The organism is Pantanalinema rosaneae CENA516 (assembly GCF_050753385.1).
Taxonomy (GTDB): Bacteria; Cyanobacteriota; Cyanobacteriia; order Leptolyngbyales; family Leptolyngbyaceae; genus Pantanalinema; species Pantanalinema rosaneae.
The window spans coordinates 57,016-114,686 of record NZ_JBLZFZ010000009.1 but is presented as its reverse complement, the minus strand read 5'-3'; the positions used below and the strand labels follow the sequence as shown (position 1 = coordinate 114,686).

The window sequence follows — 57,671 nt, the reverse complement described above, 5'->3', positions numbered from 1 at the left end:
CGGTTGAAATATAAAGCTCGTTCCAGATAGATAGCTTTTTGTCATCCCCTGAAGCAGGCTTGGTTCTGTTCGACTAACCGCAGAGGGTTTGAAGCGCACACGCTTGGCTGATGCCCTAGAGATGACTTATATAAGTATGTGATTAGTCATTACGACGTTGTATTTAGTCACGCTTACTTATATGGCTAGTTTAGTCATGTTCGATTGCAGAGAGATAGGAAAAAATATTGGAATTTAGTTAAAACTCTTGCGTCACTACCAAAATGTGATGAATTTTTGTAAAAATAATCTGTTATAAGCTGGATCACCCAGCGATCGCCAGGTGGCTCTGTCTGACTAAACATAAGGTCAGCGCTATGGCTTTGACGTGAATGCAGAAAAAATTCTACTAGAGGCTAGATTGAAGAGTTGAGGAGGATTGCTACAATGCCCTCAGTTTAGCAACCTGTCTGAGAAAGGAGTACCAAATGGATCGAATTCAAGCTCAAGCTACTAAGGTATTACAGTTAATCACATCGGCTGATACATTCGCAACCTATCAAGGGGCTGTGGCGATTACCTGGAAAATCCTTGTAGAGGCGGCTTTGCTCGTTTGGTTAACAGTTTGCTTGGTGTTAGTGGTGTTTGAATGGGGTTGGCAACTATCTGTCGGAGCGGGTCGTAATGCCCGATCGTGGTGGGACAGCACCTTATCGACTACGGAGGGATCGGGCGATCGGGTTGCCTCTGAAGCTGGAAAAGCTTTATTAACTGCCGGGAAAAACAGTTTAGATTTTACCATTACGCAGGCTAAGAGTCAGTTGGGATTACCGACGGAACCTCAGTCTACAGATTCCGAAACCCGGCAAAAATAGTGTTGGTAGATCAGCGTTCATCAAGCATGACACTCAGTATCTCTCGAATGCCTGCAATCCCTCATTGTGCTTCGGTAATGATCAGGCGCAATGAGGGATTGTTCACTGCCATCGTTAGTGAATTTTTGCAACTAGAATTAGTGCAATCAAAAGGCAGCTTGTAGACTGAGGTGGACAAAATGGTTTTGTTCATTTTGGAGTTGCTGTCCGCCCTAGTCAATCCCTTCGGTTGGTGATCATTAGTTTACAACTAGGAGCCTTTCAATGAATCGAATTCAGTCTCAAGCCGATAAGCTTTGGCAACTGCTAACCTCTACAGAAACAGCAGCAGCGTATGGTCGAGTAGTTGCCATTACGTTGAATATTATCAAAGAAGCGGCTCTGTTAGTTTGGCTAACGGTTTGTTTGGTATTAGTCGTATTTGAGTGGGGTTGGCATAGCTCGATCGCGGCGGGTCGGGGGCTAAGAGGCTGGTGGGATCACACAGTTAATAATATGCAGGGTTCCAGTGATCAGATTGCCTCGGAAGCGGGTAAGGCACTGTTAACTGCTGGCAAGAATAGTTTAGATTTTACCTTGACCCAAGCCAAGAGTCAGCTTGGTATAGCCGCCGAAATGGCAGAAGACAAGTAAGCCGAAGTTGCAGGGATTGACACCAGATCAGGTGAGTTCAGCGATCGCTGTAGCCCACCTGATTTTGATGTTTTCAGTGAAGCTTATTGCAGAACTAGACCCAACCCCGAACTTCGGTATCAGTCAATGGACGCTCGATCTTCATGTACTCAGCTTTTGCGGCTAACAACACATGTTTCATTTGAATTGCTTCGTCCATATCGGCGGCAATGAACGCGGCATTCAGAGCAATGTTGCGAATATTTCCCCCCGCGACATTCAGTTGTCCTAACTTGCGATAGTCCAGATCTTGAGTTGGGGTGGCTTTGGGAAAGATGCGTCGCCAAATTTCGGCACGTTGCTCGGCATCGGGGAAGGGGAATTGAATCACAAAGCGCAGACGGCGGAGAAAGGCTTGATCTAAGGCACTCTTGAGGTTAGTGGTCAGCAGCGACAATCCTCGGAAGGCTTCCATCCGTTGCAACAGGTAACTCACTTCAATATTGGCATGACGATCGTGGGAATCCTTGACCTCACTGCGTTTCCCGAATAGTGCGTCAGCTTCATCGAATAGGAGAATTACCCCACCCATTTCTGCCGCATCAAAAATGCGAGATAGATTTTTCTCGGTTTCACCAATGTATTTACTCACCACCTGACTGAGATCAATGCGGTACAAATCCAGCCGCAATTCCAGTGCCATGATTTCAGCCGCCATTGTTTTACCCGTACCACTGGAACCCGCAAATAAGCCACTAATTCCCAAGCCACGGGCACTCTTACCGGCAAAGCCCCATTTCTCGTAAACCTTAGCGCGTTGCTTCACCTGCGCTGTAATTTCTTGCAAAATCTGCATCTGGGTATCTGGCAAGACCAGATCACTCCACCCGGCTGTGGCTTCAATCCGTTGCGCCAGGTCTTCTAACCGAGGTCGCGCTTGGGCACGGCAGGTATCCCACAACAGGGTTTGGAAGGTCGTGTCTGGATCATCCCCATTGTCCTGCTGCCATTCCTTGTGGGCTTGGGCACAGGCGGCATGAATCACCGGAGCGCTCAGGCTAAATTGCGTTACTAAGGCATCCACCTGTCCATTCAGCGAGACAGAGGTGGCGCTGAGGGCAGCTTCCCAAATGGCATGTTGTTCCTGGGTACTGGGACGATGCACATCAAACACTAACATGGGGCGTAACCGCGATCGCCGCCGCATACTCGTAGTCAGGATCAGCGGACTTTGCAGTGTTTCACTCAGATGGACGATCGCCGCTTCCCGGACGGTATCCGCCCCGTCTAACTCATCGCAATCCAGTAATAGGGCACTTTGACCAAGAATCACCTCCCGTTCCCAGAGTTGTTTAAACTGGTTCAATTCATTCGGACTGGTTGGCAAGGAGTACGCTGCGATCGCATAGAGATTTAAACCCAAGAAGTGACTGGCAACCGCCGCGATCGCCCGTTTGCTGGCAACTTCATAGCCGCACAACTGCAAAACTGGTAGGGCAGAAAATTCCTTCGCTTCTGACCATGCTGCCACCAACCGCTCTGCCAGTTCCCAATGCGATAGCACCAGGTTCTCTTCCGATTGAACCGGCTCCATGATCGCCATCAAGCGCTCGTCTAAATGGGATACGCCGACCAGATAATGGAGTACCCGTTCATCAATCCGCAACGGACTGGTTGTGAGACTACTGCCTGCCCCTAATTCAATTAAGCGCCAACGTCGTAATGCGGCTGTAGGAGTTAAGGCACTCCAATGGGCATTGGGTAAAATGGCTAATGCCAGACTGAAGGTGGGATAGTTCCGTTGCGGATCGTCCTGAGCCGCCGCACAGAGGGGGGCAAAGCTGGAATCTAATTCAATGCCAGCACAGAGCAGGAGTAAATCCCGCTCAAACGGACTGAGATTAAACGTGGTACAAATCTGTTCCAGGACAGGGGGCGGTTGGTCTGCCGTAGCCATGCGGGTGCGGAGCGATACCAGTATGGTGTCACGGTTAACGGTCTTCTGACGATGCGTTTCTGTCTCGGACAGCAGGGTTTGATCCGTATGGTCAAGCAGGATCTCCCGCACGTTAGCCAGGGATGCCATCAAGTAAGCGTGGTTATCCGCTTGCCAGGTTTCAGTTGCAGTTATATCGGTAGTGAGCATTCCCGGCATCTCCCTTCTTTCTAAATCATATAGCCGATGCTGCGATCGCCCAGGGGGTTACCCGATCGCAAGGCGAGGTCCGTTATACCAGTTAAAGGTAGGACTGTTGGGTGTGGTATCGATCGTCAGCAAACTTTCTGCTCCATCAATTTGTACCCGAACTAAATAATCTCCCGCCGTAATATCATCAATCGTCATCACAACTTCAGCACTATCTGCCGATCGCATACCGGCTTTGAACAAGAAGTTTTTAGGACTATCCACCGACCATTCATTTAGAATCAACACCACCAGTTGATTCATGCCTACCGTTAAATTGAACTGCACCGTCACCTCAGCCGAGTAGGAACCATGTCCGTGGGATTGTAGATTGGCAACACTCACATTCAGAATCGTCGGACGCAGAACAAACGCGGCTAGATTGGATTCTACGCCCCGGTACGGACTGGCGGGATTATGGGGACGGAGGGGATGCACCACCTGTAAACTTTGCACTCCTGCCTGAAGGACGTGGGCAGGAACGGCAGTTAACGGAAAGATAATTCGGTTATCTGTAACATCCGCCGCCGCCACCTCGACCCCAGCAATCCGAATGATGGTGTTCGGGTGATGTAGACGTTGTCCAGTAATGATTAAGGTACTGTCTGCCAGGATGGGTTGATGAATACCACCCCGAGCCGTCACTTGCTCAATAATCAATTGGCGGAATGGCGCCACAACCGGACGCCGATCGCGGACTGGCAGGGCACGTTGACCGGGTTCTTCACTATCAATCAGCAGTACGGTCGCTTTGTAGGTACAGGATAGGGCATAGGGGGTCTGGAAGAACACCGACCAAATTTTCGACAAGTTCTCGACCGAAATTTCCGTGGGAATCAGGCGAACGGGTTCAATTTGGGTGACTAAATCGGAGTCTGCCAGAAAGGCTAAGGTAGGGTCTGCCAGCGTTTCCCGAATCATGTCGGTGGTCAGGGTTAACCCTTCCTGAAGGGTTCGCAAAGCACTGCCGTATAGTCGCTGGGGTTCCAATTCCGCTTCGCTGCCGTAGAAACTGACCAGATATTGCAGATCAATCGCTACCTGCGATCGTTTGACTAGATCGGCTTTCGGGCGACGAGTCATCGGGTCGGGGGTGCGATAGGCGGGATTAGGCGTAATCAGATACAGATAGATATTGACTCCCGTTTCAGTGTTTCCACCCTCTAAAGTATTGGGGCGAACGGTAGTGACCCTTGCTCCATACACATCTTCTTGAATTGCCGCTTGGAGGATGCGCTGAAAGGTGGCTGTAACTACAGCAATAGCCAGATGATTGCTCATTCGAGAGAAGGGGAAAGTGAAAGAATAGTTAAGAATGCTGTTTCAAGCCTAGAAGCGTCATGAATTCTCTTGGAAGCGTTTAGCCTGAAACGGGACTGAATTAGCAACTGACTAAACCGAGTTTCAAGGCTTTGATAATGGCTTGAGTGCGGCTAGTCACGCCTAGTTTCGTAAAGATGGCGGTTAAGTGCGCTTTGACGGTTGCTACGGTGACAAATAGATGATTGGCAATCTCTTCGTTAGAAACTCCTTGCACTAACCAATCCAACACCTCTTGTTCGCGATCGGTGAGATGCAGCTTATGTTTGGCTTCCAGCGATCGTCCCGAGTAGAAATGGAACAGATGAAAGAATCCGGTTGCCACCTCTGGAGACAGATAGACCTGTCCATTCATGACGGTATTAATGGCATTGCACAGTTGAGTTGCCAATTGGTCTTTGAACACATACCCATTCGCCCCCGCCTGCATGGCGCGAAATACCCATTCATCTTCGCGATGTCCTGATAGCACCAGAACTTTGCCTTTATACGAGATCTGACTGAGTCCCATTAACACGGCAATGCCATCCTGCGCCGCCAGTTCCATATCTAGCAAAATTAGCGTTGGATGCTGTTCTTCAGCCAGTTTCAGGGCTTGTTCGGCTGAGGCCGCTTCTCCTACGACATTAAACTTAAAGACATCATTGGTATTGTAAAAGTTGAGTAATGTTTGTAATCCTTGACGAAATCGTGGTTCATCATCGACCAGCAGAACAGACACCATTTGCTGACTCGAAATACACACTGATGACATGCAACGATTGCTCCTAATGCAGATGGAATGGGGAATGGAGATGAAAGCTGATGACAACGATCGTCAGCTTGGGTCGGGATAACTATGGCGGGGTAGGGAAAAGGAAAACTTAGCTCCTTTAGTGGGTAGGTTATTCACCCAAAGTCGGCCCTGATGGTCAAGAATAATTTTGCGAACGATCGCTAAGCCCAGCCCAGTCCCGCCAGGACGACGGGTATAAAACGGGGTAAAGGCTTGCTTCAGATCCGCTTCCGATAGACCCGGACCTTCATCCCAGACTTCAACCACTACTTCGTGACGAAAGACCTGCCAGTGGCAACCGATCGTACTGTGGTTCGGGCTGAAATGGATGGCATTACTTAATAAATTGTCAAAGGCTTGTTTGAGTTGCCATGCATCTACCTGCAACATAGCCGCCGTTTGAGGATGGTGTACCTGGATTTGTTTCTCGGTGATCCAGGGTTGTAATCCTTTTAAGCTGGTGGCAAGAATTGACCGTAGATCACACCAATCCACCCGTAAAGCCGCTTGCTGGTTACAGGAGGTGAGATGTTTGAGATGTTGACTCAATTCTTTTGTGGCTTCGTAGATTAAGCTAATTTGCGATCGTGTCTCTTCATCCATTAACGTTGTTTGCTTGGTTAACAGTTCAGCATAAAGCTCAATCAATGCTAATGGCTTGCGCAGTTGGTGATCGGTGCGTTGAATCGTTTGCTCCAACTCTTCTAGTCGCGATCGCTGAGCATGACATTCTTGAAATAACATTAAATATTGATGTAAATGGCGAGCCTGCACTTCTACGAGCTGTTGTTGGGCAATAGATAGAGGCACACAGGGACACACCAGCAAATACTCTAACTCGGACAAGGGAGTTGCAGGTTGGTTAAACAGATAAATATAGGCGGATACTTCTCGACTAAGGGGGAGTTGGCTCAGTTGCATGGATGGAATATGCTCTGTCAACCAATCCTCTGATGCCAGTTTGGTTAAAACGGCGGTCGCGATAAAGGATGGAGAGTGCCAGTATAGCTGCTGCTGTTGTTCGCAGTTCGGAAAACGATACACAAGCTGAATGTAAACAGCGGGTAACGCTTCGGCGATTTGCTTGAGTTGTAACCGACAGAACTGTTCAGGGTTTGACCATTTAAGGGCTTTTGTCGCCCGAATTCCGACTGGAGGAGAATCGTTCCAAGTTGATAAATCTGGTACACCAACTTTCATAGCCTTCCCTAGCGCAATGGGGCAAGTTTGATGGACGGACGGGTGCAGTTAGGGAAATTACGGATTGTAAACGGGTTAGATTGTCTACAAACCCATGATCTGCCTTTAGACAGTTCTCGTTATCCGTATAATTCCCTAAAATCTATGGTGTTGATATTTCTTGACATTTTTTGATACTTATCAACATTACTTCCATGCCTCTTGACGTGAGCAAAGCAACCTAAGTTAGGTGTACTAGAGATCATTGCCAGCCCACTACTTTCATACGGAAGTTTCCGCATTTAGCAGAGTATTTTTTACATTTATTGATGCCTTTTAACATAATTCAACCGGGATTAGAGAAACAAAAATTAGACCTATTACCACTGAAGTAGAAAATTGAGAGTGATGACGACTCCTGTTTAATAAATTTGCCTAAACAACCGGCTGTTTTCGATCGAGTCGCATTGAGCTATATTGTCTGCCGAAATTCTAAGGAACTCATAAAGTGGCGATTAATATTTCCAGTTAGTAGTGATGTTCTGAGGGACGGATAGAACAAACCACAGCTTTAAAGACCTCCCCTCAGGCAACTCCTGTTAACAAGTTAAAGAGATGATTTTTCTCTAGAAAGGAATTTTTGATCTGCGATATTTTTTCTTGTAAAAATGATTTGATGCAGCACTGTAAATTTGAGTGATGAACTGCGGAATCGCCCCTTTCAGCTCAATAACTTTGGTGGATTTTTCAATGGCAAATGCTGAGATAGTTACGATCGTTGACCAGCATTGTGCAGAATTGCCGCTGCCAAACCATCTCAAAAAAATCTCAAGTCTCGACTAACGTCTAATAACGAATTAACAGAGGTCAGGACTAAGCTTTACCTCGTGATGCCTATGGACGCAGTTCCATGATTCCTGCTATAGCCCAAACCCTAGCTAGAATCCTTGCTGATGGAACCTCTCTCAGTGGTACAGAGGAGATTGACTTCAACCCGCCTAGCCGAACGTTGATTGGCAAGACAGGGTTGACTGTTTACTGCTACAACATTCGAGAGAATTCTCAAACGTTGCTGGAATCCTGCCGGGGCGGGGCTTGTAATGAACCATTATCTGTTCACCCAGAATTGGATGTTCTGCGCTGGTTTGATGTGTCGTTTGTAGTGAGTGCCTGGGATTCGACCGCACTGGGTGAGCAACAACTCCTGTCAGAGGCGTTGAGTTCCCTGCTGCATCATCGCTATTTACAACGGGATATCTTACCACCGGAATTGCAGCCTTATGAAAGGCTACCCTTCGTCATCTCTCCTATACCAGCGATCGACCCGGTCATGTTGTGGAGTTCTCTGGGTCTGCCGCTGCGTCCGGCTCTGTATGTCACGGTCACTATTCCGATCGTGCCGCACGCGAAACCACCTCCTTTGGAGTGTGTGATTAGCACCAGTTTGTAGCGGTGCAGCAGAGCCTAGCAGGATTCGCTGTTTTGGTTTGCGCCTGTCTGTTACAGCTTGATTTTTTCACAAACCCCTTACCTTGTTCAGGAAGACTGTCATGGCAAGACTAGACTACTTTGCTCCAGGTGTTTATATCGAAGAAGTCGATCGCGGTAGCCGCCCCATTGAGGGGGTTTCGACTGCGATCGCAGGTTTTATGGGCTTTACCGAAGATGTGCGCGGTGGCGCAGAGTTGTTCAAGCCGATGCTGGTGACAAGCTGGGATCAATACTTGAGCTATTTTGGTCGTCCGATGTCCGACGGCTATACGGATTTTGATGCCTACCTACCCTTTGCGGTCAACGGCTGGTTCCTGAATGGCGGTGGACGGTGCTGGGTCATGAGTATCGGGACTCAACTACCGGGAGCCACCTCGGCTGAACCCGTCGCGGCTGGCACCCAGATTAGCAGTCGGGGAGGCAAGCGTCCGGCATTGAACTTCTCACTCCGGTTACGCGAAGCCGATGCCAGCCCCCGTAGCCGCAGTAATGCCTTAGCCACTCAAGCCACGAGTGCTGCCCTGACGGTTGCCAATGGTTCGGTGACGATTCAGATTAGCGACAGCAGCCCCAAACCAGCTCCCAGTGGGCAGGAAGAGGGCACTGAACCGATGGATACGGGTGAATACTTTACCGTCAGTGTGCGGCAGAATAACCAGGAGCTAGAGCGGTTTGAGCACCTGACGATGAATCCACAAGCCGATGCGCAGGTGGCTGATTATGTCGTCACGGCATTGCAAGACTCTCAATACTTGGATGTCACCCATATTGATCCAACTGTAGGTCGTCCCTTGAGTCGGCGACCGTCGAATGGCTTATATGAAGTCAGCCCACCGCCGATGGCTCCCAATCCCCAACGCTTCCCCCGAGAAGTGCATGGTAATCGCGACGATCGCACCGGGATTCGTGGTTTGTTTGAGGTGGATGAAGTGACGATCGTTGCTTGTCCAGACCTGATGCGGGCGTATGAAGCGAACTTGATGAATTTGGATCAAGTTCACGGCATTATGGAACTCATGGTCAGTCTCTGTGAAGGGGCAGCCGATGGCGATGTGCCCAATCCACCGAATCGGATGGTAATTTTAGATACGCCGCCCGATCTCGTGAAACCGCAGGAGATCAGTCGCTGGTTAACCGAAGACTTCAATCGTCGTTCCCAGTTCGCGGCTCTCTACTATCCCTGGATCACAGTTCCGAATCCTCGTAGTGGCGGGAGACCGATCGCGGTTCCCCCCTGTGGTCACATGGCAGGTATCTGGTGTCGCACTGACGAAACCCGTGGGGTTTACAAAGCTCCTGCGAATGAAACACCCAGAGGTGTCATTGGCTTATCCTATGACTGCAACTTCCGGGAACAAGAACTCCTGAACCCCATTGGCATTAACTGTATCCGACCCTTCCCGAATCGTGGTATTCGAGTTTGGGGTGCCCGCACACTGGTTGAGCCAGATATCACTGAATGGCGCTACATCAGTGTCCGGCGTTTGGTCAGCTACATTGAGAAGTCAATTGAATTGGGTACTCAATGGGTGGTGTTTGAACCGAACGATCGCGATTTGTGGGAACGGGTGAAGCGCACTATCAACAACTTCTTAACCCGGTTATGGCGGGAAGGGGCGTTGTATGGAGCCTCACCGTCGGAAGCCTTCTATGTCAAGTGTGATGAAGAATTAAACACGCCTGACACCATGATTTTGGGACGCTTGTATGTTGAAGTTGGGGTATGCCCAGTCCGTCCAGCCGAGTTTGTTATCTTCCGCGTCAGCCAGTGGACAGGAAGTGATGAAGAAGGACTCGAATAAGTAGCGATTAGTTGTTAGTTGTTAGTTGTCAGCGATCGAATTTGTCTGGTCTGCTGGCAACTAACAACCACTGGCTAAACCACCTCTTACACCCTAACAACTAATTACTAGGAGGAATTGTCCTATGCCAATGCCGGGTTTTACTACAAACACCAGTCGATACTATGTTGAGTTCGACGGGTTAACCCAAATGCAGATCAAAAGCATGACCGAGATTACCTACGAAGCAAAAGTCGCAGGTAACAAAAAAGCGATCGCGGCTACCTATAGACCAGGTGGCGGCGTGATCACGGAACGGCAAACGACCTCAGGCGGGTATGAAACGAACCCTACAATGACCATTGAAGTTTATATGAGTGGTCATCAGCAAAGTGCCAGCTATCGGCTATATCGCTGGTTCCAGTCTTGCTTACCGACCAGTGATGGCGGTCGTGGGGATTGGGCGAATAACCGGAAAACCGCTTCTGTGGTTCTGTATGACGCAGATGGTAAAACAGAAGTCTTGCGTTGGAACCTGGATCGCGCCTGGATCAAGAAATATTCGATCTCAGCGGCGGATGTCACAGGTGGTGAACTCGCGGTAGAAACCTATGAATTCGTGGCTGAACACATTGATAAGGAAAGCCAAGTACAGCCATCTGATGATGGTCGGATCGCTAGTTCTGAACCGGTGACTAGCCGCAACGCGTTCTAACAAGATGAGCAATTGGCGATCGTAAGTCCAGTTATCCTGCATCGCCAATGACTCATTTCTGGCAACCAACGAAGTAATATTTATCCATCGGGAGGAAGTACAGCATGGTCGCGTCACCGTTTTCGCTTAACTTTCAGAGTCGGCGATCGGCGATCGAGTATTTAACATTCAGCCGCTTCTACTTTGAAGTTGACGGCAAAACTCGATTGTTGATTTCCAAAGCTAGTGGAGTAGCCATTACGATTGAAGTCACCGATCAAACGAAACCGATCGGCTCAACTAAAGGAGCCGGAGCCGGAGCCAGAACTCAAACCCAGGCAACACCCACTGGAGTGAGTACCCAAAATATCACCCTAGAGTTTGTCTCAACGGGAGACAACAATACCTTACTGGATTGGTATCTCCGGTGTCATCCCAAACCCCGTGATGGTGGACCTAGAAAGCAAATGGAACAACGGTTAGCTTGTTCTTTAGTGTTCTATAACCAGGATGGGACGGAAGGGGCACGCTGGAATATTGTGGATGCGATTCCCGCCAAATATAAAACCACGAAAGTGTCTGCTGATTCCAACGATCTATTTAAGGAAACGGTGGAAATTGCCCACGCTGGTTTGGTTCGCGTCAATATTAACTAGAACGGCGGCTATAAGGGGATGTTTGAGCCTATTCAGACATCCTCTCTCCATCAACCGATTTAATTTAACTAAATCCCGATCGCTCTTTGCTCTATTAGCTCCATTGCCATGTTCTCTCCCCGGTTTCAAACTCGCAATAGTCGTAGTTCATCTACAGGTCAGAACTTTAGGCTGCCGGAAGTGCTAACCACCTCCCGGTTTTATGTGGAGTTGCAGTTTAAAGGGAGTAGTCAGGCAGATGCGTATTTCATGGAATGTAAGGGGCTGAAATATAGCCATGATCCGATCGAAGCCTGTGAAGTCACGCCGCAACAATGGGGAAAAGCTAAAAAAGGTTACATTGTTCGCACAAAAATTCCTGGGATTTATAAAGTTGGTAATATTAGTCTCAAGCGGGGCATGATGACGAATTCCACTAAATTATGGGAGTGGATTCAGTCGGTTCAGGAGGGCAAATGGGGCACAGAACGCCGAGATGGGTCGTTGGTGGTCTATGAGCAAGGGGGCAATGAGGGAGCGCGGTTCCAATTCCTGAGAGCCTGGCCTGTTAGTTATAGTTTTGGGGGCGGTACGGTTTCCTCCGGAGATTTAGCGATTGAGGAACTAGAGTTAGCGATCGAAGATTTCAAACGAATTAAATAATTGAGTGAATCTATGTTACAAACTGAATTTGAATTTGAATTACCTAAGGGCTATCTGGATGAGATGGGGAATGTGCATCGACGGGGGGTGATGCGCTTATCAACGGCGATGGATGAAATTGTGCCGATGCGGGACCCCCGAGTCAAGGCGAACCCAGCCTATGCTACGGTGATTATTCTGGCGCGGGTAATTACACGCTTAGGGGCACTAGAGGAGATCACTCCTGCGATCGTGGAAGGTTTCTTTGCCTGCGACCTGAATTATTTGCAGCATTTCTATCGGGAAATTAACGAGCTAGAATTCGACGAGTCAGAAATGCAACCTGCCTGAGTCGGTCAACTTGCTGTAGTCATTAGGCGGCAACAACCCCGTTAAGTGCCTGCCAGCCATCAGTGCCCTGCCTGCTCAGGGTAGAGATGTCATATCGTTTTTTCCAATTTACCCGACATTACATGCTGCGGTACGCGAAGGGAGCAAGCGACTATCGCACCAACCTCATTCAATTTCATCCAGATTTCATGTTTCTGTGAAATGCTAGGTATGACGACTGCTTGAATGGGTTGGTAATTGTTTTGAAGGCTAAATTTTTCTTAGGGTTGGTCGTAGTGACGATCGCAACTGCGGGTAGTACCCTGACTGCCTGCTCAAATTCCCAGACTCAGGTTGAGTCACCGAGTCCGGCTGCTACCAATGCCGGATCGAATTCAGCGCCGGATCATTCCACTATGGATCACAGTCAGATGAATCATGGTGATATGATGAATCACCTGATGGACATGGATCTGGGACCGGCGGATGCTGAGTATGATTTGCGGTTTATTGATGCCATGATTCCGCACCATCGAGGGGCGATCGAGATGGCCAATGAAGCGTTGCAAAAATCCCAGCGTTCAGATATCAAAGTTTTGGCACAGACCATCATCAAAGCTCAAAACCGGGAAGAGAATGAGCTAATGCGAAAATGGCGCAAAGCCTGGTATCCCGAAGCGGGTGAAACCCCAATGGCATACGACAGTCAGCAAGGAAAGATGCTGCCGATGTCGGAAGCGCAGAAGAATAGCATGATGATGAAAATGGATCTGGGTGCTGCGGATGGGGAGTTTGATCTACGGTTTATGAATGCGATGATTCCCCACCATGAAGGGGCGATTGCGATGGCAAAAGATGCGCTCACTAAAGCCCAGCATCCGGAGTTAAAGCAACTGGCAAATGACATTATTGCTTCGCAGCAGGCAGAAATTGACCAGATGAAACAGTGGAGAAAAACCTGGTACGGCAAGTAGAGCTAATCCCGGTTGAGCAGGCGCGATCTGAATACGCTTCTATCTCCATCCTCAGTGCCAGGAACTTCTTGATGATGTGTTCTACCCGTCGATTTGATTCCCCGATCGCCACTCGTTCCCTCTGTGGAACGCTCCTCAGTCTGCTGCTGCTGCTGCCTGCTGCCAGAGGGCTGGCTCATCCAGGGCATGGGGATGAGTTTCACGGGGATAGCCAGTCGGGGCAAGTGGTCGGAGCCATTCAAGTTGATGCCGAGACTGCACAACGCCTGGGACTCAAGGTGGCATCGGTATCTCGCCAACGGTTGGCTGTGGGGATTAAAGCGACGGGGCAACTGGAGCCATTACCGAACCAGCAGGTTGAAGTGACGACCCCGGTTGGTGGGACGGTGATGCAACTATTGGTGCGTCCGGGGGAAGTGGTGGCGGCAGGACAGCCGGTAGCGATTATGACCAGTCCGGAGTTAGCAGAGTTGCGGACAACGGCGCTCGATCGCAGAGCAGAGGCGATCGCGGCGGTTCAACAGGCAGAGGCGGATTTGCGGCTGGCACAGGAGAATTATCGCCAACAACAAACCATTGCTGCTACGGAGGTACAGCAGGCTCGAACGGATGTGAGTTTTGCTCAGGAACGCTACGACAAGGATCGGGAATTGTTAACCAGTGGAGCTATTCCCCGCCGCACGTTTCTAGAGTCTGAAACGATGTTAGCCGCAGCCAGATCGGCCCTGACCAAGGCAGAAAGTCGGCTCCAGGTGTCCGAGGCGGTTGCCCAGCTTAAACGCGCCCAGTCGAATCTGGAGGTTGCCCAGTCCCGTGTTTCCCTGAGTGGCGAAACCTATCAAACCCGATTGCGTCAATTGGGAGCCAATCCAAATCCGGATGGCACAATGACGATCGTGGCTCCGATTGCTGGAACCGTTGCCGATCGGGAAACCACTCCGGGCGAATCGGGACAGGATGCGGGTAAAAAGATCATGACGATCGTCAATAGTAGCCGTGTGCAGGTTTCTGCCAGTATTCATGAAAAAGATCTGAGTCAGATTCAACCGGGGCAACAGGTCAGAGTCAATGTGAATGGACTCCCCGATCGCACGTTTGCCGGACGGATCAGTGTGATTGGGGCAGTGGTTGAGGGAGAGAGCCGGATTGTGCCCGTCAAGGCGGAACTGGACAATCCCAATGGCAGTTTGAAACCGGGGATGTTTGCCGAACTGGATGTGTTAACTGATCGAACTCCCAATGCCGTTCTGGTAATCCCCAAATCTGCCCTGGTCGAAACCAACGATAGGAACACGATCGTGTTTGTGCAGAATGGTACTGCTTTTCAACCTGCTGAAGTCACTTTAGGTCGGGAATCTGGTGATCTGGTTGAAGTTACCAGTGGTTTATTTGATGGCGATCGCATTGTCATCCAGCGTGCCAGACAGCTTTATGCCCAATCGCTAAGAGGCGGCGGCACCCCTTCAGAAGATCCCACTCCTCAGTCCTCAGTCCCCAGTCCTCAGTCCTCCTCCTTACCCTGGTGGGTGTTGGTTCCAGTCGGCGGCGCGATCGCCACGGGCACCTTCTTTGCTGGGATGTATTGGGCGAAGAGGCGCGATCGTCACAATTCGGTAGCCAGCGAGTTGGAACTTGAGGCTGTGAACCCTGTTAGTGATTCGGTATTGTCACCCCAAAACGGTTCTACACCAGCTTCACTACCACAACGTTCGCAGGAAACCTCAGTGCCACCTTAAAAGTCCCACCAATCTATCCAATAGCCAGAGGAAGATTCTGGCTATTCAGCTTAAGCCGCGTATTATGTAGAAGTAATCTGCATAAGCAGTAGAATCAGGGGCTTATGCTGAATCATTCTGCCTATCCATTCACTGTGGGATCTTAGACGGAAAGTTTCAGTCCATTAATAGTTGGACAGTAAGGCATCACAGCCCTCAGCCTCTCAACCTTGATCACTCTTCTAGATGTTCCTGCCAAAGTCTGAGTGTTGCAATCTCGGTCAACACAGAGCACCATGCGGAGAACGAAAACAGTTCAATTACAAAGACCTGTTTTCGCTGTTGGTCTGCACGCTTAGCTTAAAACTGAGAAGAATATATGTAGTCATCCTAAAATTAAGGTAAGCCTGCGCTTAGAAAAATGATGAGTAACAAGGCAAGCTGAGACTTTTGTCTGCATATAAGGCACAAAAAACAAACCATGACAAGTTCCCGAATTAAAAAACCAAACGCTAGCACCTTTCCACTCGAGGATCTTATTGATGAAGTTCTCACAGGAGGTGTTCGGATTCCCGAATTTCAACGACCGTTTCGTTGGCAGTGGGAAGATGTCAAACGGCTCATGGATAGTATCATCCGGGGTTACCCAATTGGGAGCGTGCTTCTCTGGGCACGCCCTGCTCCAGAGGAGATATTAGAGATAGGAGCACTAAAAATTAATGCTTCTAGCAGAGATGAAGCGATGTGGGTTGTTGATGGTCAGCAGCGGCTTACTAGTCTTGCCAATGCACTTCATAATTCTGGATTAACAGATCCACGTTTCGCGATCGCATATGATCTTTCACGTCAAGTATTTGTGAAACCAATTGGCGAACAGCCTCATGTTATTGATCTCCCAACTATCTTTGATTTACAAAGGCTACTTAGATGGTTTAGCGAACATCCTGAATCCACTAAATATTTTGAAGATGCCACGAGAATTGCTAAAGCAATTCGTGAATATTCAATACCCGCCTATATAGTTAAACAAGAAGATGAAGATGTCCTTCGGGATATCTTTGATCGCATGAACAATTATGGGAAACGACTAACACGGGCAGAGGTTTTTTCTGCTTTGCATAGAAGTTCAAAAAATGATGGTAAAACACATTCTCTAGCTGACATTGTTTTACGTATTGGTGAGACTTATCTTTTTGGAGAAATTGATGACGACACCGTTCTAAGAGCTATTCTGGCTCGACGAAGACCTGACGTTAACCGTGATATTCGTGTAGAGTTCGATCAAAAGCGGGTTTCCGAGTTTCCTGGAGAGACACGTGACCAGGCATATCGAGCCGGTGAGCAAGCTTTGGCTCTTGCAATCCGTTTTTTGCAAAATGAAGCTGGAGTTCCGCACTTTAGTTTTCTTGCTTACCGATTTCTTCTTGTTGTCTTAACTCGCTTTTTCGCTTACTATCCCCAACCTGCTCCACGTAATCTTGAGTTGTTAAGACGTTGGTTTTGGCGTGCAGCAATTATCGGTCCAGATGTATTGAAGGGGCCAACAGAAGCCATTCGAGTATTATGCTCACAAATTATTCCAAATAACGAAGTACAATCTGTTCAATCTTTATTAAGAATAATTTCAAGATATTCACTCAGATTACCGGCCCTTCAAAGCTTTAGAACTACAGCTGCCAGTACACGTATCGTTCTTTGCGCTATGTGGTTTCAACGTCCCAGATCTTTCCTGACTGGAGAGCCTTATTCTCAAGATGAACTAGGAAGATCTCTTGAAGGAAGACGAACAGCGAAGGATATAGTTGCAACAATACTTCGTAAAGATCCGAGTGGTAGTAAAACACCTACAGCAAATCGATTTCTTCTTCTTGGAGAAGAATCTGTTGAAGACGCGAGAGATGTTTTCCAGCAGCAACCTGCAACAATGATGGATTCGTCCTGGTTCGAGTTATTGGATTCACATCTTGTTGATGCTGAGATGAGAGCTTCTTTAATTAGACAAGATAGTGCTCATTTTTTAGAACTGCGGGAGCTTCGATTACGAAAACTGACAGAAGATTTTCTTAGCTCTATGACTGAGGCATTATTTGAGGATACGCCTCCACTTTCTTCATTAATTATTGATGAAGACGATGAAGAAGAGTTTGATGAAGAGGATTTAGTTGATGACCGCGATTGAGCGCTATTACGGAGTATGGCTATATGAACAACGTGTTGGCAGTATTACGCTAAGCGAAGGCATTATTCGCTTTCAGTTAAATGATACTTATATTCATGATCCAAACCGAGCTGTTCTAGGTCTTCTGTTTGAAGATGATTTAGTTGCTATCCATCGCTCAAAAGTACGCTTACCTCCATGGTTCTCTAATCTTTTGCCAGAGGGTCGTCTCCGTGAGTGGATAGCTCAAGACAAAGGTGTAAGTGAAAATCAAGAATTAGCTCTATTGCTCAAAGTCGGGCATGATCTTCCTGGTGCTGTTCGGGTTGCTGAAGCAGAAATTGATCAAAAAGTATTTGATGCTAATAGGCGTGAAATATCTACAGATCTAGAGAGTGATGGTGATTCAAAAAGCATATGGCGCTTTTCCCTTGCAGGAGTGGCACTCAAGTTCTCAATGCTTCGCAAGGGTGAGAGATTTACGTCACCAGGTGTTGGTGAAGGCGGAGATTGGATTGTCAAGCTTCCAGATCAGAGATATCAAAATGTGCCTCTAAATGAATTCTCAATGATGGAACTTGCACGTAAGGTTGGTATAAATGTTCCTGAAGTTCGTCTTGTTCATCGAGATCAATTGACAGATGTACCTGCCAATCTTTGGCCCGCTTCAGAAGACACTGCATACGCAATTCGTCGGTTTGATCGGACAGCAAATAGAGATTTAGTGCATATTGAAGATTTTGCCCAGGTGCGAGGATTTTATCCGTCTAAAAAATATATAGGAACTTTTGAGACGCTTGCGGCTCTGATTTATCGTCAATATGATAGTGAGTCACTAATTGAGTTTGCACGGAGACTAGCATTTAACTATGTGATTGGTAATGGTGATGCACACTTAAAGAACTGGTCACTGTTATATACAGATCCACGTCGGCCAGTTCTTTCCCCAGCGTATGATCTAGTAGCAACAGCTATCTACAGCCCGATAGGTAGACCTGAAGATCTTGGCTTGAAATTTGCTAAGTCGAGGAGTTTTAAGTCAGTTACACTTGGTAATTTTGAAAGATTAGAAAGAAAGGTGAATGCCAATGGAGTTGGATTGAGAGATGTAGCATACGAAGTAATACAAAAAATCTTATCTTCTTGGCCAGAGATTGCGGAGATGCTAGAGAGTTCACCCTGGTTACAGAATGCAATTGGAGAAGGAATTACAGAACGTGCTTCAGCAATACTAGCTATGAAAGACGAGTAGAAAAGGCAATGGAAAACTGTCCAACAACTCAAATGCAGCGGACGTTCACAAGTTGCGGGCACTGAGTTCAAGGCTACCTGCCGCCGCTGATTTGAACCGTTGTGCCGCAGAGCAAGCGTACTTCAGCAAGCCAGTCTTCGTAATAAATTTCGAGATAAACTGATGACTGCTTATCTGTATTTACTTTCCTATGCTCATCCCAAATGCGGAGAATGCAGTTGTTGATATTCGTAAGCTGCGTGACTATTGCCTCAATTTAGAGCATGACGATGGCAAACACAAAGCACGGCTTTTTTCGTCAATTCTTGGAATGACGGCTGATAATGTTGAGGAGTTGCGTCAAATTCTTCTTGAGGTTGTTAAAGTTCAGGAAGCTCAGTTGGGGAGAGGGGACGAGTTTGGGCAACGCTACACTCTAGATTTCACGGTTGAATGGCAAAATAGAAGTGCAACGCTGAGAAGCATCCCAAATGCGGAGAATGCAGTTGTTGATATTCGTAAGCTGCGTGACTATTGCCTCAATTTAGAGCATGACGATGGCAAACACAAAGCACGGCTTTTTTCGTCAATTCTTGGAATGACGGCTGATAATGTTGAGGAGTTGCGTCAAATTCTTCTTGAGGTTGTTAAAGTTCAGGAAGCTCAGTTGGGGAGAGGGGACGAGTTTGGGCAACGCTACACTCTAGATTTCACGGTTGAATGGCAAAATAGAAGTGCAACGCTGAGAAGCGCCTGGATCATTGAGCATGGTTCAGAAATTCCAAAACTAACAACCTGTCACCCTCTGTAATTAGTGGAGGTAATAAACGTGATAAACAATGTGATCAAGTTGCTAGATGTTGTCGCTCTGGTTGTTGACCTCCCCCAGTACAATCTGTGGCGTGGGCAGGTTGGAACAGTTGTTGAGACATTAGCAGAGGGAACTGCATTCGAAGTTGAATTCAGCGATCGCAATGGGCGTACCTACGAGTCTTTAGGGTTGCGTCCAGAGCAAATTATGGTTCTGCATTTTGAGCCACTACCGCCCGATACAAAAGCTGAAATGGTGACAGCATAAGCGGCGCAACAACCCCAATGCACGCCGATCGTCGAGAGGTTATCTATTTGGGAGAGGACGATTCAGATCAATACCTTTGATCCCAGAATATAGAACAATGGCATGAATGATAACTGCATGATCTCGTGCGTGTGAATTTCCAACAGGCGATATTTCCAGCCTCATCTGTCCGTCGGAGTAGTAGCTTTTGCCTTTGTCATTGGGTTGTTGGGCGATCGCCTGGAGATATTCCTCCCAGGTCGCCTTAACCCAGGTATCCGCAGGGACTTTGAGGGTTATGTGACTCATACAGACGCAGGGGATTGCTTGAATATGTCCGCTCTTAACGTATGGGGTTTCCCTGCCGTGATTTCATCCTAATTTCATTTCTATCTGCAATGATCCGGGAGTGACGTGATAACAGGGGGTTGGCTGACGAGATCCGTATGCTGAATGCCATTTTGAAATGGTCGATCGTCCAGCGATGGCTGGTGGTAATCGGTGCGATTATTGTCACGATTTTGGGTGGCTATAACCTGACCCGGATGCCCCTGGATGTGTTTCCCGACTTTGCCCCACCCCAGGTGGAAATTCAGACGGAAGCCCCCGGATTGGCACCGGAGGAAGTGGAGTCGTTGATTACGTTGCCGATCGAAAGTGCGGTCAATGGCACACCCGGTGTGGAAACGGTGCGATCGTCTTCAGCCGTGGGAATTTCTGTTGTGCGGGTGATCTTTAACTGGGGAACGGATGTCTATCAGGCGCGGCAACTTGTCACCGAACGCTTGCAGCAAGCCCGCTCTAAACTTCCTACTGGTGTTGAATCGCCGCAAATTTCACCGATCACCTCGCCGATCGGCACGATTCTGATGTATGCCTTTGCCGTAGAGCCGGAATTGTCCCAGTCCAGCGAGACTCCCACATCGCTGATGGAAGTGCGGCGGCTGGTCGATCGGAATGTCACCAATCGTCTGTTAGCCATTCCTGGTATTTCCCAGGTGATCGCCTACGGTGGGGAGGTGCGGCAGTATCAGGTATTGGTTGATCCGGCAAAACTGGCTGCCTTGAATGTCTCGCTTCAGGATGTTACCCAGGCAGCGGCACAAGCCAATGTGAATGCGGCGGGGGGATTTCTGATCACACCGGATCAGGAGGAAATTATTCGTGGAGTTGGACGGGTTGAGTCGATCGAGCAATTGGCGCAATCGGTGGTTACTGCCAGAGATGGCAAGCCTGTCCTGCTGCGTGATGTGGCAGATGTGCAACTGGGGGCGGCGTTGCAACGGGGAGATGGCAGCGTCGATGGTCAACGCGCGGTGGTGGTGGTCGTTAACAAACAACCTCTGGCCGATACGCCGACGGTGACGCGGGCGGTGGAACGGGCAATGGATGAGCTAAAAGCGGGGTTGCCCAGAGATGTGCGGGTGCTGGAAACGTTTCGGCAGAATAGTTTTATCGAGTCAGCGATCGAGAATGTGCGTAACTCCCTGAGGGATGGCATTATCATTGTTTCCATTGTGCTGCTGTTGTTTCTGATGAATTGGCGGACGGCAGTGATTACCTTGAGTGCGATTCCGTTGTCAATTTTGATTGGCATGTTGATTCTCTCCTGGTTTGGGCAGGGGATTAACACGATGACCTTAGGCGGATTGGCAGTGGCGATCGGGTCGGTGGTAGATGATTCGATCGTGGATATGGAAAATGCTTACCGGGGACTGAGAAACAATCAACTGAGTGATCACCCAAAGCATCCCCTGCAAATCGTCTACGACACGTCGGTGGAAGTTCGCGTCAGTGTGATTTTTTCAACGGTGATCATTGCCGTGGTTTTTGCGCCCATCTTCACTCTGACGGGTGTGGAAGGACGAATTTTTGCCCCGATGGGGATTGCCTACCTGATCTCGATTCTGGCTTCTACCCTGGTTGCTATGACCCTGTCTCCGGCACTCTGTGCGATTTTGCTGGCACACCGTCGCCTGCGATCGGATGAAACCTGGGTAACGGCTTGTTGCCAACGGTTGTACCGTCCCCTGCTTTCATCGGCTATCCACCGTCCCAGGTTGATTTTGTTCGCCGCGATCGCGGCTCTGGTTGCCTCCCTGGTAATGCTGCCCGCCCTGGGGCGAGAGTTTTTGCCAGAGTTTCAGGAGCGATCGCTGGTGAATGCCATGCTGCTTTATCCCGGTAGTTCTCTGAAGGCAACCAATCAATCCGGGTTAGCGATGCAGGATGCCCTGAAGCAGGATGCCCGGTTTCAAACCATTCAACTACGGGCAGGACGTGCTCCTGGTGATGCCGATGCGGGGGGGGTGAATCTGGGGCATCTGGATGTGGAACTCAGTGATGCTGGGATCAAAGACCGCAAAGGCAGCATTGAGAAATTGCGCCAGGAATTTAACCGATTGCCCGGTGTGGCTGCCAGCGTCGGTGGTTTTATTTCGCATCGGATGGATGAGGTATTATCTGGGGTTCGCAGTGCGATCGCGATCAAAATCTTTGGGCCTGACCTGGCTGAATTGCGGAAGATTGGGCAAGCAGCAGAAGCCGCTATGAGTCAGGTTGCTGGGATTGTCGATTTGCAGTTGGAACCTCAGGTGCCGATTCGTCAGATTCAGATTCGGTTCGATCGCTCCAATGCCGCTCGCTATGGACTGACTGTGGGACAAATCGCTGGCGTGATGGAAACGGCACTGAATGGACAGGTTGTGTCCCAGGTATTAAAAGACCAGCAACTGTTTGATCTCCTGGTCTGGTTGCAACCGGAAGCCCGTACCCATCTAGATACGATTCGCAACCTATTGATAGACACTCCGACCGGACAAAAAATTCCCCTGGCGCAGGTGGCTCGGATTGATTACGGCACTGGGCCCAACACGATCAACCGGGAAAATGTGTCGCGTTTAATCGTGGTGTCTGCGAATGTGTCGGGACGGGATTTGCGATCGGTGATCAATGAGGTGGAGTCTGAGATTCGTCAGCAGGTTGTTCTGCCGCCCGGTTATTTCATCCAATATGGGGGGCAGTTTGAATCGGAGGAACGGGCGACCCAAACTCTGTTGATCTACAGTGGCTTGGCACTGATTGCCATTGCGGTGCTGATGTATTTTGCGGTTAAGTCAATTCCTGCCCTGTTGATGATTATGGTGAACTTACCGTTGGCTCTGGTGGGGGGGATTTTCTCGATCGCTCTGGGTGGGGGCATTATTTCGGTCGCGTCGCTGGTGGGGTTCATTACTTTGTTTGGGATTGCTACGCGCAATGGTTTGCTGTTAGTGGATAACTATAACAACAAGTTTGCTGCTGGCATGTCGCTGAAGCAGGTGATTACCGAAGGCTCAATGGAACGATTGGTTGCGATTTTGATGACTGCCCTCACGTCGGCGTTAGGGATGGTACCGCTGGTGATTGGCAGTGGTGCCGGAAAAGAAATTTTGCAACCCCTGGCAATCGTGGTATTGGGTGGACTGTTTACCTCAACGGCCCTCACCCTGCTGGTACTGCCAGCGTTATATGCTCAATTTGGTCAATTCCTGATGCCGAAAACAACAAAAGCACCGATTCAAGCAGACATCATTGTAGAAAAGGTGGGAGCCTGATTTATGCAATTGACTAACCTTCGTACCCTGCTGATCACCAGTATTGGAATTGGGTTGCTGAGTGCCTGTGGGAGTAGTAACCCAACACCGACAACTACCGTCAGTCCGATGGCGACATCCTCCCCAGAAAGCCCATCTGCGACTGCTCCCAGCCCAACAGCACAAGCAACTACAACAGCGGCAAAACCGGGTTCTCATGGGGGGCAGGGGGGACAAATTATTGAATCGGGTCCCTATCACCTGGAACTTTTGACGATTGAGGAAGCCGATGGGACGCATATCGATTTCTTTTTGCAGCAAGGCGATGCCCATGAACCAATTCCCAATGCCAATGTGACCGCCCAGGTGCAGTTGCCCAATGGCAGCCAGACATCGTTAGCGATGCAATATGACGTAGAGGGTAAGCATTATTACGCCGTCCTTCCAGGTACAATGCCTGGGGAATATAAGGTGGCGATTCTCTCTGATATTCAGGGTGAAAAGGTGAATGCCCGATATACCTTCAAACGTTGAGTTAATCTTCGGAGGATACAGCAGTCTTTAGTGAAGATGGGGAGTGGGGAGTGGGGAGTGGGGAGTGGTTTAACCAAATGAAAATTGCTATAAATTGATGCGGATTTTACTGGTCGAAGATGAACCGGATCTGGGTGCAGCGATTCAACGGGTACTGAAACGCGAGAAGTACATTGTGGATTGGGTGCAGGATGGTTTAGCAGCCTGGGATTATCTGGATCAGCAATGGATTCATTACACCCTTGCTATTTTTGACTGGATGTTGCCGGGATTATCTGGGATTGAACTCTGTCAGCGATTACGGCAGCGAAAGGCTACGCTCCCGGTGCTAATTTTGACGGCGAAAGATCGGATTGGCGATCGCGTCACCGGGCTGGATGCTGGAGCCGATGATTATTTAGTCAAACCGTTTGGCATGGCAGAACTTCTGGCGCGGATTCGAGCATTGCAACGGCGATCGCCCCAACTTCAGCCGCAACAATTGCAAGTTGGTCACTTAACGCTGGACTATGGCAAACATACGGTGTCTTATCAACAGGGGAACCAGCACTACCCGATTTCGCTGACTGCAAAAGAATTTCAAGTTCTGGAATATTTTATGCAACGTCCTGGGCAAGTGATTACCAGTGAGCAACTCATCTATCAACTCTGGGAAGTCGGTACAGAACCGACCAGCAACGCTGTTGCCGCCCAGATCCGATTGTTACGACGTAAACTGGCAGAAGTGGGGGATCACAACCTCATCGAAACGGTTCACGGGATGGGCTACCGCTTTAACGACGCTGATGCACCGCAGTAAGCTATTTAATCGAACCCGGTTGCACCTGGCAGGCTGGTATGCAATGGTGATGGGAGGCATCCTGGGACTGGCAGGCTTTACCACCTATGAGATGGTTGCCCATTCCCACTGGGAGGCGGTTCATCAAGAATTGCAATCGATCTCAGGCACTCTGCATGACAGTCTGGAACCGAAGCTCAAACAACCGGGGCATCTGAACGCTGCCGTCCAAACGGTGTTACCGAATTTATGTCTGGCAGGTCATCAATGTTCCCTGGCATCAGCAGAATTGGAACGACATACTCTGAATGCATTTCAACAAAGTGGTTACTACGTTCGGTTTTTTGATCAGCCGGGAACTTTACTGGCAACGGCTGGTCAGGTTCCCCCCGGTCTTTCTCTTCAGTTGAATGATCAGCAGTTACAAACGCTCAACGATCAGGATGGGATTCGTTATCACCAGTATTCCTTATTGTTAAAAAATTACCAGGGCTTGCCCTGGGGCTATATGCAGGTAGGGCGATCGCTGAAGCAATTTGATGATCACCTGGCGTTTCTCAGACTGACGATGCTGGTAGGCTTACCTGTGACCATGCTGCTGATTGCGGCTGCCAGTTGGAGTTTGGCAGGGTTGGCGATGAAACCAATCTACCGTTCCTACCAAAAGATGCAGCAGTTTACGGCAGATGCGGCGCATGAGTTGCGAACGCCTCTGGCGACCATTCGAGCGATCGTGGAATCGACTCGTGGGGTTGAGCCGCTGAGTGAAGCAGAAGCAAAAGAAGCCCTGGCTGGAGTCGATCGTCAGAATCAACGACTGGTGCAATTGGCACAGGATTTGCTGCTGTTGTCTCGTCTAGAAGCGGCGACTGAAGCCTCGGAGCAGATCAGCAAAACTTTCCCGCCCTGTTGTTTGAATGAGTTGATCCTGGATGTGGTGGAAAGTCTGTCCGTCCTCGAAATTGCGGCTCCCCTCCAACTCACGACTCAAATTCACGTCCCAGAACTTCTCTATGTAGCCGGTGATGAGAGTCAGTTGGTGCGCTTAATCTCCAATCTGGTCATGAATGCCCTGCAATATACCCCGGCGGGCGGTAAGGTCACCGTTGGATTAAGCAGGGAAGATCCGTTTGCCTTAATTCAGGTTCAAGATACGGGAGTGGGCATTGCGATTGCAGAACAGCCCTATATTTTCGATCGCTTTTACCGGGTCAGCCGCGATCGCTCTCGCCATACCGGAGGGGCAGGATTGGGACTCCCGATTGCCAGGGCGATCGTCCAGGCGCATCACGGCACAATGCAATTGCAAAGTGAACCCGGAAAAGGAAGCATCTTTTTGATTCGCTTACCCTTGAGCAATCCTAAAAAGGGCTGACCTGTTTAAATTATGTGAACAGCGAATTTAACCCAATATTCCCGAACCAAAAGGGCTTGCACTTCTGCGGGTTACGCAATAACCCAATCCGATTGCTTCAACCAAAAATCCATATTTATCAATGGTTTTAGCCCTTGCTTTTAGTCGATCGATTTACCCCTGGACTAAAATTGGACTAATTTTTCACCCCTGCGATCGCCACTTTTTTTCAGCTTCCCATCACCCAATCGCTCTAGCCACCCGCCGAAATATCCACCCACCAAGAATTTATTTTTCCAGAGAAATATAATAGTCCGGAGTACCACTTCCACTTCCGTTAGATTACTTGGGCGCATCTTAACGCTGGCTAGTTTAGTCATACTCAAGCCAACCGAGAGTCGATAAGCTGTGCAGGAGCATTCTCTACTATGAATGGTAACGCAACAAAGCAAGCCAAAAGCATTGGAACCACTGTCAGGCTGATTAGAACGATCAATGACCTTGAGCAACTTCCTAAAGTATGGGAGGTTTTTGGAGCGACTGTTAATAGCCCTATTGAGGATTTAACTTGGATTAAAGCATGTGCCCAATCATTTCAAGCGGCAGGCGATTTACAGGTATTCGTTGTCCAGCAGGAGGAACGTTCGATCGCGCTGGCTCCTTTAATGCGCTCCAAAGGTCTTTTTCCTCACCTGATCATGTTAGGAGTTAAAAAGATCTATGAACCCATGGACTTTTTATATACAGATGATGCTGTGGTTGAAGTGCTGGTTAACGAATTAAGCAAGCTAAGATCACCACTATTTCTAGAGCGTATTCCTGCTAATTCGCCAGTCATACCTGCGATTCAAAAGATATATCAAGGCAAAGGTTGGGTTAACGTTACACCTGTTGCTCCTTATCCCTACTTGATGCTCGATGCCAGTTGGACTGAGCCAGAGACACAATTCAATTCAGGACGGCGGTCTGATTTTCGACGTGCCCAACGAAATGCGGAAAAATTAGGAGAGGTGCGCTACGAAATTTTGTCACCCACTGAAGCTGAGATCGAGCCCTTATTGCAGGAAGCTTATCAAACTGAGTTAAAAAGCTGGAAAGGAGCGAACGGTTCCGCCCTTGCCGTCAACCAAGCACAGGGCAACTTTTTCCACCAGTACGGGCGGATTGCCAGTCAGAGAGGGATTCTGCGTCTATGCTTCCTCCGTATCAATGGAGAAGCGGTAGCCATGCAAATTGCTGTTGAATACGCCAACCGTTTCTGGTTGCTTAAAGTTGGCTATAACGAAAACTTTGCTCGTTGTTCGCCAGGTAATTTGTTAATGCTACACACTGTCAAATATGCCGCCACACAGGGATTAGCCTCCTATGAATTTTTAGGCTGCGCAGAGCCTTGGATTCAACTATGGACACAATCTCTTAGACAATGTGTTGCCGTTGCCGCTTACCCAGCCAGCGTTAGTGCAGTTATGACATTGATATTTGATCAGTTATGGCAACGCATCAAAAACATAAATAGTTTAAGTATCCTCAAAACGCGGCTAAAGCAGGTATTACGCCGACAGTAATCACTCTATGCTGTAGCCTCATAACTAAAGCGATTTCCAGACAACAAAATACCTGTAAAGGCAGGTTTGGCAGATAGCTTGACGGATGTAGCAGCCTTTTGCAACGAAACCTGCCCCTACAACCGGGGTATCTTTTCTCCCAGAAATTGCCTAAAAGATCGCGATTGATGACTTGCGATCACTGTTGAGATCGCGTAGCTCATACCATTCAAAAATCAGTCTTATCCGTGAAAAACAAGACTCGTTTTGAGACTTGAATCGAGTCTTATGGTATTAATTTAGGTCTTAATACAAGATTTAAATTCTCGATATAAGTCTCAAATAAATCTAATTAGTCTTGTTTTAGGTCTAATTAATAGACTTAAAATCTCTATATGAGATAAATAGTTTTATAGGTAATTACAAAAATTGGTTCTCACCGCGATCGCAGATCAGTTGTTATGAATGATCGAGTCGCCGATCGTCCTGGCTGCTACGATGTTTGCACCCTTCCAAAACTTCATTCACCATGCCTGCTGACCTCAAAGCCTTCCGTAGTTCCTTTCTCGACTTCATTGCTGATCCCTTCTACTACCCCGAAGCCGATAGCGTTCGTTATATTCCCGATGGTTTGCTAGTTCTGGAAAACGGCAGGATCAAAGCCCTGGGACACTACGATGATTTGCAGACCCAATATGCCGATGTCCCCACGATCGCCTATCCCGATCGCCTGATTATGCCGGGATTCATCGACACCCATATTCACTTTCCCCAAACCGAAATGATTGCCGCCTATGGCGAACAACTGCTGGAATGGTTAGACAAATACACCTTTCCCACCGAGCGCCAATTTCAGGACAAAGCCTACGCCCAACAGGTTGCCTCATTCTTTCTTGATGAACTGCTCAAGAACGGCACAACTACCGCCCTGGTGTTTGCTGCTGTCTTCCCCGAATCCGTCGATGCCTTTTTTGCAGAAGCCCAGCGTCGCCATCTCCGCATGATTGCCGGCAAAGTCATGATGGATCGCCACGCTCCCGACTTTCTCACCGACACCGCCACCAGTTCCTATGAGGACAGCAAACGGTTAATTCAAAAATGGCATAAACGCGATCGCTTACTCTATGCCGTGACCCCTCGCTTCGCCGTCACCTCTACTCCCGAGCAACTGATTCTCGCCGGAAAACTCCTACAAGAATTTCCCGATGTTTACCTGCAAACCCATCTTTGTGAGAACCTCAAAGAGATTGAACTAGTCAAGCAACTATTCCCCGCTCATCAAGGCTATCTAGACGTGTATGATCAAGCGGGATTAGTCGGCGATAAATCCATCTTTGCCCACGGCATTCATCTCACGGATACCGAATTCGATCGCCTATCCCAAGCCAACGCCGCGATCGCCTTTTGTCCCACCTCCAACCTATTTCTCGGCAGTGGATTGTTCAACCTGGAAAAAGCCAAATCTACTGAAACCCCGATCAAAGTCGGCTTAGGCACAGATATCGGAGCCGGAACCAGTTTTTCCCTGTTGCAAACTGCTAACGAAGCCTATAAAGTAGCTCAACTGCGAGGGCTACAACTCTCAGCATTCAAAGCCCTATTTCTTGCCACACTGGGAGGGGCAAAAGCCCTCTCTCTCGACGATCGCATTGGTAACTTTGATCCCGGTAAAGAAGCCGATTTCATTGTGCTAGATCTCCGGGCAACGCCCCTAATGGCATTCCGCAATCAAACCCCCACAGCCACCTCCCTAGCCGCCCTGGCAGAACAGGTTTTTACCATGATGATTCTAGGGGACGATCGCGCAGTTTCTGCCACCTACATCCTCGGTAATCTAGCCCATGAGTTACAGGATCAGAAACTTTAGATCTTCGACTAGAGCAGTCAGTACAGCCTGTTGATCAACCTCCACAGCTACCCATGCATTACTTCCTGTTTTGGGCTGTCGTCGTCGATCGATCACCGTTTTACCAGTCGTCCATTCTCCTCGCGTTTCGATCTCTATCTGTGCCCGTCGAAACAGCAAAGTTTCTGGGTAAAACAAATACGCCAGTGTCACCGCATCATGCACCAGAAAACCCGGTTCACCCACCACCTCCCGAAACTTCAGTGCCGTTCCCACCATGAACTGACACAGATCAACCATGAATCGAGCGATCGCACTTGTGGGATTGACCGCACTCACCCTGGTCGCTAACTCAGGTGTAAAAATCAATTGCCGCGTCACATCCAACGGCATTACGATCAGATTGTCGCAACGGTTGAATACCTGTTGGGCAGCAACTGGATCATAAGCAATATTAAACTCCGCCTCCGGAGCCACATTTCCCGGTACTTGAAACGCTCCTCCCATAATCACAATCTGCTTTGCCAACCTCAGCACCCCAGGCGACAGCCGCTCCGCCGCCGCTAAATTGGTCAAAGGCGCGATCGCCACGATCGTAATTTCCCCTGGCATGGCTCGTAATTTTTCGATCAGAATCTCCTCCGACCCCCGCGCCGTTTCATAGATTCGTTGGGGATCATCAGGCAACGTCTGTGATAAATTGCCCATCCCATCTGCCCCATGAACGGTTCCGGCATCAGCCACCTCACCCGCCGACCCACCAATTACTCCCCGTCCAACTTCGATATCCTCATATCCACAAAGGTTCAGTAATTTACTAGCCGCCGCGAACGTCAATTGCGCGTGAACATTGCCATCCACACTGGTAATCGCCACCAGTTCCGCCAAGCCCTGTTTCACCAGGCTGAGTAGCCACAGCAGCGCAAAACAATCATCTCCACCCGGATCCGTATCCACAATAATTTTCGGCGTTCCCGCACCCATGATCAGTTGCCCTCACTAGCCAGCTTGACTTGATCACCGAAGGTCAGCGTCATCTGCCGCTCAATTAAATCGAGTAACCTGCGATCGCCCTCAGAGATCACGGCATTCAAAGCTCTGCGATCGAGTCCCCAAATATTTTCCGGTTTTAGTGCCACAAGCTGCCGAATATGCAGCCCAACATAGTACGTTTCGCCAAACCGCCGATAGGAGGGATAGTAACCACAGGGAACAAATGGTTGCTCTGTATGAAGCGTCGCCAACAGATCCTCAATATTCCGACTGTAACCCAATTGCGAAATAACGATCGTGGGTCGTCCCTCAGCATCTACTGCACCATCAATATCCACTACCTCTAAATCAATCTCTCCATTCTGGTGGATTTGCTCATGTAATGCAGATTGCAAACTGGCAACTAACTGATTGTGAGCGATTAAACATTCTTGCTGAAATTTTTGTTGATCAGCTTCCGACTTCACTAATAACTTTGCCATGAACGCACCAGATAAATTTTGTGTCCAATTTTGAGGTAAGCCAGGTAGCTTATACATAAAATCAACATATTGCCCTAAAGCAAAACCAGTTAACGTATAGCCCTGTCTTTGCGTAGTCACCAAATTGCCTAAATTTAACCGCCAATCACTGCCCTGCCATTCGCAAAAATTAATCAAAGGGCCGGTATACAGCATCTCTAAGCCTTTGCTTTGAGCGTAGTCTGCCACCGCTTGATTCACTGCCCAACCAAATCCTTCTCCCCGTCGATCGGGATCAACCGCCACAAAAAACACTTCCCCCGCCCGATCGCTCAGTGTATACAGCGCACTCGTTGCCACCACCCGCCCCTGTTGCTTAAGCAATACAAACTGAGTCTCCTCAGAAACACTGTGGACTAGATAGCCCAAATACCCCGAACCACCATACTGATCATAAATCCGGTCAAATATCGTTTGAATCTCTAACCGTTCCTGGGTATCCAACTCTGCCTTAATCACAACCTCAAGTGTGCGTCCTAGCTCCGCCAAGATCACGTTCCTCCCAACCCTTAACCGTAGTGTCTATAGCCGTTATTTCACCATAAAACTCGTTTTGCCCCTGTAAAGATTGCCCTGGATCAGAGATGATAGGCTTACCCATGCTCTCTCCAGGAGGGTTGCAACCGTGTCTCACCGATCGCAGCCGCTATCTGCACTGATCCAACTTGGGGTTTGGCTTCTGTTCGCTACAATGCTAGAAGCTTCAATTGCCCTGCAACTGACCACACCACCCGGATTAGCCCAAAGCCCACATCCCCAATCTGCTGCCCAGACACTACAGCATCAAGGTTTAGAGCAAGCTAAACAACGGCAATTTGCCGCCGCCATTCAATCCTTAAAGCAAGCGCTGACCTTATTTCAACAAGCCAGGGAGATGCAAAGCGTCGATACTGTGCTAGCCGATCTCGATCGCATTTACAGTCAAGCCGGAAACGTTCAAGGTATGGTGGAGTCCCGCCAGCAGCGGCTGGAGCTAGCCCGTCAACGGGGCGATCGCTACAAAGAGTTTCTGTTATTGAAAGAACTGGGCAACACCTACTCCTGCCTGCAAGACTTCGATCGCGCTATTCCCGCCTACCAGCAAGCCAGCACCATCATCACCGGAGATGAGCAATGGGAAATCCAAGGCAGTTTGGGAGAAGCCCTATTCCGATCAGGCAAATTGAGTCAGGCTGAAACCGCACTACGATCGGCATTAACCACCTCTGAAGCGGTGACTCGCCCACCCAATCAAGTCAGCAATGCGTTTGAGGCACACATTGCAGATGAGCAAAACCGAGATAAATTAGCAGCCCAACACCAAATCTCCAAATCGCTGCAACAAGTGCTAGTGGCTCAAAATCAGCCCAATGCCGCCTTAGAAATGGCTGAACGAGGCAGAACGACAGCCTTACTGAGACTATTAGCCGCTCACGCTCCCACAACTCAACGCACCATTCCCCTACCCACGATCGCGCAACTCCAACAAATTGCCCAACTTCAACAGGCAACTCTAGTCGAGTATTCGATCGTCAATCAGCCCTTTCATCACGAATGCCTGAGTCAGCTACAAAGTTTCAAGTCAGCCTTCAAAGCTCATTTGCAAGCAACAACGAAACTCTTGATTTGGATAATCAAACCCACTGGAGAAGTCACATTTCGTCAGGTCGATCTGTCCCCAGTATTACAACAACAAAATCTGCTATTTGATGATTTGGTTGCCGACCTGCGGAATAACCTTGGCTTAGATTATCAACACACTGGCTTAAAGCAGTTCTACCAAATTCTGATCCAACCGATTCGTGATCTGCTCCCCCACCAGGCAGCCGATCGGATTATTTTTATCACCGATAGTGATTTAGCCTACGTTCCCTTTCCCGCCCTCGTCGATCCTCAGGGACGTTATCTGATTGAACAGTACACACTCCTGACTGCCCCTTCCATCCAAATTTTGCAGTTAACTCACCAAATCAAACACCAAAAAGCATTTGGTCAGGGCGCATTAGTGGTAGGCAATCCCTCACCCATGCCAATGGAATTATCAGCATTAACCGGAACCGAGCAAGAAGCCAAAGCGATCGCACAACTGCTTAATACTCAACCCCTAATTGGTAGTCAAGCCACAAAACAGACGATTCTCCAGGCAATGCGCCAAGTCCGCATTATCCATCTGGCAACCCACGGTATTCTCAACGAAAATAATGGCGAACAGAGCGCGATCGCCGTCGTAGCTCCACCCGATGCCCAAACCGCTTCCTTCTCCGCCCTACTCTACAAAACCGGTGTAGATATTAAACTGACCTTTCCGACTGGCAAACTCTGGCTACCCGATAACGGCTTGATTAGCGCCAATGAAATTCTTGCCCTATCTAGCTGGGGGATGCAAGCAGAACTGGCAGTATTAAGTGCCTGCGACACCGGCTTGGGAGATATCACGGGGGATGGTGTGGTTGGCTTATCCCGTTCCTTGATTGCAGCGGGAATCCCCAGTATTGTGGTGTCCCTGTGGGCAGTTTCAGACGCTTCCACCGAACTCTTAATGACAGAATTCTATCGTCAGTGGCAACAGACTTCTAACAAAGCGATGGCACTACGCCAAGCCATGCTCACTACTCAAAAACAGTATCCCAACCCGCGAGATTGGGCCGCCTTTACGCTGATTGGTGAAAGTGAGTGACCGATCGCAGCATACGACATCAACCGTAGCATGATTACGAATTGGCATGATCTCAACCTAAGACTGAGGCAACGATCGCACAATAGAGTCAGGATCAAGTGAATCCTCAAGAGTTCTTCATTTTTCCTCTGTACTGTTAGAACCGGAGGACATTCACTAACTTCAGTGTCATCTTCCCCTAACACCAGATGCCCTTCGGAACACGCAGCAGGATACCCCAATGACCACACGACCCAAGATTGAACAACCCTATTACTGTCAGATTCCTGGTCAACTATTTGGGGTCTGGAACCTTCAGTGCCATCTCCATATTTACTATCCCCATCCCGAACAACAAACCGTGATCATTTCAGATATGCGATCGGAAGCTAACTGGTTTATTCCCTACCAGGTCGAATATCTGATCAACCAAATTATCCATAAATTTCACCTCAATCCCGACCTGCTGATTTGGATTGAACACTATTCCCCTGGCTTGAAAAAATCATCCTGGTCCAACTTCAGCCAGGTGGAGTTTCAGTGGCATTCCGGTAAAGCCACTCATCCTGAATGGAAAGATATTAACCAGGAATTAGCCCAAGTATTAGCCGGAGAAGCCTTGCACCTGGTCGCCGTTTAAGGCGATCGCGTTAGCCAAAAATAACGATTGTTTGAGTTTCACTCAGCCCTTATTTATTAATAAGTATTGGTAAAATATTTGAAATTGTATCAAATTGTTACTTTGGTGTGATTTTCACGGCTTCTTCAGAATTTCCTCAGAAGCTTATTTTAGATTTGGGGTCACAGGAGATTAATCGACGAAAGTCAACTTCCGGCTTGTCGTTAATTCTTTGCGATCAGAGGTTATTTGAACTTTGCGCTTCCAGCTATGTCCTCATTCTCTGCTTCGATCGTAGAACTCCTACCTGTCGGCATGTTTTATACCGATCCGCATGGGGGCTATTGCTATGTCAATGCTTGCTGGAGTGAAATTGCCGGAATCAGTCGTGCTGAAGCCCAGGGAGATGGCTGGGTCAGGAGCATTCATCCCAACGATCGATCGCAGGTCATTCACCAATGGCAGCAAACCATTCATCGCCAGCAACCCTACCGTTCCGAGTATCGCTTTCAGCATCCCGATGGTCAAATTACCTGGGTTTTAGCCCAAGTCGTGGCTGAGTACGATGTTCTGGGGCGAATCGAGGGTTATGTCGGCACGATTACAGATATCACCGATCTGAAGCAAATTGTTACTGCCCACCAACACACCGTCGCCGCCTTACAGGAAAGTGAAGAACGCTGGCAGCTAGCCCTGCGAGGCAACAATGATGGCATTTGGGATTGGAATGTCCGCACCACCGAAGTTTTTTTTTCTAGCCGTTGGAAGGAAATGTTAGGCTATGCCGATCATGAGATTGCTAATCGTTTAGATGAATGGGCAAATCGGGTTCACCCCGACGATTTAGAGTCAGTCATGCAACTGATTCAAGCCCACTTCGCTCAAACAACCCCATTCTATATTTCCGAGCATCGCGTTCGGTGTAAAGATGGCTCCTATAAATGGGTGCTCGATCGCGGACAAGCCCTTTGGGATGAAGTCGGTCGAGTGATTCGCATGACTGGCTCCTATACGGATATTACCGATCGCAAGCAAGCCGAAGCCCAACTGCGAGAAATGAGCGTTGTCCTGGAACATGCGGTTTCTGGAATTTCCCGCCTCGATCAGCAGGGACGGTATAGTTTCGTCAATCATGCCTATGCCAGCATCTGCGGCTACCAGGCTCCAGAGATGATCGGCATGACATGGCAGCAGACCGTACATCCAGACGATACCGAAATGATGATTGCCTCCTACCAACAGATGCAACAGGTTGGCAAAGTTGAGATTGAAGCCAGAGGGATTCGTGCCAATGGCGATTCGTTCTATAAACAGTTGGTGATGATTGCCATCCGGGATGACCAGGGGCAATTTGTTGGTCATCATTGCTTCATGAAAGACATTAGCGATCGCAAACAGGCAGAAGTTGCCCTGCAACAACGGGAACAAGAGTTTCGGGCTTTGGTAGAAAATGCCCCCGATATTATCATGCGGCTCGATCGCCAGTATCGCTACCTTTACATCAATCCCAGTGTCGAGAAGCATTCTGGGATTCCCACCACTGCCTTTCTGGGTAAAACGGTTGACGATTTGAACCCCTCTGAGGCAATGGCAACCCTCTGGCGTACCAGTATTGATCAGGTCTTTGCCACTGGAGAACCCCAGGCAATTGAATTTGCGATTCCCACCACTACTGGCATAACTTACTACCTGTCTCGCATCGTGCCAGAATTTGCTGCCGATGGTTCTGTCCAAACAATTCTGGCGATCGCCCGTGACATCAGCGATCGTAAGCATACCGAAGAAGCCTTACAGATTTCCCAAGCCCGATTTGCTGGCATTTTAGAAATTGCCAATGATGCGATTATTTCCGTCGATGCCAACCAATGCATTACCCTGTTTAACCAGGGAGCAGAAAAGATTTTTGGTTACACAGCCACTGAAGTTTTAGGACAACCCCTCGATCTCCTCTTACCCCACCGCTTCACTCAGCATCCTTCCCATATTCAGGACTTTGGTCAATCCGTAGGCAAAGCCCGCCGCATGGCAGAACGGGGTGAAATTTTTGGTCGCCGTCAAGATGGTCGTGAATTTCCTGCCGAAGCCTCAATTTCTAAACTAGAGATTAATGGAGAGGTCATCTTTACCGCCATTCTCCGCGACATCTCAGAACGCAAACAGGTTGAGCTTGCCCTACGCGAGAGTGAAGCTCGCTTCCAGGCATTTATGAACCACAGTCCGGCTCCCACCTGGATTACCGATGCCAATGGGATCATCCTTTACCTTAACCAAACCTATTTCAGTGTTTTCCAACTCCCGCAAATTTCCCCGATCGGTCAATCAATCCTTGATCTGTTTCCGCAGCATATCGCTCAACAATTTATTGCCAACATCCAAACCGTTGTCCAGACAGGTAAAGTGCTGGAAACGATCGAACTTGCTCCCTTTATTGACGGCTCAATTCGAGATTTTCTCGTCTACAAATTTCCCATTCCCACCACGGCTGGACAAGTGTTAGTCGGAGGGATTGCCGTTGATATTACCGATCGTCGCAAAGCTGAAGAAGCCCTGATACAAAGCGAAGCGACCAAACAAGCCATTATCGAAGCCATTCCCGATCTGCTGATTCGGATGCGCTCGGATGGCACGTATCTCGACCTCATGGCGGGTGACGCATCCAACCGGCTCAACCCCAACTTAGGGTGTCAAGGAAGTCACAACAATGAAATTTTGCCCACCGCCGCCGCCCAAATGCGGATGTACTATGCCCAACAGGCTCTACAAACGGGCAATATGCAGGTCTATGAACATGAACTACTAATTCAAGGCAACCTCTGCTACGAGGAAGTGCGAATCGTCCCGCTCCGTTCAGACGAAGTCCTGATCATGGTGCGCAACATCACCGATCGCAAACGGGCAGAAATTGAACTGAAACACCAAAAGGAAATTCTTCAGGCAATGTTTGATCATATTCCTGTGATGGTGGCGTTATCCGATCAAAACCATCAGATGGAATTCATTAATCCTGAACTACAACGAACATTAGGGCGATCGCTCATAGACTATCAGCAACGTGATGTCCTTGCCGAATGCTATCCCGATCCGACCTATCGCCAAACGGTTCTAGATCATATTGCTGCCGCCGATGGTAAATGGCAGGATTTCATTACCCTGACGGCTACTGGACAACAACTACATACATCCTGGGCAAATGTTCGCCTCTCCAATGGCTATCTGATTGGCATTGGTCAAAATATTACCGAACGTAAGCAAGCCGAATTAGAACTCCAACAAGCCAAAGAAGCCGCCGAACTAGCAAACCAGGCAAAAAGCCGCTTCCTTGCCAACATGAGCCATGAATTACGGACACCGCTAAATGTGATTCTGGGGTTTGCCCAACTGATGAGCCATGATCGATCGCTCAATGCCGAACAACAGGAAAATCTCCAAATTATTTGTCGCAGTGGTGATCACCTTCTGAGCTTGATTAACGAGGTCTTAGATCTCTCCAAAATTGAGGCTGGACATATCGCGATCGACGATAGCAGCGTTAATTTACACACATTGTTAGACTCCCTACAAAGCATGTTTCGGCAACGAGCTAATGCCAAAGGACTTCAATTTACCCTCGACCTTGCCCCCGACCTGCCGCAAACCATCGTCACTGACCCCAGCAAACTCCGACAGGTACTGATCAACCTCCTGGGGAATGCGATCAAATTTACCCAGCAAGGTGATATTACCCTCCGTGTCACTACAGGCACAATTGCCACGATCGCAGCAGGTTCCCCACCATCCAGCGACCCCACAACTGAATGGTTAGTCTTTGAAGTGGAAGACACCGGCAGTGGCATTGCCAGCAGCGATCTCGACAGTATCTTTGATGCCTTTGTCCAAGCTCCCCCTGGCAAAAAAGTCACTGGTGGGACAGGCTTAGGACTAACCATTAGCCGCAATCTAGTGCAGTTGATGGGCGGTAATTTAACCGTTAGCAGCATCCCGAGCCAAGGTAGTACCTTCCGCGTCATCCTGCCCATTCAACTCGTCACAGATTCGAGCCCGATTCCCGAACTCCCTAGCCTGCATGTAGTTGGATTAGCCTCCGGTCAGCCTACCTACCGCATCCTGGTTGTAGATGACCAACCCGAAAACCGCTTACTTCTGGTTAAACTGTTGGCCCAATTAGGCATGGAAGTGCAGGAAGCCACTAACGGACAGGAAGCCATCACCCGTTGGCAAACCTGGCAGCCTCACCTGACCTGGATGGATATTCGGATGCCGCTCGTGGATGGGTATGAAGCCACCCGCCAAATCCGCGCCTTAGAGCAACAAAGTCGGCTAGACAGTCAGCTAGACAGGCAAACCGCCACCAAAATCATTGCCCTAACAGCTCAAGCCTCGCGGAGCGATCGCTCCCTTGCCTTAGCAGCCGGTTGTAATGACTACCTCAGTAAGCCTTTTCAAGCCGCAGAATTACTGGCGAAGCTAGCCGAACATTTAGGGGTACACTACGTTTACGCTGAGCCAACGCCGTCCCATGAGTCCCAATCGCCGCCACCCTCCCAGTTGCCTCCCACCCAAGCCGCGCCATCGCTAGTAGAGCCGACCTCACCTGGGTTGAGCCCTGCAACACAGTTAGCCGTCATGCCCCCTGCCTGGACGATCGCGATCACCGATGCTGCCCTCTGTTGTGACGATATTACCGTTCATCGCCTGATTACCCAACTACCCACCGAACTGACGGATTTAGCCAGCATACTAACTCAGTTAGCCAATAATTTCCAATTCGAGCAAATCCTGCAACTATTCCCACCCGCTCCCCCGTCTTAACCAGTTCACTCACTGTACTTGTGTTCCCTCGTTCACCTATTCCCCTGCCTGCTGTGTCATGAATGCTTTGAAGTCTGCTACACTCCCAGAATTTAGCTCTGTAGATCATTTGCAGTCGTGCTGTGAAGATGAGTCGATTCTGGCTCCTGGCTACATTCAACCACACGGGGTTCTCCTGGTGTTACAAGAGCCCAAGTTGCACATTTTGCAAGTGAGTGAGAATGTCAAATCGCTGTTTGATCTGCCTGCTACAGAGCTACTCGGTCAACCGTTACAACGTCTATTATCCCCCGCCCAGGTTAAGAAAATCCGCCACTACCTGACACAGGATAATTTAGAAGCCTGCAATCCCTTTGAACTCAGAGTCCCACGTTCTACAATTCAGACCGGGGAAGCCCACAAGTCTCCGATCGTTAAAGGGATCATCCATCGGACAGTCAATGGGGTGATCTTGGAATTAGAACCGCAACAATCGCCCGAAACCACCAATCCTATTCAGTTCTATCACTGTCTGAAAACATCCATTGCGAACTTACGCACAGCCACCGACCTGACCGAACTAGCCGCTATTCTGGCAACAGAAGTTAGAACCATGACTGGCTTCGATCGCGTTATGGTCTATCAATTTCAGCCCGATCTCAGTGGTGTCGTAATTGCCGAAGACAAACAACCGGATTTAGAGAGTTACCTGGGACTCCATTATCCCGCGATCGACATTCCCCCCACTGCCCGCAAACTGTTCTATCAAAACTGGCTGCGGATGATTCCTGACATCAACTACCAGCCCGTTCCCCTCGTGCCCGCCCAGCATCCCTTCACCCATCAACCCCTGGACTTAAGCACAGCAGGCTTACGCGGTGTTGCTTCTCCCCACATTGAATATTTGCAGAATATGGGGGTAGTTGCCTCTATGACGATTTCCTTGATTGGGGAAAAGAAACTCTGGGGACTGATTGCCTGTCATCACTACAGCCCCAAAATCATCGATTATGAAACCCGAAAAGCCTGTGAGTTTTTAGGACAATTCGCCTCGATCGAACTCGCCCATCAACAAGATCAGGCATTAAGTCTATATCGGGCTCAGGTCAAATCGATTCAGGACAACCTGCGACAAGCCCTCCTCCAGGATTCCAACTTTATCGAGCAGGTCTTAATTCGCCATGCCAATCACCTGCTGGATCTCGTGCATGCTGAGGGAGCCGCCATTCTCCTAGATCAGGATTTAACTTTACTGGGTCAAACTCCCGCCGAAACCGAAGTGCGGAATCTGGCTGCCTGGTTAGCCGAATATAACCAGGAAACTGTATTTGCTACCGATGCTCTATCCAGCCTGTATCCAGCCGCCAGCCAGTTTAAACAGCAGGCAAGTGGCATTTTAGCCATCTCCATTCGGCTCAGCCATGCCAAGCAAAAGTCCTATCACTTATTGTGGTTTAAACCAGAACAGGTGCAAACCGTCAATTGGGCAGGCAATCCCAACGATGCCCTGAGCATTAATGACGTTGGGCAGTTGCAACTCTCACCCCGGAAATCCTTTGAACTCTGGAAGGAAACCGTCCAGGAGCGCTCCACCCCCTGGCAAGCTGTCGAAATCGAAGCGGCGCTGGAAATGCGCAATACCTTAATGCTGGCAGTCTTAGAGTTTTCGCAAGTGGCATTAGAGCAAACGGCCGAACGTGCCGCGATCGCCAATCGTGCCAAAAGCCAGTTTCTTGCCAAAATGAGCCACGAACTCCGCACCCCGCTTAACGCTATCCTGGGCTTTACCCAGTTAATGCACCGCGATCGTTCCCTCTCTGATGAATTCCGCGAACATCTGGATATCGTTAGCCGCAGTGGTGAACATCTCCTGACCCTGATTAACGATGTGTTAGAAATGTCCAAAATCGAAGCCGGACAACTGGTACTTACCCCAAGCTGCTTCGACCTGCATCGCTTAATTTACTCCATTAAAAACCTATTTGCCCTCAAAGCCTCCAGCAAAGGTCTTGAACTCATCATTGAGCTAGATCCCCAGGTTCCCTGTTATGTGTGTGGCGACGAAGGCAAACTCCGGCAAATTCTGATCAACCTCCTGGGGAATGCCATTAAGTTCACCTCGATCGGGCATGTGACTCTGGGCGTTGAAATAGCAACCAATCCGCCACTGACAGCACCTATTCCCCCATCTGCAACCACCTCCCAGGCAGGCGACCCAGGTATCACCGTCCTGTTTAAGGTCAAAGATACCGGTCCAGGCATTCCCCATCAAGAATTTGGCGCTATCTTTGAAGCCTTCATGCAAACCGAACGGGGGCGACAGGCGCAAGGCACTGGCTTAGGACTATCCATCAGCCGGCAATTTGCCCGTCTCATGGGTGGCGATATTGCGGTATCCAGTGCGTTGGGAATCGGATCAACCTTTACCTGCCAGGTGCAACTCAGTCCGATCGACGCGATCGACGTTTTACCCGCCTCTGTCCCTCGGTATGTGATTGGGCTAGAAGCCGGACAGCCAACCTACCGGATTCTGATTGCCGAAGACAATTTAGAAAACCGTCAACTCATGGTCAAACTGCTAGAAACAACTGGGTTTGAAGTCCGAACTGCCGAAAACGGGGCTGAAGCGATCGGGCTATGGCAAGACTGGCAACCGCATCTGGTTTGGATGGATATTCAAATGCCGATCGTGGACGGCTATGAAGCCACCCGACGCATTCGTGCCCTAGAGGGAGATAGAGGAGAATTTGCTACCTCATCTTCCCCATTCTCCTCATCTTCCCCATTCTCCTCATCTTCCCCATTCTCCTCATCTTCCCCATTCTCCTCATCTTTCCCATCCTCTCCACCCTCCAACTCCCGCACCAAAATCATCGCCATCACCGCTAATGCCTTCAAAAATGATCAGGAAGCCAGTCTTCAGGCAGGCTGCGATGACTACATTGCTAAACCCTTTAGCGAAACGATTTTGTTCGATAAAATGGCACATTATTTAGGAGTACGCTATCGCTATGCCGAAGAAATCCCGCCCAAATTATCTACAGTGACGGTATCTCCTAAATTACCAACCGCTCAAGACCTCCAGGTCATGCCATTCCAGTGGATGATGCAAATTCACGAAGCCGCCCTTGATCTTGACGATACTCGCCTTTATGAACTGATTGACATGATTCCCGCCGATCTCCAGGAACTTGCCCTTGCCCTAAAAACCCTGGTCAACGACTTCCAGTTTGAACGTTTGATTGACATGACTCAGCCCAGGTAGGAGCCCGCATGGTGATGATGCAATCGCAGTCAACCTCCCAGATTACATGTGCCAATATTCTGTTGGTCGATGACACTCCCGATAATCTGCGCTTGCTTGCCAAAATGCTGGAGTCCCAGGGCTATAAAGTCCGGAAAACCACTAGCGGCAAAATGGCACTGCAATCGGCTCATCGCGAACCGCCGGATTTGATTCTGTTGGACATTAACATGCCAGAAATGACTGGTTATGAAGTCTGCCAGCAATTAAAAAACTCTGAAACCACCCAGCAAATTCCGGTGATTTTTATCAGTGCCCTCGATCAATTAGGCGATAAAGTCCGTGCCTTCGATTTAGGTGGGCTAGATTACATTACCAAGCCCTTTCAGGAACAGGAAGTGCTGGTACGAGTGAAAAATCAACTCCTGATTCAACACCAAAAACGCCAACTGCTAGAGCAAAATCAACAATTACAGCAAGAGATTCAAGAACGGCAGCGAGCCGAGGCAGAAGTCCGCCAACTCAACACCAACCTGGAGCAAAAAGTTTACCTGCGGACTCTGGAATTACAGCAGTCACTCAATTTTGAAGCCACCCTGAAACGGATTTCCGATAAAGTCCGGGATTCCCTGGATCCGCATCAAATTCTCCAATCAGCAGTCGAAGAATTGGCAAAAGCCTTAGAGGTCAAATGCTGTGATGCCGTACTGTACAGTCCAGACCACCTGACTTCCACCATCCGGTATCAGCATGTGCAACCCGGCTTACCAACCACGCAGGGACAAACATTCCTGATCTCAGATGTGCCAGAACTCTATGAGCAGTTACAGCAAAAATTCTATTTTGCCTTTTGTCAAATTCAACCCAGTCCGATCCGGAATCACTCTGCGATTCTAGCCTGTCCGATTTTTGATGATCAGGTAGAACAGCAGGGCACATTAGGAGATTTGTGGTTATTCAAGCCGATCGCAGCTGAGTTTGTGGAACCCGAGATTCATTTAGTTGAGCAGGTTGCCAACCAATGCGCGATCGCTCTGCGGCAAGCTCGCCTCTATGAAGCGGCACAGGCTCAGGTCAAAGAGTTACAACGCCTGAGTCAACTTAAAGACGATTTTCTCTACACCATCTCCCACGAACTGCGTACCCCGATCGCCAATATCAAACAGGTGGTTGAGATGCTAACCATCTTGACCAATTATGGACAAGGTGGCATCACGGATCCGCCACAACTGGAAATGGATAGCGATCGCGTTACCCAATATTTCGCAGTCTTGCAGGAAGAATGCGATCGCGAACTAGAACTGATTGAAGACCTGCTGAAACTACAACATTTAGAAGCCGGAACCTACCCGATTCAAGTGACAACTGTGAATTTGCGGGATTGGATTCCCCATGCTTTGGAACCATTTCAGTTACGCACTCGCCAACAACAACAACAGTTAGAACTCCAATTAGCCAACGATTTATTCCCCGTCGCGATCGATCTGCCCAGTTTCAGTCGCATCCTGCAAGAGTTAATTAACAATGCTTGCAAGTACACTCCAGGCGGAGAAAAAATTACTGTCACCGTCAGCACGATCGCCGGGGATACCACCCTAAGTACGCTACCCACATTGTTGATCAGCGTTAGCAACACAGGGGTTGAAATTGCGGAAACGGAATTAGCCCGGATTTTTGATAAGTTCTACCGCATCCCCAATCATGACCCCTGGAAACATGGCGGAACGGGGTTAGGGTTAGCACTGGTGAAAAAATTGGTGGAGCAACTCAACGGTAGAATTTGGGTGGAGAGTGCTAATAACCTCACCTGTCTCACCGTTGCGCTACCACTGTAGACTCATCCCTTGCTGCCAGCATTCATGCCTATGTCAGGGAATCGTTCAGTGATTTCATTTTCCTTTCCAGGCAAGCCAATAATTTTGGTGATAATTGAGGGTATAGACCAAAGTAGAGTTCGGTTCCCTTAGCTTGATAGTTGTCAGTAGATTGCTGTTTCACCTGTATCTTCATGGCTTTCCGGCTTTCCAACCACTGGTTTTATCGCTTTGATCGGAAAATCTCGCTCCGCCTGGTACTAATTGTACCGTTTGTGTTGCAAACCGTAGGTGCAGTGGGAGTTGTTGGATACCTGTCCTTTAAGAATGGTCAGGAGGCAGTCGCCAATCTAGCACATCAAATCATGGAGCAGGTGAGCGATCGCATCACCCAGAAACTCGACATTTGCCTGGACACCCCCCATCAAATCAATCGGCTTAACACCGATGCGGTGCGGCAGGGTTGGACGAATCCTCAGAATTTATCTACCCTCGAAGTATTTTTGGCGACTCGATTAGAGCAATATCCAGAAGTCGCAGGGATTCAGTTTGGCGACCCCTCAGGTCATTTTAGAGCCGTCAATCGATCGCCTGCACCGAGCTTAGAGGTTGCCAGTCCGGAACACCCAGACCTGATCTACCGCTACACGTTAGAGTCGGGAGGTAAACGGGGGGCGCTCCTCCAAACGGCTTCTAGCCGCGATGAGCAGATCGATCGCAACTGGTATCAGCAGGCAATCACAACGGGTCAACCCGGTTGGAGTCAACCCCTACAATCAGCCACCGCCACCAATCAACTGGTGATCAAAGCGTTTCAGCCAGTTTACCAACCCACCACCAAAGCCTTAATTGGCGTGTTCTCGGTCAACCTGGGGCTAGATCATATCAGCGATTTCCTCAAAACCATTAATGTGGGTCAATCCGGTGCCGTCTTCATCCTCGATCGCCACGGTCAATTGATTGCCGCCTCTACTGAGGAAAAACTATTTCGTCTGATCAAAAACACTCGACCCCAACAATTACGGCGGTTTAGCCTCCACGATAGCCGCCATTTCCTCAGTCAGCAGACTGGGCAATATTTACACGATCGCATCCCTAACTTTGCCACCCTCACCACCAGTCAACCCTTTGAGTTTGTGGTCGATGGAGAAATTCACTTTGGGCAGGTTACCCCATTCAAAGATCGGTATGGCTTGGACTGGTTGATTGTCACCGTCGTGCCAGCCTCCGAATTTATGCAGCAGATCTATGACAACACTCGGACAACGATGTTGCTCTGTCTAGCCGCTCTTACCGTGGCAATTTTGTTTAGTTTACTCACCGCCTCCTGGATTGCCAAACCCATTTTGCGCTTAGCTCGCGCCAGTCGCAACTTAATGCTTGGTCGTTGGGAATATCCCTTAAAAGAAGACACCTGGCTAACTGAACTAGAAATTCTTAACCACTCGTTTAACCAAATGGTGCATGAGATCGAACGATCGTTCGATCATGTGCAGACCGCCCTGGAAGAATCGAAAGAAAAATTTACAACAATATTTCGTGCCAGCCCCGACCCGATCGCCATTATTTCCCTAACGAACGACCGGATTCTGGATGTCAATAATCGGTTAGCCGAGTTCTATGGCTACTTTTATGACGAGATCATTGGTTATACCCCCTTAGAACTCAAGCTATGGCATCGTCTAGAAGACCGCCAGCACTTCCAAACCTTACTGCGAACTCAGGGCAGTGTACGGAATCTGGAAGTTGAGCAATGCCTCAGATCAGGAGCCATCCGCACTGTCTTGCTTTCAGCCGAAATCTGTAATTTGGAAGGTAAGGAGTATGCGATCGTGGTCATTCGCGATATTAGCGATCGTAAACAAGTGGAAGCCGAACGCCAGCAAGCCGAAGCCGCTCTCCGCCACAGTGAAGAACGATACCGCGCGATCGTGCAAGATCAGACAGAATTAATCTGTCGATATTTACCCGACACCACCATTTTGTTTGCTAATGATGCCTACTGCCGTTACTTTAATGTTGCTCCAGAAGCTATTATTGGCAATAGCTATCAGCCTATGGTGTTTGCGGCTGACCGGGAGCGCGTGACTCAATTGATCCAGTCCATGACTCCAGACAACCCAACAGTCATAATTGAAAACCGGGTGCTGATCAATGGCGAACTACGTTGGACTCACTGGGTAAATCGCTTGATCATTAATCATGATAATGGTTTTATTGAATACCAATCCGTTGGTCGAGATATTACAGACTTGAAACAAAATAGTTAAAGAATAATTACAATCAGGTATAAACCTCAATTTGCCGCCATCCAGGTCATTCTCAACTATCCAGTCAGGCAACTGTCACATATTCTCTAACTCGATTTAATTCCGACCGCTAGCTTAAAGGAATTGATCTTGGAAGAAAAAGCCTGAGACAATGGTAGAGAGAGCAGATGATTAGGAAAACTAACTATGTAACTCTTAAACGGGCGATCGCAGAAATGGGTATGGCGGATCAGGTAGACACTAGAGCCAGCATCTTAATCGTCGATGACCAACCGGATAACTTACGGGCACTTTCAGCCATTCTGCAATATGAAGGCTTCAAAGTTAGAAAGGCGGTCAGCGGCACGATGGCGTTGGAAACTATTTATGCTCAGTTACCCGATCTATTGCTATTAGATATCCGAATGCCGCAAATGGATGGATTTGAGGTCTGTACTGCCCTCAAGCAATCTGTCATTACCGCCGACATTCCAATTATCTTCCTCAGTGCTTCCGATGAAATTGAAGATAAAGTCAGAGCATTTGAGATTGGTGGCTGTGATTACATTACCAAGCCCTTCCAGTCCCCAGAAGTGTTAGCTCGCATTAATCACCAACTAACGATCCAACAACAACATCGACGGTTAGCCGAACTTTATCATCAAGTTCAATATTTTAATATTCAACTCGAACAACAAGTCCAGGAACGCACCCAAGAGCTACAACAAGCCCTTGAAGAACTCCAAAAGCTGAATCGCCTTAGAGATGATTTTCTCAGCACGATTTCCCATGAGTTACGTACTCCTTTAACCAATATCCGTATGGTGGTGCAAATGCTGATGATCGCGACTCAGCAAGGCAAAACGTTCTTCGAGAAAATCTCAGATGCCGACCCGCATCAAAAAATTACGCAGTATTTAACCATCTTGCAAGATGAATCCGATCGAGAGTTGAAATTAGTCCAGGACTTGTTAGACTTACAAAATTTGACTACCGATCACCTACCCCTCTGCCTAACCACCATTAATTTATACGAGTGGCTACCAACTACCCTCAATAGCTTTAAACCCCGATTGACCCAGCACCAACAGGCGTTCATCATAGAACTTGGCACCAATTTACCTTTACTAAATACAGATGTTTCTAGTCTTGAGCGCGTATTAACTGAACTGCTGAATAATGCTTGTAAACATACACCCACGGGTGAAATCATTACCGTTACAGTCAAACAACTAGAGCAACAGCAAGTCAATCTTAAATCATCCTTTTTTGCCGGCGAGACAACGGTATCTGTGAAATCTCCTGCCACGATCGCCATTAGTGTCACGAACACCGGAGTTGAAATTCCTCCCGCCGAATACGATCGCATTTTTGACCCGTTCTATCGGGTACTGGGTGACGATCCCTGGAAACAGGGAGGGACAGGGTTAGGATTAGCCTTAGCCAAGCGGCTAGTCGAACACTTGCAAGGATCAATTCGGGTCACTAGCCACCAGAACAGCACCTGTTTTACGATCGAGCTACCTGTGCTACCCATTTAACCGAGGCATTTCTACGGCAATTACGTCAAAAATCGCTCTTGCGACAGATCGATCACTCCATTAGTCCCCATCATTAGTGAGAGGGGAGAGTCATTGCTACTACTTAGGATAAGGTGTCAACCCAGCTCAACAGTAGATCAATGTCGCTGCTGTAGCTGCCCTAGCCTAATGAGATGACATCATGAGCGATACCACAGTAACGAAAGTCAGTGCCCATTCCGCCCCTAAAGGCAAGATGGGACAAAAGTATTTAGCGATCGGCAAACAACTTTCCATGCGTCTATGGGAAGCAGAACCACCCGCCGAAGCCAAACCTGCCAGCCAACGCGACTATGAAACTGTAGGATATGTGATTCAGGGACGAGCCGAACTCCATCTAGAGGGGCAAATGGTCTTACTAGAACCAGGACACTCCTGGGTTGTGCCAGCCGGAGCCAGCCATACCTACAAAATTCTGGAACCCTTTACTGCCGTAGAAGCCACCTCTCCCCCAGCCGAAGTTCATGGTCGAGACGAATAGCGTCCTATCAGGCATGGGAACCCCGCCCCTAATTTTGGAGGAGCCAAACCTCTAAGGTCTCCAGGGTTGGGAGATTTAGGAGCTACGAAAACCAAACCACAGGGTATAGTTTGCTTCCCAAATAACACGTTTGCTACAAACAAATTTGTTAAGAACTATGCCCTAAAAAAACATTAACTTCTCCAACAAGAGTTTGAGTAGATAAAAGTTATGCACCCAGTCAATATATGTTTAAATTTAACAAGCTCTCGTTGGCAAAATCCTACACTATGGATAGAGTTAAATCTTAGATAGGTGTTAGTAAAACTGTAAGCATAAGTTCTTGAAATCAACGGATAGCCATCTAATTTGTGTGATGCGATCGATGTGATTGAAATCGTTGATTCACAGAATTTATTGCTGATTTGAGGATTTTCAGATGACTGGACAGATGTGCTGGCTACGTAAATTTGGCACAAATGGTGCACTCATTCTCCATCTTCGCTTAGAGTCGCACCAGCCTTGGAGACCCTACACACACTTCGCTGGAATTGCCGTTCCCGATTACCCCATTCCCAACGGTTCCAAAGGCTGGGCAACCTACCAAAAACTGTTTAACGCCGGATGGATCTTAATTCCCACTAGCCAGGGGGCAACCGAATCAAACAACCCCTCACTCGCCGCCTAAGTGTTAGACATCAACCAGTGGGCTTCAGCTATTCGTAGATTCCTCCGTCCAAACCTGTGGGTTGAGGACACTAGGCAAAGTGAAGTAAAATGTACTGCCCTCCCCAAAGTTACTTTCCACCCAAATTTGTCCGCCATGTTGTTCGATAATTTTGTAACAGATCGCTAATCCCAACCCCGTTCCTCCTTTTTCACGGGAATCAGATGCATCCACTTGCTGGAACCGCTCAAAAATAGTGGCTAATTTATCAGTAGGAATGCCTCGCCCTTGATCTTTGATCGCAAACAGCACTGACGGCACAGCCGAAATAGGTGGAGACAATGGAAGGAATAGGGAAGCCAATTGTTTATCCCCCCTATCCTCCCCATCTCCTGACTGCCATATCCTAGCCGATAGCCAAACCGTACAGCCCCGTTCTGAGAACTTAATGGCATTGCTTAACAGGTTAGTCAGCATTTGGATCACAGCATCGGCAGATGCCCAAACCGATAGCGGCGAGACGGGCGGCACCAGCACCAACTGAATCTGCTGGTTTTCAGCACTACCCTGCATTGTATCGATCGCAGCCTGCATTAACGTCGTCACATCACATGCCTGCATCGTTAACGACATACTGCCCGACTCTAACCGTTGTAAATCCAGGATATCGTTGACCAACCGTACCAGGCGATCGGTTTGCTCAGAGGCAACCTGCAACATTCGTTTGACTTTATCCGGTTTATTATCATACACCCCAGCCGCCAGTAGTCCCAACGACCCTCGGATGGCTGTGAGTGGGGTTCGCAGTTCGTGACTGACGATCGAAATAAACTCACTTTTCATTCGTTCTAACGCTCGTTGCGCCGTAATATCTCGAATAATTTTGGATGCCCCAATAATCTTGCCAAAGGCATCTTTGACCGGAGAAATTGTCAGCGCCACATCAATGAACGTCCCATTGCGATGCTGGCGGACTGTCTCGTGGTGATGGACACGTTCGCCCCGTTGTAACTGTTGCAGCATTTGGCGCTTCTCTTCCCAACGATCGACTGGAATAATCGCCCGAATGGATTGACCCACAATTTCGGTAGCCGCATAACCAAACAACCGCTCGGCACTGGCATTCCAACTGATCACTATGCCGTCTAGCGTCTCACTAATAATGGCATCTTCCGAAAATTCCACGATCGCTGCCAGTTGGGACATCGACGCTTCCGCCTGCTTGCGATCGCTAATATCGCGCAGAATCGCCGTCACAATATAGTCATCACCCAGTTGCAGTTTGGAAATCGAGGCTTCCGCCGGAAATTCACTCCCATCTTTACGCCGACCCACAATTTCCCCCCGTTCACCCATCCGTCGCGCTTTCCCCTCCGACAGAGCGAACCGCTGGATCTGGTGATAATGAGAGGTGGTAAAGCGTTCTGGTAGCAGGATACTCAACGGTTGCCCTAAAACTTCCGTCGCTGTGTACCCAAATACCCTCTCAGCCCCTTGATTGAACAGAGTAATCTGCTGATTGGCTTCGATCGAAATAATGGCATCGTTGGCAATATCTAAAATGCCAGCAAATCGAGCCTGTGAGGCTTGTAATGCTTGTAAAGTCTGCAATAGTCGATCGTTGAGTTGCGTTAGTTCTACGGTGCGGTCTTGCACTCGCTGTTCTAATTCTGCCTTCGCCTGATGTAACGCCAACTCAGCCTGTTTGCGATCGGTCACATCCATAATTGTTCCGGTCATCCGGATTGGCTTTCCGGTTGCGTCATACACACCATGCCCGATTCCTTCTACCCAATGCAAGCTACCATCCGGCCAGATAATGCGATATTCATGCTGATAAGTCAGACTTGCCTGTAAAGCGTGTTGGATTGCCTGCGTAATTCCGCCTCGATCGTCCGGATGAATCCGCGCCTCAAAGCTTTCATACTTGCCATCAAACGTATTGGGAGCAAAGCCAAATAACTGCTCATGTTCCGGTGACCAGGTAATCTCCCCCGTGACAATATTCCAGTCCCACATGCCCATCCGGGCTGCTGCTAACGCCATTTTGAGTTGGTTAGCATTTTCAGTGTGCAGTTGTTGACTCAGGCGTTCTACCTGGTGCTTACTAAAGCGTAAATTGGTGCTTAACAGATTGATCATAGAAGCCACAACAACAAAGATGGCTAACCAGAGCACATCATTCGGGTGACTCATTTTGAACTGTTGTAACGGTGGGAGTAGCCAGTAGTTGATTACACCGGCGGATAGGAGAACGGTAACGATCCCAGGTTGCCATCCTCCATACCAGGAGCTAGCGATCACCGCCAGGTAGAAAAATGCTGCCGTTGGTCGGCTTAAAACAGGGCTTAGCCACAATGTCAGCAGTAAAGCGATCGCGACAGCAGCAATAGACACAACATAGGGAGCAACACGACGGTACATGATCTATACCCACAGGGGATGAGACTGGTTAGAAGATGTAGATCCTGAAAAGTTTTGGGAAAGATTTATTTCGCCTCCATCCAGTTACTTCCGGCATGAATTTCTACCATTAATGGGATAGACAGTTTTACCGCCGATTCCATTGTTGACTGAATTGTCGATTTTAATGTATCCCATTCCTCAAGCGGCATTTCTAATATCAGTTCATCATGGACTTGCAACAACATCCGGGCATTGTACCCCGCTAACTGCTGCTGAAGTTTAACCATTGCCACTTTAATGATGTCCGCACTCGATCCTTGAATCGGGGCATTTGCCGCTGCCCGCAGGAGTTGAGCATCATTCTTATCACGGGTTTTAATACTATCCAGATTTAATTCCTGAGGAGGCATACCTCGCAATTTCTTGAGTTCCGAACCCGCAAAGTTAAAGTATCGTCGCCGTCCCAGAATCGTTTCCACATACCCCTGGGCGATCGCCTCTTGCTGCATTTGCTTCAAATAACGGAATACCCTGGAATAGCGTTCATTAAAGCGATCGATAAAGGTTTGGGCTTGTTTACGAGCGACATTCGCTTCCCGAGCAAACCGCGAGGCTCCCATGCCATAAATCACCCCAAAGTTGATAATTTTACCTAACCGCCGTTCTTCTACCGTGACAGCCTCCTTCTCAAACAGCAGTTGTGCGGTCAACGTATGCACATCTTGTCGATTTTGGTATGCCTCAATTAACACAGGTTCTTGACTCAGGTGCGCTAAAATCCGGAGTTCAATCTGGGAATAATCAGCCGCCACAATCACCCAACCCGGTTCTGGAATAAACGCTTTGCGAATTTGCCGACTAAAGGCTGTACGAATCGGAATATTTTGTAGATTCGGGTTCGATGAGGACAAGCGACCTGTAGCGGTAATCGTTTGGTTGAAATTGGTATGAACTCGCTCAGTATCCTGCCGCATCAGGTTAGGCAACGCATCAACATAGGTAGACTTCAGTTTTGCCAAAGTGCGATGGTCAACAATCACATCAATCACCGGGTGATCACCCTGCAATTTCTCCAATACCACGGCATCCGTAGAATACCCCAACGTCGTTTTGCGGGACTTCTTGCGATCGAGTCCTAACGTCTCAAACAACAATTGACTTAACTGTTTTGGAGAACTGAGATTAAAGGTTGCACCGGCTATTTCATAAGCCCGTTGTTCAATTTCCGCTAACTCTTGCTCCAAATGTTGAGATAGTTCCTTCAAATAGGCACAATCAATGCGCACTCCCAACGCTTCCATCGCCGCCAACACTGGTTCTAAGGGTTGCTCTACATTTAAAAGTAATTGTTTTAGGGCTGGAGTTTGTTCTAGTTCTGCCATCAAAATTGGCATCAGTTGAAACGTGGTATAAGCATCCATCCCGCAGTAATCCGCTACGGCTGGAATCTCGATGTCCGCGATCGTTTTACCTTTAGGAACCAATTGTTCATAGCTTTTCGCAATGATCCCTAGATGCTTGCGTCCTAAATCACTTAAATTGTGACTTTCCTCCGGATTAATCACATAACTGGCTAACAGCGTATCGAAGACAACACCATCCAGCTGAATTCCTTGAAATTGCAATACCAGGCGATCGTACTTGGCATTCTGCAACACCTTCGGATAGTTCGGATGCTCCAGGATTGGGCGCAACGCCTCTAATACCAGATCGCGATTCAAATTGGCACCATTTGTATGCCCGATCGGGATATAAGCCACTTGATTCGGCTGATTTCCCCAACAACAACCAATCCCCACCAACCCGGCATCACGCGGTTCCAGAGAAGTCGTTTCCGTATCCCAGGCAACGGGTGTTTCCGGGTGGTTGCGCGTTTGTAACGATTGCACCAAAGTTTGCAGTTTTTCTGGCGTGTCAATAATCTGGGGAGTCAGGACGATCTTCGGTTTGCTACGAGCGAGTTCGGTTTCTTCCGGGCTAAAGAACCACAGATCATCATCCTCCTGCGCGATCGTCAGTCCCTCAATCTGTGGTCGTTCAGGTAAAGCGTCTAGTGTTGTCTCCACCTCCGCGATCGCTTCTACTGAACTACCGCCAAACTGTTGTTGAAGTTTTTGAAACCGCTTAATAAACGAACGAAACTCTAGCTTTTCTAAAAAGGGTAGAACCACATCTTGATCAAACCCTTTTAATCTACAATTCTCTAGCTCAATATCAAGTGGCACATCCAGATGAATTTGTGCCAGATATTGTGAGTGCAGGGCATTATCTCGTCCCTCCTCCAGCTTCTTGCGGGTGGCTCCCTTAATCTGCTCGATCGCCGCATACACCTGCTCTAGCGAACCATAGGTATTCAGCAATTGAGTTGCTGTCTTCTCCCCAATACCGCGCACCCCAGGAATATTATCCGAAGAGTCACCACACAGCGCTTTAAAATCCACGACCTGCGACGGTAACACCCCCATCTTAGCCTTCACCTCCTCCACGCCAAACTCCTTAGGGGGAGGGGTACCTTTACCAAACGTGCTGCTGAGATACAACACTTTGACAGTTTCATCCGGATCAATTAATTGAAATAAATCCCGATCGCCACTCAGAATCCTGACCTGAAATCCATTCTGGCTGGCACGACGAGCTAGCGTCCCAATAATGTCATCCGCCTCATAACCAGGAGCCGTCAGCACAGGCAAATTCAAAACTGCTAATAACTCTTGCAGATTTGCCAGGTTAGGTAAAAAATCCTCCGGCACATCCGGTCTTCCCGCCTTATAAGTGGTATCTGCTTCATGCCGAAAGGTTTTCTCCCCCATGTCAAATGCGATCGCCACATACTGCGGCTGTTCGGTTTCCATCACTTCCAACAATGCCTTCAGGAAACCATAGGCAACACTGGTCGGAATGCCGCTTTTGGTTCTCAGCCCTCCATCACGACCTTTAGCAAACGCAAAATAGGCGCGAAAGGCAAGCGAATGCCCGTCAACGAGAATCAACATGGGTTTGGTGGAAGAAGGATCGGCAGCCAAGGGATTGACCTGAGTGAGTGGATGGACATGCCCCATTGTATCGAGTTCAGCCGGGATCGATAGGGGAGACTTTGATCCCCAAACCGACCTAATTCAAACGGCAGAGGTCGATCGCTCCCTAGATTAAGTCTCTGGTGGGAGGTTTGTCGGTCAATCCTGCCCTAATTTAGGAACTATCAGAGCTAGCAGCCAACATTGCTCTAATGATCAACTCTCTCATGTCAATACAGGATGGTTAGACCATGAAAACTAAGCTGCAATACTGGGAACAAAACAGCGAATTGGAACTATTTGTGAAAATGGCAGCGTTGCCCCTCGCATTTTTAGGATTATTACTTATCCTCAGTCTCACATTGTTCAACTATTCAGAAGCAACTCAGCCAACAGAATTACCCGCGATCGCCTACCAGAATCCCTAGATTAAAACTGCCAATCAAGCTCCATTTCTGAACTATGAATTCCTGCGAATAGTTAGAGGTTTCTGTTACAAGTTTAAGTTTAATAAATTTTAGTGAGTTAGCCGTTTTTGGCTTGAGTCCAGCGTTACAATGGCTTTTCTGATCAAATTTGCCATACATTTCTTGCCTGGTATCACTGCTGACAACATCATGCTAAAAACCTGAAATGGAAAGCAAGAATTGATGTTGATTCTGTAAATCTGGCAGATATACGACAGTCCTGACATACAGAAAAGTATAATGATGGTAGGATTACGGAAGCAAATAATCAGGAAAGCGGAAACTATAGAAGCTAAAGATTGTCTTAATAGTCAGAGGCAATTGTAGTGCTCTCCTATCTCAAGTCAACAGGAGGAACTGATGACGAAACGGCTTGCCAACCTCCATAGCACCACTCACGCCAGAAGCTTACCCCAAACGGGAAATTCTGAACTACCCCTGTTTGTGCAGTGCGCCCTACTCACTGTGGGATTTTTACTCCTAGTCGCGCTATTTCCCTAGGGATTTTCGCCAATTCCTTCACCGAGAAGGATGTTTTCCATCACTCACCCTTAAATATCACGATTGGGCGATCGACTGAGCCGGATGGTCTGGGCTAGGTCGATCGCTATCAATGTAAACCACAATCCGTACTGGGCCATATTGTTGGCGTAACGCCCGTTCTACCCGCTCAATCACAGTTCGGGTCACACTGGCAAATTCGGGATGCAGGATCAGGTGCATTTCGACATACACCAGGCGACCAACAATGCCCCGCGATCGTAAGTCGTAACAATGCAGAATTCCTTCCACTTGATGAATAGTTTTTGCTAACGCCTCCGGCGCGATCGCCACCTGCTGTAACATCGACGGCAACTGTCGGTTGAGTAACTGCCAACCATTCAGCATCAGTAAAGCCACCATCACCAACGTCAGGATCGGATCAATCCAGGTCAGTCCTTGCCAAATTCCGACCAATCCTCCCAACACGAACAACGCTAACCAGCTATCCTGCAAACTATGCGCCACACTCATACGCAGAGTTGAACTTTCCAGAAGCCGAGCCTGTAACCGAATAAAAAAGCTAAGACAAAAGCTAATGGCTGCCGCCAATCCCAGAATTTGGATTAATGGTAGGGTAATTTTGATCGGGAACTGAATCCCCGGATTCAACACCAGTAATTGCAATTGTTGCACCGCGATCGCCAGCAAGTTAAATCCCGCAAACCCCAAAAAGGCAACCAGCAAAAAGGTCAAAACCGCTTCGACCTTACTATGTCCCCACAAATCCCGTTCAATGCCATGCCGCGACGATACGGCGACCAGGCTCAAGAAAATACTAAAGCCACTCAGTAGCGTATGTAATGCCTGGGACACTAAACTCATCGACTGGGTTGCCCAACCAATCCATAGCTTCATTGCCAACACTAATAATGTTAACCATAGGACTGCCAGCAGTACCCGATGGCTCGCCCGACGACGACCCTGGACTTCACTCATAGCTCACACCTGGATTCATGCCGTCTTCATTATCGGCAGTCATTCCCAGGATGCACGAAAAAATTGCAGATTGTTCGCTAGTGATCTGACCAAGCGTTCAAGATTTGGGCGATCGCGGTTCATCTCTATTCCCCCTTGCATGATCAATCCAATCTGTCCCGACATGACAACTGCCATACGGTGATCGATCGCCCTGTATCCGAACGAAACGGATGATCAATGTTAGCCTCAATAATGAATTCACGGGAAATTGAGTCATCATCATGCAGCAATCACCTGCTAGTCAGCCCACCCAGTCCGTCAGTGCTAACCCGGCTGATATCCGCTTACTCGTTTTAGATATTGATGGCACGATCGCGGGGATCTCCAACCAGATTAATGCCTCCGTCAAACAGGTCGTTCAGGCGGTGCAAGCTAAAGGCATCAAAGTCGCGATCGCCACCGGGCGCATGTATCGCTCAGCCTTACGATTCCATCATGACCTGGGAGCCGATCTACCGTTAATGACGTACCAAGGGGCACTGATTCAAGACCCAACCACTCAAACCGTCCTCCGCCACTGGACAGTTCCCAAAGATCTCGCGGCTCAACTGCTGGATTATTTTGAACAACCCGAACTCCGGGATCTGCTCTCCGTTCACTTTTACATTCAGGATCAGTTGTATGTGCGTGAACTCAGTCCCGAAAGTCGGAGTTATGCTACCCGTTCAGGCATTCAACCAATCGCCGTTGGCGATCTACGCACCACCCTCGATCGAGAACCCACCAAAGTCTTGGCACTGACGGATGATGCCCTGTTGATCGATCGCATTCTGGGACATCTGCGGGCACAGTACACCCCCGCCGAACTCTATCTCACAACCTCCGTTGCCACTTTTTTTGAGGCGACCAATCCCCTAGTCAATAAAGGAACCGCCGTCCGCTATCTGGCAGAAGAGTATTTAGGTCTGCAACCCCATCAGGTCATGACCATTGGCGACAATTTTAATGATCTCGAAATGCTTCAGTATGCCGGAATTGGTGTAGCGATGGGAGATGCCCCAGATGATGTTAAAGCGATCGCCGATTGGGTGGCTCCCAGTGTAGAGGAAGATGGAGCGGCTGTGGCGATCGAGAAATTTTTACTGTGATGTCACTGGAATTTAAATCAGAAAGAGCGCCGACGACTGTCCGTGTTTCGTCTCGGCGCTCTCGCTGGTTCGCTCCTCACACCCCTAGACTATAACCGACTGTCATAGATTTGTCATCTGATCGAAACATTGGAAGAACTTATTTTTAGAGCTAACTATTATCTTTAAAACTAATACAAGCTGGAACTTTAAGATCAGAAAGAGCGCCGACGACTGTCCGTGTTTCGTCTCGGCGCTCTCGCTGGTTCGCTCCTCACACCCCTAGACTATAACCGACCGTCATAGATTTGTCATCCTTTTGTCATATCAGAAATAGTTATTTGAGTCCCACCTGCCAGGTT

The 57,671-nt window shown here is 48.6% G+C and carries 43 protein-coding genes (1 of these 43 running past the window's edge); 32 read left to right on the top strand and 11 right to left on the bottom strand.

The window, feature by feature from the left end:
- Positions 1-467 precede the first annotated feature (467 nt).
- Positions 468-854 carry a hypothetical protein gene (locus tag ACN4EK_RS07230; protein ID WP_431657078.1) on the top strand — a complete coding sequence of 129 codons (387 nt, stop codon included), beginning with the start codon at positions 468-470 and terminating at the stop codon, positions 852-854.
- A gap of 264 nt (positions 855-1,118) precedes the next feature.
- The gene (locus ACN4EK_RS07225) at positions 1,119-1,487 is read left to right on the top strand and encodes a hypothetical protein (protein ID WP_431657077.1); all 369 of its coding nucleotides are present in this window, start codon (positions 1,119-1,121) and stop codon (positions 1,485-1,487) included.
- 94 nt (positions 1,488-1,581) lie between these two features.
- On the opposite strand, the gene ACN4EK_RS07220 is transcribed toward ACN4EK_RS07225, so the two are convergent.
- From ACN4EK_RS07220 to ACN4EK_RS07205, 4 genes are all read right to left on the bottom strand, one after another.
- Positions 1,582-3,612 carry an ATP-binding protein gene (locus tag ACN4EK_RS07220; RefSeq protein ID WP_431657075.1) on the bottom strand — a complete coding sequence of 677 codons (2,031 nt, stop codon included), beginning with the start codon at positions 3,610-3,612 and terminating at the stop codon, positions 1,582-1,584.
- A 57-nt stretch (positions 3,613-3,669) separates the two neighbouring features.
- On the bottom strand, positions 3,670-4,932 hold the full coding sequence (locus tag ACN4EK_RS07215; protein WP_431657074.1) for a DUF4255 domain-containing protein: 1,263 nt from the start codon (positions 4,930-4,932) through the stop codon (positions 3,670-3,672).
- Between the two features lie 100 nt (positions 4,933-5,032).
- On the bottom strand, positions 5,033-5,725 hold the full coding sequence (locus ACN4EK_RS07210; protein WP_431657073.1) for a response regulator: 693 nt from the start codon (positions 5,723-5,725) through the stop codon (positions 5,033-5,035).
- 63 nt (positions 5,726-5,788) lie between these two features.
- The gene (locus tag ACN4EK_RS07205) at positions 5,789-6,946 is read right to left on the bottom strand and encodes a sensor histidine kinase (RefSeq protein WP_431657072.1); all 1,158 of its coding nucleotides are present in this window, start codon (positions 6,944-6,946) and stop codon (positions 5,789-5,791) included.
- 889 nt (positions 6,947-7,835) lie between these two features.
- On the opposite strand from ACN4EK_RS07205, the gene ACN4EK_RS07200 reads away from it, so the two are divergent.
- The 12 genes from ACN4EK_RS07200 to ACN4EK_RS07145 all read left to right on the top strand — a co-directional run bounded on the left by ACN4EK_RS07200 (position 7,836) and on the right by ACN4EK_RS07145 (position 19,654).
- On the top strand, positions 7,836-8,375 hold the full coding sequence (locus tag ACN4EK_RS07200; RefSeq protein WP_431657071.1) for a Pvc16 family protein: 540 nt from the start codon (positions 7,836-7,838) through the stop codon (positions 8,373-8,375).
- 100 nt (positions 8,376-8,475) lie between these two features.
- A complete protein-coding gene (locus ACN4EK_RS07195) occupies positions 8,476-10,218 on the top strand; it encodes a phage tail sheath family protein (RefSeq protein ID WP_431657070.1) in 1,743 nt (580 codons plus the stop codon).
- A 124-nt stretch (positions 10,219-10,342) separates the two neighbouring features.
- On the top strand, positions 10,343-10,912 hold the full coding sequence (locus ACN4EK_RS07190) for a phage tail protein (RefSeq protein ID WP_431657069.1): 570 nt from the start codon (positions 10,343-10,345) through the stop codon (positions 10,910-10,912).
- 104 nt (positions 10,913-11,016) lie between these two features.
- Positions 11,017-11,547 (top strand): phage tail protein, encoded by a 531-nt coding sequence (locus ACN4EK_RS07185; protein ID WP_431657067.1) that lies wholly within the window; start codon positions 11,017-11,019, stop codon positions 11,545-11,547.
- A gap of 108 nt (positions 11,548-11,655) precedes the next feature.
- A complete protein-coding gene (locus tag ACN4EK_RS07180) occupies positions 11,656-12,189 on the top strand; it encodes a phage tail protein (protein ID WP_431657066.1) in 534 nt (177 codons plus the stop codon).
- Positions 12,190-12,201: 12 nt separating this feature from the next.
- A complete protein-coding gene (locus ACN4EK_RS07175) occupies positions 12,202-12,519 on the top strand; it encodes a hypothetical protein (RefSeq protein ID WP_431657065.1) in 318 nt (105 codons plus the stop codon).
- A 275-nt stretch (positions 12,520-12,794) separates the two neighbouring features.
- On the top strand, positions 12,795-13,472 hold the full coding sequence (locus ACN4EK_RS07170) for a DUF305 domain-containing protein (protein WP_431657063.1): 678 nt from the start codon (positions 12,795-12,797) through the stop codon (positions 13,470-13,472).
- A complete protein-coding gene (locus ACN4EK_RS07165; RefSeq protein WP_431657062.1) occupies positions 13,445-15,208 on the top strand; it encodes an efflux RND transporter periplasmic adaptor subunit in 1,764 nt (587 codons plus the stop codon). The genes ACN4EK_RS07170 and ACN4EK_RS07165 overlap by 28 nt, the downstream gene beginning before the upstream one ends.
- 460 nt (positions 15,209-15,668) lie before the next feature.
- Positions 15,669-17,366, top strand: coding sequence for a DUF262 domain-containing protein (locus tag ACN4EK_RS07160; RefSeq protein WP_431657060.1), 1,698 nt, complete (start codon positions 15,669-15,671; stop codon positions 17,364-17,366).
- Positions 17,353-18,597: a type II toxin-antitoxin system HipA family toxin gene (locus ACN4EK_RS07155; RefSeq protein ID WP_431657059.1), complete on the top strand. Its 1,245-nt coding sequence runs from the start codon at positions 17,353-17,355 to the stop codon at positions 18,595-18,597. The genes ACN4EK_RS07160 and ACN4EK_RS07155 overlap by 14 nt, the downstream gene beginning before the upstream one ends.
- Before the next feature lie 190 nt (positions 18,598-18,787).
- Positions 18,788-19,387 (top strand): DUF6883 domain-containing protein, encoded by a 600-nt coding sequence (locus ACN4EK_RS07150; RefSeq protein WP_431657058.1) that lies wholly within the window; start codon positions 18,788-18,790, stop codon positions 19,385-19,387.
- Positions 19,388-19,405: 18 nt separating this feature from the next.
- The gene (locus ACN4EK_RS07145) at positions 19,406-19,654 is read left to right on the top strand and encodes a DUF4926 domain-containing protein (protein WP_431657057.1); all 249 of its coding nucleotides are present in this window, start codon (positions 19,406-19,408) and stop codon (positions 19,652-19,654) included.
- A gap of 39 nt (positions 19,655-19,693) precedes the next feature.
- Here ACN4EK_RS07145 and ACN4EK_RS07140 read toward each other — a convergent pair whose 3' ends face one another.
- Positions 19,694-19,942 carry a hypothetical protein gene (locus ACN4EK_RS07140; RefSeq protein WP_431657055.1) on the bottom strand — a complete coding sequence of 83 codons (249 nt, stop codon included), beginning with the start codon at positions 19,940-19,942 and terminating at the stop codon, positions 19,694-19,696.
- A gap of 137 nt (positions 19,943-20,079) precedes the next feature.
- Here ACN4EK_RS07140 and ACN4EK_RS07135 point away from each other — a divergent pair, with 137 nt between their 5' ends.
- The 6 genes from ACN4EK_RS07135 to guaD all read left to right on the top strand — a co-directional run bounded on the left by ACN4EK_RS07135 (position 20,080) and on the right by guaD (position 29,285).
- A complete protein-coding gene (locus ACN4EK_RS07135) occupies positions 20,080-23,229 on the top strand; it encodes an efflux RND transporter permease subunit (RefSeq protein WP_431657054.1) in 3,150 nt (1,049 codons plus the stop codon).
- 3 nt (positions 23,230-23,232) lie between these two features.
- A complete protein-coding gene (locus ACN4EK_RS07130; protein WP_431657053.1) occupies positions 23,233-23,742 on the top strand; it encodes a hypothetical protein in 510 nt (169 codons plus the stop codon).
- A 97-nt stretch (positions 23,743-23,839) separates the two neighbouring features.
- Complete coding sequence (gene rppA, locus ACN4EK_RS07125) at positions 23,840-24,541, top strand: two-component system response regulator RppA (protein ID WP_431657052.1); 702 nt, start codon at positions 23,840-23,842, stop codon at positions 24,539-24,541.
- Positions 24,528-25,895 carry a two-component system sensor histidine kinase RppB gene (gene rppB, locus ACN4EK_RS07120; RefSeq protein ID WP_431657051.1) on the top strand — a complete coding sequence of 456 codons (1,368 nt, stop codon included), beginning with the start codon at positions 24,528-24,530 and terminating at the stop codon, positions 25,893-25,895. Before rppA ends, rppB begins: the two co-directional genes overlap by 14 nt.
- A gap of 407 nt (positions 25,896-26,302) precedes the next feature.
- The gene (locus ACN4EK_RS07115) at positions 26,303-27,439 is read left to right on the top strand and encodes a GNAT family N-acetyltransferase (RefSeq protein ID WP_431657049.1); all 1,137 of its coding nucleotides are present in this window, start codon (positions 26,303-26,305) and stop codon (positions 27,437-27,439) included.
- Positions 27,440-27,947: 508 nt separating this feature from the next.
- A complete protein-coding gene (guaD, locus tag ACN4EK_RS07110; RefSeq protein WP_431657048.1) occupies positions 27,948-29,285 on the top strand; it encodes a guanine deaminase in 1,338 nt (445 codons plus the stop codon).
- On the opposite strand, the gene ACN4EK_RS07105 is transcribed toward guaD, so the two are convergent.
- Together ACN4EK_RS07105 and ACN4EK_RS07100 are read right to left on the bottom strand one after the other, a co-directional pair.
- On the bottom strand, positions 29,265-30,248 hold the full coding sequence (locus ACN4EK_RS07105; protein ID WP_431657046.1) for a nucleoside hydrolase: 984 nt from the start codon (positions 30,246-30,248) through the stop codon (positions 29,265-29,267). The genes guaD and ACN4EK_RS07105 overlap by 21 nt on opposite strands.
- Positions 30,249-30,250: 2 nt before the next feature.
- Positions 30,251-31,267, bottom strand: a complete 1,017-nt coding sequence (locus tag ACN4EK_RS07100; protein WP_431657045.1) for a GNAT family N-acetyltransferase — start codon at positions 31,265-31,267, stop codon at positions 30,251-30,253.
- Between the two features lie 202 nt (positions 31,268-31,469).
- Here ACN4EK_RS07100 and ACN4EK_RS07095 point away from each other — a divergent pair, with 202 nt between their 5' ends.
- The 9 genes from ACN4EK_RS07095 to ACN4EK_RS07055 all read left to right on the top strand — a co-directional run bounded on the left by ACN4EK_RS07095 (position 31,470) and on the right by ACN4EK_RS07055 (position 48,855).
- Positions 31,470-33,434 (top strand): CHAT domain-containing protein, encoded by a 1,965-nt coding sequence (locus tag ACN4EK_RS07095; RefSeq protein WP_431657044.1) that lies wholly within the window; start codon positions 31,470-31,472, stop codon positions 33,432-33,434.
- 220 nt (positions 33,435-33,654) lie between these two features.
- Positions 33,655-34,053 carry a hypothetical protein gene (locus ACN4EK_RS07090; protein ID WP_431657042.1) on the top strand — a complete coding sequence of 133 codons (399 nt, stop codon included), beginning with the start codon at positions 33,655-33,657 and terminating at the stop codon, positions 34,051-34,053.
- 249 nt (positions 34,054-34,302) lie between these two features.
- A complete protein-coding gene (locus ACN4EK_RS07085; protein WP_431657040.1) occupies positions 34,303-38,841 on the top strand; it encodes a PAS domain S-box protein in 4,539 nt (1,512 codons plus the stop codon).
- A 58-nt stretch (positions 38,842-38,899) separates the two neighbouring features.
- On the top strand, positions 38,900-42,085 hold the full coding sequence (locus ACN4EK_RS07080; RefSeq protein ID WP_431657039.1) for an ATP-binding protein: 3,186 nt from the start codon (positions 38,900-38,902) through the stop codon (positions 42,083-42,085).
- Between the two features lie 8 nt (positions 42,086-42,093).
- A complete protein-coding gene (locus ACN4EK_RS07075) occupies positions 42,094-43,899 on the top strand; it encodes a hybrid sensor histidine kinase/response regulator (protein WP_431657038.1) in 1,806 nt (601 codons plus the stop codon).
- Between the two features lie 173 nt (positions 43,900-44,072).
- Positions 44,073-46,148 (top strand): PAS domain S-box protein, encoded by a 2,076-nt coding sequence (locus ACN4EK_RS07070; RefSeq protein WP_431657036.1) that lies wholly within the window; start codon positions 44,073-44,075, stop codon positions 46,146-46,148.
- Positions 46,149-46,315: 167 nt separating this feature from the next.
- Positions 46,316-47,668, top strand: a complete 1,353-nt coding sequence (locus tag ACN4EK_RS07065; RefSeq protein WP_431657034.1) for a hybrid sensor histidine kinase/response regulator — start codon at positions 46,316-46,318, stop codon at positions 47,666-47,668.
- Positions 47,669-47,849: 181 nt separating this feature from the next.
- A complete protein-coding gene (locus ACN4EK_RS07060; RefSeq protein ID WP_431657032.1) occupies positions 47,850-48,188 on the top strand; it encodes a cupin domain-containing protein in 339 nt (112 codons plus the stop codon).
- Positions 48,189-48,606: 418 nt separating this feature from the next.
- Positions 48,607-48,855 carry a hypothetical protein gene (locus ACN4EK_RS07055; RefSeq protein WP_431657030.1) on the top strand — a complete coding sequence of 83 codons (249 nt, stop codon included), beginning with the start codon at positions 48,607-48,609 and terminating at the stop codon, positions 48,853-48,855.
- A 24-nt stretch (positions 48,856-48,879) separates the two neighbouring features.
- On the opposite strand, the gene ACN4EK_RS07050 is transcribed toward ACN4EK_RS07055, so the two are convergent.
- The gene (locus ACN4EK_RS07050) at positions 48,880-51,258 is read right to left on the bottom strand and encodes a PAS domain S-box protein (protein ID WP_431657028.1); all 2,379 of its coding nucleotides are present in this window, start codon (positions 51,256-51,258) and stop codon (positions 48,880-48,882) included.
- 65 nt (positions 51,259-51,323) lie between these two features.
- Positions 51,324-54,263 carry a DNA polymerase I gene (gene polA, locus ACN4EK_RS07045; RefSeq protein ID WP_431657026.1) on the bottom strand — a complete coding sequence of 980 codons (2,940 nt, stop codon included), beginning with the start codon at positions 54,261-54,263 and terminating at the stop codon, positions 51,324-51,326.
- 242 nt (positions 54,264-54,505) lie between these two features.
- On the opposite strand from polA, the gene ACN4EK_RS07040 reads away from it, so the two are divergent.
- A complete protein-coding gene (locus tag ACN4EK_RS07040; RefSeq protein ID WP_431657024.1) occupies positions 54,506-54,682 on the top strand; it encodes a hypothetical protein in 177 nt (58 codons plus the stop codon).
- Positions 54,683-55,081: 399 nt separating this feature from the next.
- Positions 55,082-55,222 carry a hypothetical protein gene (locus ACN4EK_RS07035; protein WP_431657022.1) on the top strand — a complete coding sequence of 47 codons (141 nt, stop codon included), beginning with the start codon at positions 55,082-55,084 and terminating at the stop codon, positions 55,220-55,222.
- A gap of 57 nt (positions 55,223-55,279) precedes the next feature.
- Here ACN4EK_RS07035 and ACN4EK_RS07030 read toward each other — a convergent pair whose 3' ends face one another.
- Positions 55,280-56,200 carry a cation diffusion facilitator family transporter gene (locus ACN4EK_RS07030; protein WP_431657020.1) on the bottom strand — a complete coding sequence of 307 codons (921 nt, stop codon included), beginning with the start codon at positions 56,198-56,200 and terminating at the stop codon, positions 55,280-55,282.
- 263 nt (positions 56,201-56,463) lie between these two features.
- Between ACN4EK_RS07030 and ACN4EK_RS07025 the strand changes: the two genes are divergently transcribed.
- A complete protein-coding gene (locus ACN4EK_RS07025; protein ID WP_431657018.1) occupies positions 56,464-57,330 on the top strand; it encodes a Cof-type HAD-IIB family hydrolase in 867 nt (288 codons plus the stop codon).
- A gap of 316 nt (positions 57,331-57,646) precedes the next feature.
- Here ACN4EK_RS07025 and ACN4EK_RS07020 read toward each other — a convergent pair whose 3' ends face one another.
- Positions 57,647-57,671, bottom strand: the final stretch of a protein-coding gene (locus ACN4EK_RS07020) for an NYN domain-containing protein (protein ID WP_431657016.1). The gene runs 1,400 nt beyond the window's last position; 25 of the gene's 1,425 nt are visible here — the last part of the coding sequence; its start codon lies beyond the right edge, outside the window; it ends in the stop codon at positions 57,647-57,649.

Excerpts from the sequence above, each read along its gene's own strand:
- ACN4EK_RS07130 (WP_431657053.1), top strand. The coding sequence starts at position 23,233 with ATGCAATTGACTAACCTTCGTACCCTGCTGATCACCAGTATTGGAATT.
- ACN4EK_RS07030 (WP_431657020.1), bottom strand. The coding sequence starts at position 56,200 with ATGAGTGAAGTCCAGGGTCGTCGTCGGGCGAGCCATCGGGTACTGCTG.
- ACN4EK_RS07055 (WP_431657030.1), top strand. The coding sequence starts at position 48,607 with ATGACTGGACAGATGTGCTGGCTACGTAAATTTGGCACAAATGGTGCA.
- ACN4EK_RS07225 (WP_431657077.1), top strand. The coding sequence starts at position 1,119 with ATGAATCGAATTCAGTCTCAAGCCGATAAGCTTTGGCAACTGCTAACC.
- rppA (WP_431657052.1), top strand. The coding sequence starts at position 23,840 with ATGCGGATTTTACTGGTCGAAGATGAACCGGATCTGGGTGCAGCGATT.
- ACN4EK_RS07070 (WP_431657036.1), top strand. The coding sequence starts at position 44,073 with ATGGCTTTCCGGCTTTCCAACCACTGGTTTTATCGCTTTGATCGGAAA.
- ACN4EK_RS07205 (WP_431657072.1), bottom strand. The coding sequence starts at position 6,946 with ATGAAAGTTGGTGTACCAGATTTATCAACTTGGAACGATTCTCCTCCA.
- ACN4EK_RS07210 (WP_431657073.1), bottom strand. The coding sequence starts at position 5,725 with ATGTCATCAGTGTGTATTTCGAGTCAGCAAATGGTGTCTGTTCTGCTG.
- ACN4EK_RS07150 (WP_431657058.1), top strand. The coding sequence starts at position 18,788 with ATGCTCATCCCAAATGCGGAGAATGCAGTTGTTGATATTCGTAAGCTG.
- ACN4EK_RS07140 (WP_431657055.1), bottom strand. The coding sequence starts at position 19,942 with ATGAGTCACATAACCCTCAAAGTCCCTGCGGATACCTGGGTTAAGGCG.
- ACN4EK_RS07090 (WP_431657042.1), top strand. The coding sequence starts at position 33,655 with ATGACCACACGACCCAAGATTGAACAACCCTATTACTGTCAGATTCCT.
- ACN4EK_RS07080 (WP_431657039.1), top strand. The coding sequence starts at position 38,900 with ATGAATGCTTTGAAGTCTGCTACACTCCCAGAATTTAGCTCTGTAGAT.
- ACN4EK_RS07025 (WP_431657018.1), top strand. The coding sequence starts at position 56,464 with ATGCAGCAATCACCTGCTAGTCAGCCCACCCAGTCCGTCAGTGCTAAC.
- ACN4EK_RS07035 (WP_431657022.1), top strand. The coding sequence starts at position 55,082 with ATGACGAAACGGCTTGCCAACCTCCATAGCACCACTCACGCCAGAAGC.
- ACN4EK_RS07190 (WP_431657069.1), top strand. The coding sequence starts at position 10,343 with ATGCCAATGCCGGGTTTTACTACAAACACCAGTCGATACTATGTTGAG.
- ACN4EK_RS07185 (WP_431657067.1), top strand. The coding sequence starts at position 11,017 with ATGGTCGCGTCACCGTTTTCGCTTAACTTTCAGAGTCGGCGATCGGCG.
- ACN4EK_RS07115 (WP_431657049.1), top strand. The coding sequence starts at position 26,303 with ATGAATGGTAACGCAACAAAGCAAGCCAAAAGCATTGGAACCACTGTC.
- ACN4EK_RS07105 (WP_431657046.1), bottom strand. The coding sequence starts at position 30,248 with ATGGGTGCGGGAACGCCGAAAATTATTGTGGATACGGATCCGGGTGGA.
- ACN4EK_RS07050 (WP_431657028.1), bottom strand. The coding sequence starts at position 51,258 with ATGTACCGTCGTGTTGCTCCCTATGTTGTGTCTATTGCTGCTGTCGCG.
- ACN4EK_RS07060 (WP_431657032.1), top strand. The coding sequence starts at position 47,850 with ATGAGCGATACCACAGTAACGAAAGTCAGTGCCCATTCCGCCCCTAAA.
- ACN4EK_RS07065 (WP_431657034.1), top strand. The coding sequence starts at position 46,316 with ATGATTAGGAAAACTAACTATGTAACTCTTAAACGGGCGATCGCAGAA.
- ACN4EK_RS07230 (WP_431657078.1), top strand. The coding sequence starts at position 468 with ATGGATCGAATTCAAGCTCAAGCTACTAAGGTATTACAGTTAATCACA.
- ACN4EK_RS07200 (WP_431657071.1), top strand. The coding sequence starts at position 7,836 with ATGATTCCTGCTATAGCCCAAACCCTAGCTAGAATCCTTGCTGATGGA.
- ACN4EK_RS07155 (WP_431657059.1), top strand. The coding sequence starts at position 17,353 with ATGACCGCGATTGAGCGCTATTACGGAGTATGGCTATATGAACAACGT.
- ACN4EK_RS07160 (WP_431657060.1), top strand. The coding sequence starts at position 15,669 with ATGACAAGTTCCCGAATTAAAAAACCAAACGCTAGCACCTTTCCACTC.
- guaD (WP_431657048.1), top strand. The coding sequence starts at position 27,948 with ATGCCTGCTGACCTCAAAGCCTTCCGTAGTTCCTTTCTCGACTTCATT.
- ACN4EK_RS07040 (WP_431657024.1), top strand. The coding sequence starts at position 54,506 with ATGAAAACTAAGCTGCAATACTGGGAACAAAACAGCGAATTGGAACTA.
- ACN4EK_RS07075 (WP_431657038.1), top strand. The coding sequence starts at position 42,094 with ATGGTGATGATGCAATCGCAGTCAACCTCCCAGATTACATGTGCCAAT.
- ACN4EK_RS07180 (WP_431657066.1), top strand. The coding sequence starts at position 11,656 with ATGTTCTCTCCCCGGTTTCAAACTCGCAATAGTCGTAGTTCATCTACA.
- rppB (WP_431657051.1), top strand. The coding sequence starts at position 24,528 with ATGCACCGCAGTAAGCTATTTAATCGAACCCGGTTGCACCTGGCAGGC.
- ACN4EK_RS07220 (WP_431657075.1), bottom strand. The coding sequence starts at position 3,612 with ATGCTCACTACCGATATAACTGCAACTGAAACCTGGCAAGCGGATAAC.
- ACN4EK_RS07195 (WP_431657070.1), top strand. The coding sequence starts at position 8,476 with ATGGCAAGACTAGACTACTTTGCTCCAGGTGTTTATATCGAAGAAGTC.
- ACN4EK_RS07175 (WP_431657065.1), top strand. The coding sequence starts at position 12,202 with ATGTTACAAACTGAATTTGAATTTGAATTACCTAAGGGCTATCTGGAT.
- ACN4EK_RS07215 (WP_431657074.1), bottom strand. The coding sequence starts at position 4,932 with ATGAGCAATCATCTGGCTATTGCTGTAGTTACAGCCACCTTTCAGCGC.
- ACN4EK_RS07095 (WP_431657044.1), top strand. The coding sequence starts at position 31,470 with ATGCTAGAAGCTTCAATTGCCCTGCAACTGACCACACCACCCGGATTA.
- ACN4EK_RS07135 (WP_431657054.1), top strand. The coding sequence starts at position 20,080 with ATGCTGAATGCCATTTTGAAATGGTCGATCGTCCAGCGATGGCTGGTG.
- ACN4EK_RS07085 (WP_431657040.1), top strand. The coding sequence starts at position 34,303 with ATGTCCTCATTCTCTGCTTCGATCGTAGAACTCCTACCTGTCGGCATG.